At 52.3% G+C, this 40,575-nt stretch carries 41 protein-coding genes and 1 pseudogene (1 of these 42 running past the window's edge); 15 read left to right on the top strand and 27 right to left on the bottom strand.

The features are described 5' to 3' along the window. The coding region (locus KIS30_02490) for a hypothetical protein (GenBank protein ID MBX8645615.1) at positions 1–268 on the top strand (268 nt) is incomplete at its 5' end. A 178-nt stretch (positions 269–446) separates the two neighbouring features. On the opposite strand, the gene KIS30_02485 is transcribed toward KIS30_02490, so the two are convergent. From KIS30_02485 to KIS30_02450, 8 genes are all read right to left on the bottom strand, one after another. Continuing rightward, entirely contained in the window at positions 447–1,184 is a 738-nt protein-coding gene (locus tag KIS30_02485; protein MBX8645614.1) for an ABC-2 transporter permease, read from the bottom strand. Further along, positions 1,181–2,104 carry an ABC transporter ATP-binding protein gene (locus KIS30_02480; GenBank protein MBX8645613.1) on the bottom strand — a complete coding sequence of 308 codons (924 nt, stop codon included), beginning with the start codon at positions 2,102–2,104 and terminating at the stop codon, positions 1,181–1,183. The genes KIS30_02485 and KIS30_02480 overlap by 4 nt, the downstream gene beginning before the upstream one ends. 236 nt (positions 2,105–2,340) lie before the next feature. Next, entirely contained in the window at positions 2,341–2,682 is a 342-nt protein-coding gene (locus KIS30_02475) for a type II toxin-antitoxin system PemK/MazF family toxin (protein ID MBX8645612.1), read from the bottom strand. Positions 2,683–2,692: 10 nt separating this feature from the next. Further along, a complete protein-coding gene (locus KIS30_02470; protein ID MBX8645611.1) occupies positions 2,693–2,917 on the bottom strand; it encodes a hypothetical protein in 225 nt (74 codons plus the stop codon). 257 nt (positions 2,918–3,174) lie between these two features. After that, positions 3,175–5,004, bottom strand: a complete 1,830-nt coding sequence (locus KIS30_02465; protein ID MBX8645610.1) for a hypothetical protein — start codon at positions 5,002–5,004, stop codon at positions 3,175–3,177. Positions 5,005–5,278: 274 nt separating this feature from the next. Beyond that, positions 5,279–6,115 carry a glycosyltransferase gene (locus tag KIS30_02460; protein ID MBX8645609.1) on the bottom strand — a complete coding sequence of 279 codons (837 nt, stop codon included), beginning with the start codon at positions 6,113–6,115 and terminating at the stop codon, positions 5,279–5,281. Positions 6,116–6,236: 121 nt separating this feature from the next. Beyond that, a complete protein-coding gene (locus KIS30_02455; protein MBX8645608.1) occupies positions 6,237–6,767 on the bottom strand; it encodes a hypothetical protein in 531 nt (176 codons plus the stop codon). Positions 6,768–7,110: 343 nt separating this feature from the next. Beyond that, entirely contained in the window at positions 7,111–7,998 is an 888-nt protein-coding gene (locus tag KIS30_02450; protein ID MBX8645607.1) for an EamA family transporter, read from the bottom strand. Positions 7,999–8,168: 170 nt separating this feature from the next. On the opposite strand from KIS30_02450, the gene KIS30_02445 reads away from it, so the two are divergent. Together KIS30_02445 and KIS30_02440 are read left to right on the top strand one after the other, a co-directional pair. Beyond that, positions 8,169–9,125: an NAD-dependent epimerase/dehydratase family protein gene (locus KIS30_02445; protein ID MBX8645606.1), complete on the top strand. Its 957-nt coding sequence runs from the start codon at positions 8,169–8,171 to the stop codon at positions 9,123–9,125. Between the two features lie 69 nt (positions 9,126–9,194). Beyond that, the gene (locus tag KIS30_02440; GenBank protein MBX8645605.1) at positions 9,195–9,656 is read left to right on the top strand and encodes a COX15/CtaA family protein; all 462 of its coding nucleotides are present in this window, start codon (positions 9,195–9,197) and stop codon (positions 9,654–9,656) included. On the opposite strand, the gene KIS30_02435 is transcribed toward KIS30_02440, so the two are convergent. Then, entirely contained in the window at positions 9,577–10,032 is a 456-nt protein-coding gene (locus tag KIS30_02435) for a hypothetical protein (GenBank protein ID MBX8645604.1), read from the bottom strand. The two genes, KIS30_02440 and KIS30_02435, sit on opposite strands and share 80 nt — an antisense overlap. Positions 10,033–10,190: 158 nt before the next feature. After that, positions 10,191–10,844 (bottom strand): hypothetical protein, encoded by a 654-nt coding sequence (locus KIS30_02430; protein MBX8645603.1) that lies wholly within the window; start codon positions 10,842–10,844, stop codon positions 10,191–10,193. Positions 10,845–10,990: 146 nt separating this feature from the next. Here KIS30_02430 and KIS30_02425 point away from each other — a divergent pair, with 146 nt between their 5' ends. Together KIS30_02425 and KIS30_02420 are read left to right on the top strand one after the other, a co-directional pair. Continuing rightward, positions 10,991–11,440, top strand: coding sequence for a hypothetical protein (locus KIS30_02425; GenBank protein ID MBX8645602.1), 450 nt, complete (start codon positions 10,991–10,993; stop codon positions 11,438–11,440). Between the two features lie 189 nt (positions 11,441–11,629). Continuing rightward, positions 11,630–13,486, top strand: a pseudogene (locus KIS30_02420) (agmatine deiminase family protein). A gap of 10 nt (positions 13,487–13,496) precedes the next feature. Here the strand turns inward: KIS30_02420 and KIS30_02415 are convergent. Further along, entirely contained in the window at positions 13,497–14,423 is a 927-nt protein-coding gene (locus tag KIS30_02415) for a pirin family protein (protein ID MBX8645601.1), read from the bottom strand. Positions 14,424–14,666: 243 nt separating this feature from the next. Beyond that, positions 14,667–16,226 (bottom strand): amidohydrolase family protein, encoded by a 1,560-nt coding sequence (locus KIS30_02410; protein ID MBX8645600.1) that lies wholly within the window; start codon positions 16,224–16,226, stop codon positions 14,667–14,669. A gap of 273 nt (positions 16,227–16,499) precedes the next feature. Here KIS30_02410 and KIS30_02405 point away from each other — a divergent pair, with 273 nt between their 5' ends. Beyond that, positions 16,500–17,528, top strand: a complete 1,029-nt coding sequence (locus KIS30_02405) for a hypothetical protein (protein ID MBX8645599.1) — start codon at positions 16,500–16,502, stop codon at positions 17,526–17,528. A gap of 302 nt (positions 17,529–17,830) precedes the next feature. Here the strand turns inward: KIS30_02405 and KIS30_02400 are convergent, their stop codons facing one another. The 4 genes from KIS30_02400 to KIS30_02385 all read right to left on the bottom strand — a co-directional run bounded on the left by KIS30_02400 (position 17,831) and on the right by KIS30_02385 (position 19,675). After that, positions 17,831–18,142, bottom strand: coding sequence for a hypothetical protein (locus tag KIS30_02400; protein MBX8645598.1), 312 nt, complete (start codon positions 18,140–18,142; stop codon positions 17,831–17,833). Further along, positions 18,114–18,389, bottom strand: coding sequence for an AbrB/MazE/SpoVT family DNA-binding domain-containing protein (locus tag KIS30_02395; GenBank protein ID MBX8645597.1), 276 nt, complete (start codon positions 18,387–18,389; stop codon positions 18,114–18,116). Before KIS30_02395 ends, KIS30_02400 begins: the two co-directional genes overlap by 29 nt. Positions 18,390–18,571: 182 nt before the next feature. Then, complete coding sequence (locus KIS30_02390) at positions 18,572–18,892, bottom strand: rhodanese-like domain-containing protein (GenBank protein ID MBX8645596.1); 321 nt, start codon at positions 18,890–18,892, stop codon at positions 18,572–18,574. A gap of 9 nt (positions 18,893–18,901) precedes the next feature. Then, the gene (locus KIS30_02385; protein ID MBX8645595.1) at positions 18,902–19,675 is read right to left on the bottom strand and encodes an MBL fold metallo-hydrolase; all 774 of its coding nucleotides are present in this window, start codon (positions 19,673–19,675) and stop codon (positions 18,902–18,904) included. Between the two features lie 207 nt (positions 19,676–19,882). On the opposite strand from KIS30_02385, the gene KIS30_02380 reads away from it, so the two are divergent. The 4 genes from KIS30_02380 (at position 19,883) to polX (ending at position 26,481) form a co-directional block, all read left to right on the top strand. Further along, positions 19,883–20,314, top strand: coding sequence for a helix-turn-helix domain-containing protein (locus tag KIS30_02380; GenBank protein ID MBX8645594.1), 432 nt, complete (start codon positions 19,883–19,885; stop codon positions 20,312–20,314). 66 nt (positions 20,315–20,380) lie between these two features. After that, positions 20,381–21,286, top strand: coding sequence for a DMT family transporter (locus tag KIS30_02375; GenBank protein ID MBX8645593.1), 906 nt, complete (start codon positions 20,381–20,383; stop codon positions 21,284–21,286). 266 nt (positions 21,287–21,552) lie between these two features. Then, the gene (locus KIS30_02370) at positions 21,553–24,663 is read left to right on the top strand and encodes a PAS domain S-box protein (protein MBX8645592.1); all 3,111 of its coding nucleotides are present in this window, start codon (positions 21,553–21,555) and stop codon (positions 24,661–24,663) included. 99 nt (positions 24,664–24,762) lie between these two features. Further along, positions 24,763–26,481, top strand: coding sequence for a DNA polymerase/3'-5' exonuclease PolX (gene polX, locus KIS30_02365; protein ID MBX8645591.1), 1,719 nt, complete (start codon positions 24,763–24,765; stop codon positions 26,479–26,481). 25 nt (positions 26,482–26,506) lie between these two features. Here the strand turns inward: polX and KIS30_02360 are convergent, their stop codons facing one another. From KIS30_02360 to KIS30_02315, 10 genes are all read right to left on the bottom strand, one after another. Further along, positions 26,507–26,953 carry a hypothetical protein gene (locus KIS30_02360; protein ID MBX8645590.1) on the bottom strand — a complete coding sequence of 149 codons (447 nt, stop codon included), beginning with the start codon at positions 26,951–26,953 and terminating at the stop codon, positions 26,507–26,509. 81 nt (positions 26,954–27,034) lie between these two features. After that, the gene (locus KIS30_02355) at positions 27,035–27,649 is read right to left on the bottom strand and encodes a bifunctional phosphoribosyl-AMP cyclohydrolase/phosphoribosyl-ATP diphosphatase HisIE (GenBank protein ID MBX8645589.1); all 615 of its coding nucleotides are present in this window, start codon (positions 27,647–27,649) and stop codon (positions 27,035–27,037) included. Continuing rightward, positions 27,633–28,409 carry an imidazole glycerol phosphate synthase subunit HisF gene (gene hisF / locus KIS30_02350; GenBank protein ID MBX8645588.1) on the bottom strand — a complete coding sequence of 259 codons (777 nt, stop codon included), beginning with the start codon at positions 28,407–28,409 and terminating at the stop codon, positions 27,633–27,635. Before hisF ends, KIS30_02355 begins: the two co-directional genes overlap by 17 nt. After that, positions 28,406–28,969: an imidazoleglycerol-phosphate dehydratase gene (locus KIS30_02345; protein MBX8645587.1), complete on the bottom strand. Its 564-nt coding sequence runs from the start codon at positions 28,967–28,969 to the stop codon at positions 28,406–28,408. The genes hisF and KIS30_02345 overlap by 4 nt, the downstream gene beginning before the upstream one ends. 14 nt (positions 28,970–28,983) lie before the next feature. Beyond that, a complete protein-coding gene (locus KIS30_02340; protein MBX8645586.1) occupies positions 28,984–29,727 on the bottom strand; it encodes a 1-(5-phosphoribosyl)-5-[(5-phosphoribosylamino)methylideneamino] imidazole-4-carboxamide isomerase in 744 nt (247 codons plus the stop codon). After that, positions 29,727–30,344 (bottom strand): imidazole glycerol phosphate synthase subunit HisH, encoded by a 618-nt coding sequence (gene hisH / locus KIS30_02335; protein ID MBX8645585.1) that lies wholly within the window; start codon positions 30,342–30,344, stop codon positions 29,727–29,729. Before hisH ends, KIS30_02340 begins: the two co-directional genes overlap by 1 nt. After that, positions 30,341–31,423 carry a histidinol-phosphate transaminase gene (gene hisC, locus KIS30_02330; GenBank protein MBX8645584.1) on the bottom strand — a complete coding sequence of 361 codons (1,083 nt, stop codon included), beginning with the start codon at positions 31,421–31,423 and terminating at the stop codon, positions 30,341–30,343. Before hisC ends, hisH begins: the two co-directional genes overlap by 4 nt. Next, positions 31,420–32,781 (bottom strand): histidinol dehydrogenase, encoded by a 1,362-nt coding sequence (hisD, locus tag KIS30_02325; GenBank protein MBX8645583.1) that lies wholly within the window; start codon positions 32,779–32,781, stop codon positions 31,420–31,422. Before hisD ends, hisC begins: the two co-directional genes overlap by 4 nt. Beyond that, positions 32,736–33,653 (bottom strand): ATP phosphoribosyltransferase, encoded by a 918-nt coding sequence (locus KIS30_02320; protein ID MBX8645582.1) that lies wholly within the window; start codon positions 33,651–33,653, stop codon positions 32,736–32,738. The genes hisD and KIS30_02320 overlap by 46 nt, the downstream gene beginning before the upstream one ends. A 173-nt stretch (positions 33,654–33,826) precedes the next feature. Beyond that, on the bottom strand, positions 33,827–34,060 hold the full coding sequence (locus KIS30_02315; protein ID MBX8645581.1) for a hypothetical protein: 234 nt from the start codon (positions 34,058–34,060) through the stop codon (positions 33,827–33,829). Between the two features lie 163 nt (positions 34,061–34,223). Here KIS30_02315 and KIS30_02310 point away from each other — a divergent pair, with 163 nt between their 5' ends. After that, positions 34,224–34,826, top strand: a complete 603-nt coding sequence (locus KIS30_02310; protein MBX8645580.1) for an SHOCT domain-containing protein — start codon at positions 34,224–34,226, stop codon at positions 34,824–34,826. 118 nt (positions 34,827–34,944) lie between these two features. After that, a complete protein-coding gene (lysS, locus tag KIS30_02305; protein ID MBX8645579.1) occupies positions 34,945–36,447 on the top strand; it encodes a lysine--tRNA ligase in 1,503 nt (500 codons plus the stop codon). A 69-nt stretch (positions 36,448–36,516) separates the two neighbouring features. On the opposite strand, the gene KIS30_02300 is transcribed toward lysS, so the two are convergent. Then, positions 36,517–36,924 (bottom strand): VOC family protein, encoded by a 408-nt coding sequence (locus KIS30_02300; protein ID MBX8645578.1) that lies wholly within the window; start codon positions 36,922–36,924, stop codon positions 36,517–36,519. Positions 36,925–37,052: 128 nt separating this feature from the next. On the opposite strand from KIS30_02300, the gene KIS30_02295 reads away from it, so the two are divergent. From KIS30_02295 to KIS30_02285, 3 genes are all read left to right on the top strand, one after another. Further along, positions 37,053–38,510, top strand: a complete 1,458-nt coding sequence (locus KIS30_02295) for an MFS transporter (GenBank protein ID MBX8645577.1) — start codon at positions 37,053–37,055, stop codon at positions 38,508–38,510. A gap of 81 nt (positions 38,511–38,591) precedes the next feature. Then, positions 38,592–40,055 carry a sulfatase gene (locus tag KIS30_02290; GenBank protein MBX8645576.1) on the top strand — a complete coding sequence of 488 codons (1,464 nt, stop codon included), beginning with the start codon at positions 38,592–38,594 and terminating at the stop codon, positions 40,053–40,055. Between the two features lie 63 nt (positions 40,056–40,118). Continuing rightward, on the top strand, positions 40,119–40,575 hold the 5' end (the start) of the coding sequence (locus tag KIS30_02285; GenBank protein ID MBX8645575.1) for a hypothetical protein. Its footprint extends 692 nt past the window's final position; the window shows 457 of its 1,149 coding nt (coding positions 1–457); its start codon is at positions 40,119–40,121; its stop codon lies beyond the right edge, outside the window.

Below are 40,575 nucleotides of genomic sequence, written 5' to 3'. Positions count from 1 at the left end.
GAAGGCACTGGATGCAAAGTACTCAATGTCCGCTATGCTGTTCATACTTCAGAATGGGCAGTGTTTCAAGAAAGATCTCTATAGTGTTGTCACGAGTCCAAACACACTGGACAAGCTCCTAGATATTCTGCAGGATGCCGGACTGATAACTATGAAGGAAGAGATGAAAGGCAGACGTACATATCTGATCTCACTGAGCGCAACAGGCAGGAGAGTTGCGAAGAAGCTCAAAGAAATTGATGGCCAGCTGTCGAGACGAAAACGGTAGCGTATGTTTTGGCGTTCAGGCACTGTGCAGTTTTGCCTGCAGATGCTCTCTGGCCCAATGTCTCAAATGCATGAGTTATGAGAAATGAACGTGAAAAAACATGGCGCAGAAACTGCAGAACTGAAGCTCATATCATGAACGGAAACGCCATTCGGGCGTTTGCTTGAGTGCGTTGCCTTCACTTCCAGTTTGTGAGGATTTCTTCCCTGTGGAATGTGGCTTTACTGACCAGAAACATGAATATGGCCATGACCAGAAGGATCGCTGAAATTATCAGAACATTGGTGTCGTTGTAAAGGGAAATTATACCGATTTCGCCCAGCACGTATAGGATGATGAACGGTGCGACCGATAAAGCACCCATGTTGTACGCGCCCTGAACACTGTTCACTTTTCCCGATATGAACACGCTGAAACTGATTGCATATATGCAGGCAAGCGGTATAGCGATGATCTGTATTATTGCAAAACTCAGGTTTGGAAAGAACAGATACCCGAATTTGGCACGCGTGAACAAGTCTGAGAGCGTCATAAACACGAAAGTTCCAAGGTAAATCGGCAGTATCGCCGGTATGAAAGCGCCTATGTACTTCCCCACAAGAATCTCCTCGTCGGTAGTCGGCGTTGAAAGAAGGGGTTCAATGCTCTTCTCGACTTTCTCTCCCACGAGACTGTACGATGAGATATAGAGCGGAAGGAAGACTGAGAAAATCACGAAGAAGAATCCGAAGGCACCCAGTAGATTCGCAGGGTTGGCCACCTGGTGTGATTTTCGGATGAGCAGATATTCGACAAGCGATGGAAGACCTATGCCGATGATTAGAGGCAGTGCAATGAGCCCTGCAATCAGAGTCTTTTTCCTCCTGAGTACCGACATGTCCTTTTTTGCCAGCAGCCATGATTTCCAGAGTCTCACCGGTCAGCCTCCCTGATTAGTTTCAGGTACACATCCTCCAGGGAGGCACCAGACTCGTTTACTGACCTTATTTTCCCTCCTGCTGCGACTATGGAGTTGACCATAGCTGGCGTCTCAGTCTGAGGGTCTGCCATTTCAAGAAGCAGACTGTTTCCGTTTACCTCCATATACCTGGGATGACGGGATTTTACAGCCTGGAGGATATCGTCGCTCATGTTCTCAAGAACAATAATGGTTTTCTTGCTGGAAATGGCCTTTTCAAGGTTCTGCGGCGTATCGACGGCGATTAGTCTTGTTCTCATTACACCTACCCGATCACAGATACGCTGAGCCTCGTCCAGATTGTGTGTATTCAGAAAAATTGTTCTCTTCTCCCTCTTCAAATCAAGAATGACATCCCTGATGGTTCTGGAAGCTTCGGGGTCCAGGTTTGCCGTGGGTTCGTCCATGAACAGCACTTCCGGTTCATGAATCAGGGCCCTTGCAATGGCGACTTTCTGTTTCATCCCCTTGGAAAAAGAAGCGATTGGCTGATCTCTCTTTCCCCAGATATCGAGCATTTTGAGGTACTTTTCCACATTATTCTTTATCAGGTCGGCAGGCGCTTCGTACATGCGGCCGAAGAATTCAAGATTCGCATACGCACTCAGTGTCTCATAGAGGCCGACATTTTCATGCACGATGCCAATCATCTTCCTTATCTTCATGGCATCCGTCTTGTCGGAAGTGTCTAAATCCCCTATTCTCGCGCTTCCACCCGTTTTGGAGATGAGACAGCAGAGCATCCTTACCGTTGTTGTCTTGCCTGCCCCGTTGGAACCGAGCAGCCCGAAAACTTCCCCTTTATTTACAGAAAAGGTCACAGAGTCTACAGCAGTCGAATCACCGAATTTCTTGGTCAGATCCTGTGCATCGATCATTCCCATCAAAATTGCCTTGCAGTATCCCTTCCAACTGGAACGCCAATCTTAAAGTTTTGTGTGAAAACCATGCCGATTGTGTGCGATCGTGTGAATAAAAACAAGGATAGCACTTTGGAAGGCGTGGGTTGATGTCATGAAAAGAAATCTCTTGTCAATGCCAAATATTCAGTTGACTCTGGCAAGACTGCCCAAAACCAATTGTCCTGATTATCTGCTCAACTGGAGTCGTTCTCTCAGTAAATGCCAAGGACAATTTTTGCAGCTTCAAGAAGTTGCAAAAATTCAATATCAGATATGGTCCCAATCTGCTCGATTAGGCGCAGTTGAGATACAGACCTTATTTGAAATAGGTCAACAACAGACGTCTTGCTCAAACCGTTGGATCTACTCGGTTCCATCTTCACCATCCATGGAATCGACCCATACCTTTGCTTGTACTCTGTGATAGGAGCAATTAACTTGAGGGGTAGGACACCGATTTCATCACCATTCATGATGACGCATGGTCTTGATTTGGTGATCTCAGCCCCTATGGTCGGAGTGAGGTTCACCAGCCAAATCTCCTTCTGATTCAAAACTATCGACCTATTCCAAAAAATCTTCCGAATCAATCTCGCCAAAAACGTGTAGCTCATTGTTGGCGAGGTAATCAGCCTTCAGCCTCAATGCAGCCTCTTTGACTCTTGCCTTCTTCTCGTTTATCAACTTCTCGCGAATAGAGTCTGCTACAAAGTTCGACTTGTTCGGAATCTTCTTCAATTCTTCTGCCACTTCTTTAGGCAGAGTCAGGCTAACTCTTACTGATTTCATGAACATAGTTATGCATATCAAGTATATGCTGTTTTTTGTCCATATTTACGCACACTATTGATGTTGCGGCGCAACTATCTTTGCTTAGAGCCAGCTCACGGATATCAAATAGAAAACACATAGAAAACACAACGGATTTCCGTGGTCGTGTCATGGTCTGAACTGCACAATCTGAACGATGAGTCTTTCACTGCAGAAGAGTAAAAAAGTGAAAGAGGTTTAGGTCGTGTGAAACCGGACCGACAGGCTCATCGACCTCAGGATGCCTGATAATAAATCAGTGTACCGTTTCTGGCAATAAGTGAATCGTTCACCGCTATTTCCTTCAGATAAAAGGATGCGCTCTCCTGACCATCCGTTATGGCAAAAGAGTTCACCGTCTTCTGCGTGTATGCGTGATTGAAAACAAGCGATGTGATCTCAAACTCGGAATTCAGTTCGCCGAGAAACGCACCTGTGCCGTTCACAGATGTGTCATTCACTTGAGTTATGGAGTTTGTGAAAGAACCGGCCGATGACATCAGTGATACGGTCGTTGTTGTTGTGATGTCGCGTACCTGAGTAACATTGAATCCGATAAGCACGGAAAGAGGTGATGAAAATATAATGTCAAACACATCCGTTCCGTTGATCTGTATGTATTCGCTCTTCTGGACGGTCGTTACGATCTGAAGCTTTTGCCCGTGCGTCGTTGCCAGGTACGTGCTGTAGGTACTGTAGGTCGTATTGATGTACTCATACACGGCAAAGTTCTGATGATACACCAGACCGTCTCCGTACGGAGTAGATTCGACTATGTTCAGGCTCGGATCAAATATGGTCGAGTTTCCGCGGAACGTTACTGTTTTTCTGAATGTGCTGGCATTACTCCAGAGTGTCGAACGCTGCGACCCGTGCGAAGTAAACACTTCGCCCACGAATTCGCTGTCGTTAAGGTAGGCGGCCGAGAACGGTATGCTCTCTGAAGTGGTGTTCGTCTGAGGAGACTGCACATAATGGTTGCGGAACTGAAGAGATGTTGACGGACCGACTGAGCTTACGGTATTGCCGGTGGTGAGCATGAAATTCAATGCTACCCTGATCCACAGATTTTCATCCTGAAGAACCTGGATCTGTATTGTTTTCGTTCCGTGAAGCAGATGCAGATACGGCGCGAGCGGTATCACGTGCGGCGGATACAGTTCTGCACCTATTCCGAGTATCGGCTGCCACAGGAAGAGGTCGCCGCCGCCTGTCTGTATGTTTGGATAGGGTTGTATCGTGTCGATGAGTGTGCCGTTTATGAATATCCTGAATTCTCTGAACGGCGGCTGCAGCGTGTACCAGAATTCGTCGTTTCCGTTCTGCTGTTCATAGAAGTTGATGTATGCGCCGGTGACATTTGAGGGAAACGTCACGTTTGCATACCGGGACACGTTGAAGGGAATGGGCACGTTCACAGGAAACGCGTTTTTCGGTGTCGGGAATCCGACGGATGTGAAGGCCGGCAGCACGACAGAAGGCTGGAGTGCTTTCGTACCGGCATAGAATGTGAACCATACCGAGAGATAAGACGAGTACCCTGGATTAAACTGCGGGCATGTTACAAGCACACTGGCAGTTCCCTGCAGGATGGAATAATAATCTGTAACATTCGCAGTCACAGACGTGTTCTCCAGTTCAAGGGTGTTACCTGCCATGATCTGCACACCGTTAACCTCAACGATGAAGCTCGTGTCGAAAGGGTTGCTGACATACGTGTCGAAATAGGTCACCGTGATCTTCGAAAACGATCCAACGGGGAAAGGCACAGAATTGTTGACAACCACGGATGTGGTATTATGAGATACAAACTTATTATAGACAGGAACGACGACTACAGACCCGGAGGGGTGGGGAATAGCCGGTCCTGCTCCGTCTGAGCCTGTGGGGGCATCCATGGCAATGCCCAATTGCCTTGAATTCGCCGCGATCGGCGAACCGTTGCCGGCGGTGTTCTGTCTTGCGATCAATTCGGAGTTTGTGCGCTGCCCACTGAATGCCATGGTGGAGGATAGGAACAGCATCACCATCACGGCAGTTATCAGACACATCCATTTCTGCTTCACAATGACACCTTCTACATGGGGAAAAAGTTTACTGTGTTTGGACGGTCCCGTAAATGCAATTCACTCTCATAAAGATTAACATCATACAGGGTGGTTTAGATCATTTCCATGCCACAAATAGAGGCCAGTTAGAATTTATCGACATCAGACTCTACAGAAGCCGGCGACAGTTCGAGTCATATGTTGGCATTTCCATGGTTCACGATATCAGTCATCGGAATCCAGTCAGTGACCGGCTAAGGACTGGACCCATACTGAACATTTTGTGTGCTCCTCAGTCGCGTGCATATCTGCTGACGAAAAAATCTACTGCTGCCTTTGGAACGTAGCGTCGCAGCGGCAGATTCATCACGCGTATGCCTATGAGGGTCACGAGCATGATCGGTATGACCCGCAGGATGGGCATCCTGGTCCGTTCGTCATGGGACCACCGGACTGGCACTTCAACCATGCTCCTTCCGTCCCGTCTCGCATGATACAGTATGTCTATGTCGAATGTCCTGTTTGTCACCACCGTTTTGGAAAGCAGTTCGGTGATGAGATGCGTGCGGAAGAACTTCACGCCGCACTGCGTATCCCTGATCGGGACGCCGAGCATGCCCCTCACCAGAAGATTGAAGACTCTGCCCGCCACACGGTTGAACAGCGGCTCTTTCCTGTCCCATGCACTTCCGACGATCCAACGCGAGCCGACGACACAGTCGTAGTCCCTCGCAAGCCTTATGATCTCTGCAAGGCTGACGGCAGACAGGCTGCCGTCGGCGTCCACATATCCTGTGATGCCGTATCGCGCCATCCGTATACCGGCAAATATGGCTCCGCCCTTTCCGAGTTTGCGATCAAATTTATGACACTTCACTCCCAGTGCAGAATATGCATTCGCAACCGCCTCAGTACCGTCATTGCCATCGATGATCACATTCACCTCGTACTGAAGACCGGAAGCCCGGAGCACGGGCAGGTATGATTCGAGTGCTTTGCCTATCCTGTCCTCTTCGTTGTATGCCGGGATCGTAAGCGAAATGCCAGCCGGTCTCTCATCCTGAGGCGCCGGAGGTGTGGCGAATACTGTTTCGCGTCTCTCAATCTGATCTGTATTGAATGCAACCATTGCCGAATCACCGGATCTCCGACAACACGTTTGGCCGGCACCCGGCAGAAAATACCAGTGGAGAGGAAGCGAAATAGAGGATGTTAACAGGTGAAGAGTGCACAATAGAAGCCATCTGTAATTACCTCCATTGTGGCTGTTCCGGGTGCGCAGCCGAAGCGTCCTTTTGCCTGTCGTCGTTGCCCTTTTTTCCCTTCCGGTACGATATCGTGCTTCGCAGAATGAGCATATCGTCCAGATCGGGCCTGTAGCTCCTTACAATTTCCACATATCGCTCTGCCTGAAGTGAGTAAGAAGAGGAGTATGTGTCGCAAATTGTATCGTCGGACATGATCTTCCTGACTATCAGCCTCGCCTGCGCCTCGACGATCCTCTCCCGCCCATGCAGCAGTGTCATGAGTCTTGAAAGGCTCTCCACAAAGAAGGAAGGCTGTTTTCCATGATCTTTTTTCTGCCTTACTCGGCCGCATACTGCACAGTAGGTGTGCAAATCCATCGTCGACGGTTCGTCGGGAATGCTCTCAAGCCAGACTCTTTCCCTGGTGCCTCCGACATGAACATGACTGCCACCCAGGATATCAGTCATACCGTGGATGCCGTCAGTGGTGTTTACAGGAGACTCAGCATTCCCTATAGCGTTAACCAGATACAATCCCCTTTCCCTCTTGTAAATGCAGATGGTTATTAAAGAATTGTCTGCTTGCCAATCATGTTGTGAACAAATGGGAAAGCGCTATCCGCCCCGGGAGGCACCAGGACACGTGCGAGCACTGAGATCATTGCCAGCCAGCGATCTTTTCGCTGCATTTGGATGAAACCGCTCCTGCCTGCCGATTACACAGTGCTGCATTCTTCGCCCTGAGCGGCCCGCGATATGCCCGTCGAACAAATCTGAGTGTCGTGCCACCGCGCAGCTGCATTGACCGCTTCGACTTACACCGGCACGTTTAAACGCTCTGCGCACAGGATGTGGAAACGCAGGACGTGTGATGAGGCTATGCCTTGCCGGACAGCTGCATGAGCACAACTGAACAGATAATCATGATGCCTCCTGCATACTGCAGTGGCGTAAGGGCAATGCCCAGGAGCAATAGCGAAGAGACAGCCGCGGAAAGCGGTTCCACGGTTCCAGCCAGCGAAGCGCGGGTGGCCGAAATCACTTCCATGCTCCTGATGTAAAGCGTGAAGGGTATCAGGGTACCGATCATGCTGACAAACACAATCAGCAGGAAGACGGGCAGAAAAGCGGTTGCAGTCAGATGTCCGAAGTACGTGAGCGATGGGCCAATTGACATCGGGATAGCAAACACGCCTCCGATCAGCAACGCCCATGTTATGGATGTCGTGGCACCGAACCTGCTTATCATTGGGCGCGAGAGCAGCGTGTAAATTGCCGCTGTTAGCGCAGAAAGCAGGCCGAGTGCGAGGCCCAGGGGATTTATGGCGAGACCGAAACTGCTCAATGGGAAATTCGTGGACAGCTCAAATATACCGACGAGAGCCAGGAACATGGTTACATACAGCGCAGGATGGCTGTTGATCCTTCCGGCGACGAGTTCGAAAACAACCACGAGAGGGAACATCAGATACTGAAGCATGGTTGCCGTTGGTGCATTCGTGTACGTTATTGCGCCGAGGTACGTGAGCTGCACGAAGAGAATGCTCAGCGAAAAGAGCAGAAGGAGAAGAGTGTTCCCGCGTGGAACCTTTGGCCTGAACAGCATGAACAGCAGCAAACCCGAAAGGAGCATCCTCACAAGGAGGAGCGAGAGAAAAGGCATCCTGTAGATTGTGAACAGTGCGGAAGCGACAGTACCGGAAAGACCCCAGAGCGTTGCCGCAAAGAGCGCGTAATAGACGCCGGTGAGCTTCCTCCATTTCATAAATTGTGTCAGTGCTGCGATGACGTTCAGCTATTTCAGCTGAGAAGGTGGAATTGGTCTGACTGGAGCGGTTTTTCAGGATTCCGGAGAAAAAGCTGGGGGAGAGCGTCTCCTGCCGGTCCGGAGTCGCCGATGTAATTTATTATATGCCGATCCTGCATTTGCCGTTCATGGCCGGTGAAAAGAGGTTTCTGGTTACAGGGGGCGCTGGATTCATAGGCTCCAATCTGGTTGAAACGCTCGTGCAGGGAAATCAGGTGGACGTGCTTGACAATTTTTCAGCGGTCGACGACAGATATATCAGACATCTGAAGGACAGGAAAGGCTTTGGCATACTGAAGAAGGACATCACCAGAGAAACTGATTTCGATGGTCTCGGGCCTTACGATACAGTATTCCATCTCGCCGCAGACTCGGACGTCCGCGGCGGCATGGAAAGACCGACCTTTGATTTCAGAGTCAATGCAGAGGGCACGCTTAATGTGCTTGAATTCATGAGAAAGCGCGACATAAAGGAGATTGTGTTCGCGTCCAGCTCCACAGTCTATGGGGAGGCGGAGAGAATACCCACGCCGGAGGACTACGGACCATATATGCCGATATCCTCCTACGGTGCGTCGAAGATGGCCGCCGAAGGATTCATTTCTGCCTACTCCCACTATTACGGCATCAGAGGCACGATATTCCGGTTTGCCAACATTGTCGGACGCAATTCTACGCACGGCGTGATCTTCGATTTCATCATGAAGCTGAAGAAGGACAGCAGGCATCTCGAAATACTCGGGGACGGGACACAGAGAAAGTCATACATGCACGTCTCCGATTGTGTGAATTCCATGAACTACGTCCACGGACGGAGCAGCAGGACGGACATCTACAACCTGGGAAATGAAGGGACGACGTCGGTCAGGAAGATTGCCGACACCGTTGCCATGGGGATGGGATTGTCCGGCGTCAGCTACAGGTTCACCGGCGGAGAGGAAGGAAGAGGATGGAAGGGTGATGTGAAAATAGCAGAGCTGGCGGTGAAGAAACTGCTGGACACCGGCTGGAAGAACAAATATTCAAGCGACGAATCGGTGCGCGTATCAGTGGACGAGGTTATACGGCAAGTGCACCGGAAGTGAGCAACCTGCACATGTCACGGCTGCGGCAAAACTAATGTAGTCGGATGCATCAGGTCAGGAGGTGGTAACATGGAATCGTACAGACTGACCGGTCTTATGGTTCTCGTAACGGTCTGGGTGGAATTTGTCATCGCCGCATGCGTTGTATTTCTGGATCCGCATGACAACACATTCCCGTATTCCACCTTAGTGCTGACGTGGCCGGGCGTCCTGGAACAGGTGCACCGGATCTGGGCGCTAGTAATATTCATTGTCTTTCTGGCGAACCTGCTGCTTCTGATATCTGACAGGCGCCGGAGCCGGAAGGCGCCGCACCAGCTGCTGCCCCTCTCCGTGTTCGCGACCATACTCCTCTTTCTCCAGGCAAGCTTCGGCGCAATAACGATATGGAATTACGACTATCCGCCGTTCGTTGTATTGCACGAGGGCAATGCGGGACTCCTGCTCTTTGTCAGCTCGATTCTGGCAGCGTTTGCGCTATTCCATCCGCAGAATGCACCGGCTTATGCACCCAGCCGAAGTAAAACGTGAAGCCTGTTGTCGCCAGCACCAGACCGCTGAAACTGAAATGGGCTATGATTACGAACGAGTTCAGAAGCGGTTGCGCGAGAGTCGCCGGAATGAGCGCCCCTATGACCGACTGTACAACCATCAGGGCCAGTGTTGCATGCACCATGCGATAGGCCTCTGTTCCTTTTAGATAGCGCAGTCCGATGACCCAGGCGACAATCATGACGGCGGCAAAAATCCTGTGTATCAGAGGGAGTACGCCCTGCCCTGTCAGTATGAAACTGTTGAGCTGAAAGCCTGCGTCTGACGGATCGTCAAATGTGACGAAGCCTCCAAGCACGTATTCCACCAGAACAAGGAGGGAGAGAACAGTAACAGTCTTCCTCACCTGATTCATGGATAATGCTGATTTGCCACGTGGTTAAAAAGTGTTTGATTCCGGGACGCAGCCGAATGTGAGCAGAAAGGATTTGGATTCCAGGGTTTCAGGGTGGCACCCATCGCGATGCAGTGGCTGCCATCGTCCGATGTTTCAAATGTGCCATAACGGAGAAACTACGACTGTTCATCACCCGCATGCTGTTCTCCGCTGTCTTTATGTTTTTCAGCCCTGCGTCTGCGGAAAGCCGAAATCTTCCCCTGTATGTAATGCAGTGCTCCGCTTATGATGCCGTGCTTTGTCGAAGTGGTGCTTATGACAACCAGCACAATGGCCAGATCCACCAGAACGCCTCTGCCGTAGGACACCAGCATATCGCGGAGAGATATGATGGATGCCACGACGTTCACTGCGACAGCTATCACTGTTGCAGCGTCAAGCGTGAAAACAAAGAAGGATCTCGTCCGGAACCAGGTGCGTATCGAGATATAGGCCATATACAGAAGAAAGAGCGCTGCGATAAAACTAACGAAATGAGTCTTTCCGCGGATGGCAAAAAAGAGGAACGAAGAGAGCGTCAATGCCAGATACAGCAGCGTGACAAGGAGTACCAGCGTGATCTTGCTGTTTGTCCAGGGCCTCGGCTTCAGGTGGCGCATATATGAAGTAAACAGGGGGGTCGACAGCGCAACGACGGCAATGCCAATCAGGAAGGCGGGATTGAAGTTTAATGCAATGAGATAAAGCAGCGCCGACAGCCAGATGAGGCCCGTGGCAAGCAATATCCAGCCATATGCTTTGAGAAACTTTCTTGCCCTCAGATTTGCCATGTTTCACTTCCGCAGTCAGGAGACGCGGTGTCACGCCTTCCTGGTGTACTGGTCCAGTGCCTCATCTATCTAACACTTTTCCTGCGGTTTTTTGCACGCAGGACCTTGGAGCAATGGTTAACTATAGTCGTCACGGTACTGGAAGCATGCTGGACAGCGATGCAAGCACCGCAAAGACGCTGACGCTTGTTGCAATCATACTCCAGGCTGTATTCCTTGCATTTGGTCTCTTCATCGTATTCTTTTTTCTGCTGTACACGTCTATGCTTACATTCAACACATTCGGGAACGGTACGGCCGTTAGGGCTGTTGCACCCCCATTAATCGGCATCGGATTCCTTGTAATCATACTGGCATTCAGTTTCGGGACGGGCATCATCTGGATTCTCCTTGATTATTTCCTCATCTACAGGAAGCTTGCCGATGAGAGGGTGGAAGAGGCAGAGACGCCATGCCTCGTCCTGTCAATCGTACAGCTGGTTCTGGGCGGCGTTCTGGCAGGTGTGCTGCTGATCATCGCCTATGTCAAAATCAAAGACTCTGTGAACAAAAGAAAGTCGGCGCAGCCTCAGGTTCCTGCATTTCCCAGAAGCTGATGAGAAGGACAGGCGCCGCGGGGACTGCACAGATGGTCTGTCATGCATGCGATCGGGCTGTTTTCGCAAACCATCCCGCATCCGCCGGAACGGTTCCCTGTATCGTCACGATTCCGCACACGATGTGCGGCGGATTTAAAAGGACGGCGATAATTCAAGCATAAACGGATTGAACGGGCAGTGGGCATCGTGAGAAAAGTAAAGATTGGACTCGTACAGATGAGGATGGGACATGACAGAAACGTGAATCTGTCCAGGGCGCAGTCGATGATCAGGGAAGCGGCTGATCGTGGCGCCGAAATAGTCTGCCTCCCCGAGCTTTTCAATTCGCCTTATTTTCCCCGGGAGCAGGGCGCCGATGCGCCGGCGGAAACCATACCTGGTCACACAATACAGGCTCTCTCACTGGCGGCGAAGGAGAGCCGGGTGATACTGATAGGCGGTTCCATCTACGAGGCTGCCGGGAGTAGGAAGTACAACACTTCGGTCGTCTTCGACAGTGACGGCTCCATCATATCGAAATACAGGAAGGTGCACATACCGCAGGATGCGGGTTTCTACGAAAAAGACTACTTCGCCGGGGGCAGGTCCTACACCGTGGCGCAGACCGGGAAGGCGGGTATCGGAGTGCTCATATGCTTTGACCAGTGGTTTCCGGAGGCAGCAAGAATGAACAGACTGATGGGTGCGGAGATACTTTTCTATCCGACGGCAATAGGCACAGTGGAGGGCGTTGATCAGTCTGAAGGGAACTGGCAGGAGGCATGGGAGGGTGTCCAGAGGGGTCATGCGATAGCGAACAGCATGGTCGTGGCGGCGGTGAACAGGGTCGGAAGGGAGGGCGGCACCTCGTTCTGGGGCGGTTCGTTCATTTACGACCAGTTCGGAACACTCATTGTGAGGGCAGATGACAGCGAGAAGGTCCTTGTGGCGGAATGTGATCTGGACCTTGGAAGGGATGTGGAGGAAGGATGGGGATTCATGAAAAACAGAAGGCCGGAAACATACGGCAAACTTTCCAGGTGATCGGAAATGGATGAATGGCATCGGTGCAGGATGCCTGCCGAATGGGAAAGACACGAGTCCACATGGATTTCGTGGCCGAAGAATCCGCTCACCTTTTCAGCTGAAATCATAGGCGATGTGGAAAGGGCGTATGTCACCATAGTAGAGGAGCTTTCCAGGGGGGAGAGGGTGGACATACTGGTCGACGACGGAGCCGGGGAAAGAAGAGTTTCAGATATGCTCTCCGGCACCGGGCGCGTCGCATTCCACAGGATCAGGTCGGCGGACGTGTGGGTCAGGGATTACGGTCCTATATTCGTAAGGCAGGGCGCCGGCATTTCGGCGACAAAGTGGATATTTAATGCGTGGGGCGACAAATACGACGACCTGCTTCCGGACAACGAGGCAGGGAAAGCACTGGCTGCGGCAACAGGACTGAAGGTCATAGAGGAAGACATGGTGCTCGAGGGAGGTTCCATCGATGTCAACGGCAGCGGCCTGCTGATGACGACGGAGCAGTGCCTGATGAACAGCAACAGGAATCCGAAACTCTCTAGAGCTCAGATAGCGTCGAAACTGAGCGGACGACTTGGCGCCGAACAGATCATCTGGCTAAAATCCGGCATAGAAGGGGATGACACAGACGGCCATATCGACGACATAGCGAGATTCGTCTCCAAAAATACGGTAGTATGCATGATTGAAGAGGACGAACACGACGGCAACTTCAGCCAGCTGAACGAAAATCTCAAACTGCTCAGGGCGGTGGAAACGGCGTCCGGCGGGAAGCTGGATGTGGTGACTCTTCCGATGCCGGGAAGACTGGAGGACGGCGGGAGACTGCCTGCGAGCTATGCCAATTTCTATATCGGAAATGCTGTCGTCCTTGTACCCGTATTCGGCGACAGGCATGATGATGCCGTTCTTGACACACTGAAGACGCTGTTTCCCGGAAGGAAAATCGCCGGCATCGACTGCAGGGCACTGGTGCACGGCCTGGGAACCATACACTGCGCGACGCAGCAGCAGCCGGCACCATAAAGCTGCGGGCTCATTCGATGTAGTCGTACGATGTTGCCTTGTGCTTTATGAATTCGCCGGTCTGGAGTTCCTGGAATGCCTCCGCCAGCTGTTCCCTCGTGTTCATGACGATTGGTCCGTGCCATGCGATCGGTTCTTTGATCGGCCTTCCTGAAATGAGCAGGAAACGGACCGGGGAGTCCTCCGTCCTTATGTTCACCTTGTCGCCGTCCCGTCCGTAGAGCACTACGCTCTTCGGCCCTGCACGTACGTTCCTGATCCTGTCGAAGATGCCTTCTCCCTCCACCACATAGGCAAAGGTCGTGTATCCGTCCCTGACGTCGTAGCTCAGTTCACTGTGGTCCTGCATGGATATGTCCAGATAGTGTGCATCGACCGGCAAATCACTGACCGGTCCGGTTATATTGCCGAGGCCCGGCACACTGTTGAGCTTCCCGGCGACCAGTTTCACTTTTGCACCATTGTCCATTGTTACTTCGGGTATACTCTCCCTGAGAAGGTTCCTGTAATTCGGCTCATTCATCTTCTTTCCCGCCGGTATATTGACCCAAAGCTGGAAGCCTCTCATCTCCGGATCTTCCGCTTCCTCTGGCAGTGTTCTGGGTCTCGGCCTGGGCATCTCAGCGTGGAATATGCCGCTGCCTGCACTCATCCACTGAAGGTCGCCATTCCTGATGACGCCCTTCGTTCCAGTGCTGTCCTCATGATGCACCTCCCCTTTGAGCAGATACGTGACAGTCTCTATTCCCCTGTGCGGATGCCAGGGGAAGCCAGCCATGTATTCGTGCGGATAGTTGGAGCCGAAATCGTCGAAGAGAAGAAACGGATCGAATATGTATGCGAGCTGCTGGCTGCCGAATCCTCTCATGAGCCTAACTCCGGCGCCTTCCATCGTCGGCCTGCTTTTCAGCACTTCTGCAACCCTTCGCTCTTCCATTTTCTTGAGTCACCCTTCAGTGCATTAACAGCCGAGTTCAGATATATAAAGTCTTGAAATACTCATAAGGTGCAATGATCGTTCTTGTACAGAACAGAAAACAGAGCTTGTTGTTCTGAAGCAGAACAGTACTTAGAATTCAAGGAAGCATTTGAAGAATGGAACAGCAGTTTGTTGCACAGAAAGCTCCAGCCGAAGGATGCAGATTTATGTGTCGTCGGCTGGAATTGCAGGCACAGCAGTTTATGCTCCTGCCGACAGCACTCTGCCGCCTCTCTTTCCAGTGACTCTGCCATTGCTCACTTCCAGCACTCCGTTGACGATGACGTACTCAATGCCTGCGGGGAGCACCGCAGGTTCGTCGTACGTGCTCCTGTCTGCTATAGCTGCAGGATCAAAAACGACCACATCCGCGAAATACCCGTTCCTGATGTACCCCCTGCCGCTTATGCCGAACCTGTCGGCCGTCAGTGCAGATGCCTTTCGGACCATGCCCTGCAGTGAGCAGAAATTGAGTTCTCTGACATATCTTCTGAACGCTCTCGGGAATGTGCCGAATGCCCTCGGATGCGGATGACCACCGGTGTAGACGGAGGAGTCGCTGCCTATGCCCGTCAGCGGACTGGAGAACACGATGTCGACATCCGACTCGGCCATGTTATGAACGATGATTGCAATATCGTGCCCGTTTCCCTCAAGGAGTCTGAATACGGCCTCGGCAGGACTCACCTTCAGCTCCCGTGCTATGTCGAGCACATTCATATTGCTGAAGCTGGCGACCTCGGGACCGGTGATGTCCTTCACCACGATCGAGTGCCAGTCGTCATCGTCCCTCGTTTCCTCCATCTCGCGCTTCACGCTCTCCCTTGTCGCACTGTCGGCGATGGCTCTGAGCATCGAGTCGAAGCCCCCGTCCATGATGTGCTTCGGAAGCGAGATCGTCAGATCGGTGTGGGAAGCGGCGTATGGATAGGCGTCCCACATCACCTTTTCACCTTTTCCGGCCCTCCTTTCGAGATCCGTGAGCACCGATACGACCTTCCCCCAGTTTGCTTTACGCGTCGCCTTGAGGTGCGATATTTCCAGCTTTGCACCGGATGTGCGCGAAACCCTGAGCGACTCTGCCACGGATGCTTCCAGCAGGCCGTTCTCGTTCCTCATGTGCGTCGAGTAGACTCTGCCGAACTTCGCCACCACTGCGCACAGTTCTGAAAGTTCCTTCCAGTCTGCGAAGCCGGACGGCGTGTACTCGAGTCCGGACGAAAGACCGAACGCACCCATTGCAAGATTCCTTGCGAGCAGCGCCTTCATCCTTCTCATCTGTGACGCGGATGGCGCTCTGGACGAATAGCCCATGGCTGCAGACCTCAGATTGCCGTGACCTATGAGCGGTGCTATGTTAACGGCAGGCTTCCTGCGATTCACTGCCGCAGCGTACTCCTCAAGGTTGCTCCAGGTGAGTCTGATGCCGCTCCTCAGATATTCCGAACGCATGGGTTCTCTGTTGAGCGGTGTGACGGGAAAAGGAGTGAAACCGCAGTTGCCGGTGACTTCCGTAGTTATCCCCTGCATTATCCTGTTTTCCGCCTTCGGATTGACCATCACCGCGAGGTCAGAATGTGAATGAGCATCTATGAAACCGGGAGCAATGACCATGCCCCTCGCATCGATTTCAATTGAGGCTTTTCCTTTCAATGCGGCTCTCCCGACTATTAAGCGACCGCCTGCCACAGCTATGCCCGGGTTACGGACAGGGGTTGTTCCACTCCCGTCGGCGAGCGTTCCCTCTACAATCCTTATCATTGTTCAGTGGATTGCCGTCGTGCATATGAAATTGCGCAATGGCTGTGCATGCGCATGATTGCAGGCCTACAGGGGGAATGCAGACGCCGGCGTGCGTCCGCGACTGGACTGTCTGGCATGTTCCGGAAAGCGCACAAAAAGGAGGGCAGATGCGGCTGCCCGCAACCGATATACAATCGCCTGACCGCCGTTCGATGCACGTAAAGAGATTCGACAGACGTCAAATAAGCCTTATAAACATCGCTGTGGACTTCAACAGTGAGGTAAAGGCATATGAAACTGATTTCAAAGTTTCTGGCACTTTCCGTAGCGGCACTGTTCCTGCTTTCAGGAACGGCAACGGTCCTCGCCGATAATGGACATACGCACAACGGCATGGACCATGCGCCGATGGTCGGAAATGACGGAAACAAGATAGTGGTAAGCAACAGCCACATGACTGTGTGGTTCGAAGGAATGAAGCCGAATCTGCACGTGTTCCTGAAGGGACAGAACGGCAACGTCACCGGTTTCACCGTGGATATAAAAGGTGTTTACGAAATAAACAAGACTAACGTCCCGGTGGCTGTACTCTCGACCGAGAGAGCGTTCCCTGAGGAAGCTATCGGAATGGGCATGTTCAACTACAACACCAGTGTGAGCGTTCAAAACGACAGTGCGGCTCAGATGGTGAACATAACTTTCAACCTTACGGCAAACGAGTTCACCATGAAGAACAGCATGAACGAGAATTCACACGACTCCACCTGGCAGCCCACGTCCTTCAGCCCCGGAAACGCTTCGATAGCGATCGTCTTCCATGTGAATGAAACCACATCTCATGTGAAGTTCGATCTGCTTGTGCACAAGTGGTCCTGGGCCAACAACACCGCAGACAGGCTTGCGCTGATAACCTCGCTCGAGTCGCACAACAGCATGAAGACACCGGACGGACAGACACCGACACACAGCGGCGCTGAAGTCTCAGGCAACAGCGTCGATGTGAGCAGCTCGCCTTTCAGCTCACAGGGATACATATCCTGGGGCCAGAATGCGAACGCCACATACAGCAACGGCAACAAGGTTGAGCTTTCCGTATCGGCGCTGATGATGAACAACGGCGAGAACAACAGCAACGACGCACACCTGTGGCTCATCTTCAATCCGCCCAGCGGAGCAGCGACGAACTACACAAGCCTGGTCTATGACCCGGTTGTAGGCATACAGTCTTCACTCACGACATTCAGTTACGGACTGATAGGCGCCGCGATTGCTGCGGTGGCAGTAATCGGTGCAGTGATTGTCGCGAAGAGGAGAAGGTAAGCAGGCAGTCTGGAGCGGCAGAGGCACTCAAACCCTTTAATTTTCCTTATTTTTCATCACTCAGAATGATGATTTGATAACATATTGTAAGCAACGCTTTGCACGGCACTATCGCTCTTTCTTCTTGAGTTTTTCAGTCAGAAAAATGTGGAACTGCTCTGTTGCGTCCTCAGAAAACCGATTAAGAGCGATCACATCTTTCACTTTCGACAGTTTCGTGTCCAGTGTGTACACTATTACACTATATTTGAGCCAAGACTCCTGGACAGGGCTATCAGAAAACCATCACATGATTCTACGCTTTAGGTGCTGGCATAATCGAGTCCGTCGTTGGCAATATCAACAGCGATGTCCTGATATAATGAATCTGAACCTGACAGCAGCATGTTGCCCAGTATCTTTCGTGTCGGTACCCTGGGCACCTTCAGATAACGCGTTGCAATATGATAGGCGCCAATTATTGAAGAGACGGGCAGAGCCGCACGCCTGTCTCCCGAAAGCACCGACTCGAGAAAACTGATGCTCATTTCCTTGAGAGGATTATTGAAGACTGAAGGCAGTATTATGCCGACGTCGACGACACCATCACCGAAATCCGATTTTCCTTCTGGCATATTGTTCGCCCAACCACTTCCAGCTTTCCTCCGAATCTTCTGAGCCGATCTTCTGACTGAGCTTTCTGGCTGTATCCGCCCATTCCTTCGCCTTAGCTCTGATTTCTTTGTTATCCTTTGACAGAGTAATCATGCCATTCTTAAGCATGAGGATTACATGTTCGCCCGGCGCAATGTGCAGCGCTCTTCGAAGTTTCACAGGTATCACGAGTCTTCCCTGTTTATCGACTTCTACTGTTTCTTCCACTATTATCACCACATGGTGATGTAATTTCCAAATAATTATTCATTCTCGAAAATAGAATACTCGGGAAGAAGTGCCAGAGCCGACGACAGAGGCAGAAGCAGGAGAAGGACGGATGGACAGTTACGTTCTCCATCAGCTGGAGGAAGCAGTGGTTTATCGCGCGCTGTTGCTGAATCTGGTCGTCACTGCTCCACTTCATAACCTGACTGAATCCATCCGTTCATTCCGTCGATCAGGTTCACTGCATTCTTCAATCCCCTGTAATGCAGGAATTGCGTCGCCTGTTCGCTCCTGTTTCCAGACTCGCACACCATGACAATCTTCTCGTCTGGATGCAGTGTGCGGAACAGGGACGTGAATCTGCTGAGCGGCATGGAGATTGAACCGGGTATCCTGTACCGGCCGAACTCCCACTCTTCCCTTACGTCGACGATCTTCAACGGCTCACCTCTCTCAATCATGCCCTTCAGTGCATCGGGTGTTATGCTTGCTTCCGCCTGCATTGTAATTCCTCACGCTGCTCCGGCCAGGGCCGGCTTGCTGTCGATGAGACCGAGATTGTACTTCTTGATGAGCTGGTAATCCTTTATCGGCTCGTAGGTCGTGCTGATGACAAAATTAACGAAATCCTCCTTCGCTCTGCGCTGAACGGTGCCATTGAACCTCCGCTCATATCCGATGGTGGAACTCGTCTTGTTACCCATGCCCGAGCCGCATGCCGAACCAGCAAAATGTCCCGGATACAGTTCGTAGTAATCTTCGAATTTCAACAGTCCCTGAATACTGTCATAAAGCTGACCTGCTTTTGAGCGCACATCCTCATTATCGGAAAGGACGAGATCTGGTCTGGCAACGCCGCCGACGAACAGCGAGTCGCCGCTCAAGACCAATCTGTCAGCGACATTGAGGGATACGTGGTCAGGCGTATGGCCTGGCGTATAGAGCACTTTCACGGGTACATTCCCGATGCTCAGCGTGTCTCCGTCCTTTACATGAATGAAATCGAATGTCGCCGGTGCAAACTCCGACATAAGCAGTTTCGCACCGGTCAGATTGCCAATCTTCTGGATCGCAGAAAAGTGATCTGCGTGCGAGTGCGTGTCAAGAGCCCTGTTTATCGTCAGAGCGTGATCGTCTGCCGTGGTGATATAGCGTTCGGTCATCTCCTCAAGCGGATCTATGACGATTGCGTCGCCCGTGAGTAAATCCCCTACCATGTACGAGAGACAGCCCGTCTCCTCCCTCAGGAACTGACGGAAGTACAGGTCCTTTGCAGTGCCGGTCACTTTTGATTACCTTCGGGCGTCTTCCAGATATGTACGAATATAAGATGTTTTGCCAAAAATAAATGCGCACACGCAGGCAAAACATATAACATCATCCTGAATCCAGTGGTATTCAAATATGCCTGACATATTATGGCAAATGATTAAAAAGCCTATTCGTATCAGGTCGAGTCGGAAATGCAGAAACTCTTAATCAATGACACCGGCTTGACGCGTAATTTAATATGGCAGGAATTAGCCAAATCGGAAGAGAGCAGATACGGTTCCAGGCTCCTTGCGATTCTGCTCGCGTGCAACGGCCTGAGCAGCTATGACATTGCAAGGATGCTCGGCCACAGCCCACGATCGGTGCAACTGTGGATAGAGCGGTACAACAGCGACGGTCTCGAAGGACTGAAGGAAAAAAAGAAGTCGGGAAGACCGCGCTCGATCTCGGGAGAGCGCTTCGTCCGCCTGCTGGAGGACATAGGACGGAAACCGTCAGCATTCGGCTACGAGGATGATGACTGGAATTGCAGGAATCTCTCCGACCACCTCAGGACAGCCTACGGAATAGCGCTGAGTCCGAGACATTGCAGGAGAATCATGCTTATGCTGAAGGAGCAGAAACGGGCATCGGCCAATGCACCTCAAGTGTAATTACGGTGTTCCCGGATATTGCCAACTCCCCTCGTGATAATATAACCGGACTTATTAGGTGGAAGCGTGGCTTCGGTCAAGGACGTGGCGGCATTTCTGGCCATGGCAACGATGTGGGCATTGAATTACCCTCTTGTGAAGATTGCACTGCTCTACGAGGGTCCGCTCTACATACTCTTGTTCAGACTCGCCATAGGTGCCCTGTTCTCGATTGCAATTGCAGGCGGATTCAAGCATGTACCGAGAGGATTAAGGGATAATGCCTTCATCATGATCACTGGACTGCTGAATTCGGCACTGTTCATGGGCTTCTGGTTCCTCGGCGAGAGGACCGAATCAGCAGCGATATCGTCAATCATCATCTACACATTTCCAATCATCAACATCATACTGTCATACGTCTTCCTGAAAGAGAACCTTACGGCTGCCAGAGCTGTCGGCACAGTGGTGGGCTTCGCGGGCATGGTTGTGATCTTCTTGGAACAGCTGCGCGTCGGCGTAAATGAAGGATTGCTGTACCTTTCACTTGCAGCGATCGTGTGGTCCGCATCTGCGATGGTTTACAAGAAATACCTGAACGGGAGAAATGTAAGTGCGGTCAATGCGATGCAATTTGTTTACGCGGTGCCGTTCGTCTTTTTCTGGGCAGTCTTAGGCGAGAAATTCAATCCCAAGGGCCTAGACTACATGTTTCTCGGAACGATGCTTTACATGGGACTTTTCGGCAGCGCGATCTCCTACCTCCTGTATTTCCATCTCACGAGGAAGTACGATGTCTCGCTCATATCCGGGTTCTTCTTCGTCGTTCCGGCGATCTCCGTTCTGCTGAGTTTCCTGATACTTCATGAAACAAGCTCATTTTTCACATATGCCGGATTCGGGCTCATATCAGTGGGCATCTTCATAGGGTCTTACCGAAGAAGGTCACGCCGCGGCACCGGCAGCCGTTATTCCGACAGTTTAGAAACCTGACGCAGGACTGAACGCAGCAGGCGAGGTAGGACCGCTGAGCGGAAATGGCCCCGAGAAGGCACGGGCATGAGTTTGCTAAAAACACGCAATGCACGAAGAAGATACGGGGAGTCAGCCGTTCCGAAGTTCGTTTTCCAGTCTATTATCACCAGTGAAAGCTACATCAAAAACATATAATTAGGATTAGCATCTACAGAGCGAGCCATATGTACATTTGAAGCACATGAATTGGCCCGTACTGGATTCAAAGGAGCTGATTTCCAATAATGAATTATGAAGAACCCGGGAAGAAAAGGCTCGAAGTGCTGTATGTGGACGACGAAATTCACATGCGGGACTCGTTCAAGCAGTTCATGGAGTATCAGTTTGACGTCAATGTGAAGGCTGCGCCTTCACCGCTCATAGCATTTGACATGATGAAAGAGAAGGAGTTCGATGCAATCGTCTCCGATTATCAGATGCCTGAAATGGATGGTCTGGAGTTCCTGCGCAAACTGAGGTCTTCCGGTTCAGACATTCCATTCATACTCTTTACGGGCAGAGGGAGGGAAGAGGTTGTAATCGAGGCGTTGAACAGCAGCGCAGACTATTATATGCAGAAAGGAGGTAATCCGTCGTCCCTTTTTGCCGAACTCAACTACTACCTCAAGCTGTCGGTGGAGAAGAGGAGAAAAGAGCGGCAGATAGCCCTGACGAACGAAAGGCTGGAATCGCTCATCGAAAACATGTCTGATGCCTTTGCTCTTTTCGATCTCAAAGGACACATAATCTCCATCAACGGCGCTTTCGAAAAGACATACGGCTGGTCCGCTAATGAAGCCGCAGGAATGGAGCTGCCAATGGTTCCTCAGGAGGAAATGAACGCGGCAAAGCAGAGATTTGAGGATGTCGTTGCCAGTGGCAAGGCCATTCACTACACCGGAACGAGGATGCGCAGGAACGGCGAGAGTTTCGAAATGATCATGACCATCACTCCGGTCAAGGACGGACGCGGAAAAGTTGTCGCGATAGCAGGCATTGGAAGAGATATTACAGAAATGGCCAGGGCCATGGCTGTCAACGAAAGGCAGAAGGAAGAGCTGAGGGTTACACTCGCAAGCATCGGCGATGCCGTGATTGCGACGGACAGAAATGGAGTGGTAACCTTTCTTAACGCCGTGGCGTCGAAGCTCACAGGCTATTCAGAGGAGGAAGCCGTCGGCAGACCGGTAAATGAGATTTTCCACATTGTCAACGAGGAAACGAGGGAGCCTGTCGACATTCCTGTAGACCTGGTCATGAGAAATGGCGAGATCGTCGGAATGGCCAATCACACAGTGGTCATAGCGAAGCAGGGCACGGAACGCATGATCGCCGACTCTGCATCACCGATAAAGAATGCAGAAGGCAATATTGTCGGTGTCGTGATGGTGTTCAGGGATGCGACTGAAGAGAAATTGACCGAACGCAGGAGGTCGGCAAGACAGGCCGTCTCTGATGTGCTTGCGTCTGAAACATCAGAAAAGGAAGCGCTGAACAGGATAGTGGAAACTGTCGGCGCCAAACTTGGTTTTCAGGTTGGCGAAGCATGGTTGCTGGACGAGCATGACGGCAGGCTGCGCATTGCTGCGCGCACCGGTAGTGAGGAACAAGACACGGCTTTCCGCAATGTGTCGCTTGGAACTTCGTTCGCGGCGGGAGAAGGACTCCCGGGAAAAGTTCTTGAAACGGGTAAACCGGCATGGATTGCAGATCTGTCCGCAGACAGGAGTTTCATCAGGCAGGCTGCGGCAGGCGCGAACGGCCTGAAGTCCGCATTCGGCATTCCTCTTTCCAACAGGGGAAAGACAGAAGGCGTGATGGTCTTCCTGAGCAAAAAGGCTCTGGATTTGGACAACAACATGGTCAACACCATGCGTGATATAGGCAGGCAGATTGGCCTCTTTATCGGACGGCTCAGGGCTGAGAACAGCATGAAGAGCATACTGCACAACATACAGTCATTCATAGCGAACACTCCGATGCTGATCGCGGTTTCAGACATGAACGGCAATTTCGTTTCCGTCAATGAGTCGTTTGAAGAGACTTACGGCTGGACGAAAGACGAGGTCATAGGTAAATCGGTTCAGTGCATCATACCGGAGGAGCTGAGGTCCGAGATGAAGAAAACAGTGGAGCTTGTCGCCTCTGGCGGAAGTTCCACGTTTGAGACAATCAGGATGAGAAAGGATGGCACAAGACTGAACATGCGTGCGACTGTATCGCCTGTTTTTGATGCCGAGGGCAACGTTACGCACATTTCCACAATTTCCAGAGATGTGACGGCTGAGAAGAGGGCGGAAGCGGAACTCAGACTGAAGAACGAGGTTGTTGAAAAACTCCATGAACTGGTAGTTGTGACGAAACAGGATGAAGAGGGCAATCCTGTCATCATATATGCCAATCCTGCCTACAGCACGATATACGGTTATTCAGCACAGGAAGTGATGGGCAAGACGCTGTGGGACATGCAGGGCGAAGCAACAGATTCATCCTCGCTGAATGCGATGTACAATGCTTATGTTGCAGGCACATACTTCAACGGGGAGATCGCCGGTTATAACAAAAACGGTGACCTGCTTTACCTTGACACCACGCTCTTCCCGATGAAGAACGGTTCAGACGACACAAAGGTCTGGGTGCTTATCCAGAAGGACATCACCGCACTGGTGCTGAACCGTGAGAGTCTGCAGAAAGCCAATGAAAAACTCAACCTGATGGAAACGATAAACAGGCATGATATGCTCAACCATCTGCAGGCGATCGAGGCATATACCCACCTGGTTTCCATGTCCGCCAAAGATGACAAACTTTCGGACAACGTGGAAAAGATCATGAACATAACAGAGATGATGCGGAGGCAGCTCGCAACGCTTAAGGAGTTTCAGTTTTCCGGCAGCCCGCGCTGGATGAGCGTCAGGACGGCATTCATGGACAGCATAGAAGGCATCGACACCGGAGACATCGATCTGAAGCTGTGCGACATGGATGCCGATATCATGGCCGATCCGCTGTTTGAAAGAGTATTTTCAAATCTTGTGAACAATTCGATGAAGCACGGAGGAAACGTCAGGACGATTTCGGTAGATATGGAGGAAAGGCAGGATCACCTGGTCTTAACATATTCGGACGACGGAAAGGGCATTCCCGCCGGCAGGAAAGCGGCCATTTTCCAGCCAGACAGGGAAAGACCGCTGCACGGACTCAAACTGATACGCGACATACTCGAGATGACGCACATGACGATAAGGGAAGTGGGCACCGAGGGCAGCGGATCGAAATTTGAGATCATCGTCCCGAAGGAAAATTACAGGATAAGAACGCAGGAGAGGGAAAGTCGCAGCAACCGTGTGCGGTGACACAGAGCTTCAGGGCCGGGACTGACCGGGCGCAGACAGCCACAACTTACCGTCATCATTGAAGATGGGGAGTGCATTATTGCCTCAGGCAGGTGAAGGATGGATCCGGCTAACGGCCAAGTCGTCGATATGCTGAATGAAATCGCCGACATACTGGAAATCACAGGTTCGGACAGGTTCAGGCCCCTCGCTTACAGGAGGGCTTCGAGAACAATCGAAGCGCTGCCCAAACCAATATCCGCGTACATCGCGGAGGGAAGCGTGTCGGAGCTTGCAGGCGTCGGCGAGGCGATAACAGCAAAGATAAAGGAATTTACTACAACAGGCAGGCTCGAGTATCTGGAAAACCTGAGGAAGAGCATACCCCACGGACTGCTGGATATGCTTAAGCTGCAGGATGTGGGACCAAAGACTGCGGGAAGGCTTTTCGCTGAGCTCAGGGTGACGAGCATAGACGAACTGGAGAAGGCATGCAGGGAACACAGGGTGCGGGTTATCAAGGGTTTCGGGGAGAAGACCGAGGAGAAGATACTGCAGAGCATAGAGTTTTACCGTTCCAGCGGCGGCAGATTCCTTCTGGCGGAAGCCGATGAAGTGGCTTCATTGCTCATCGGGCATCTCGAAAATCATGCTGAACGCATTCTGCCCGCAGGTTCGCTGAGGAGGAGGCGCGAGACTGTCGGAGACATCGACATTATTGCATCGTCGTCCGCGCCGGAGCGTATAATGGACGCATTTGTTTCAATGCCCGAGGTGCGCACCGTCCTCTCGAAGGGAGATACAAAATCCAGTGCCGTCCTGAAAAACGGCATCCAGGTTGACCTCAGAGTCGTGCCGGGTGAGAGTTTCGGCGCGGCACTGATGTATTTCACAGGATCGAAAGATCACAATGTCATACTCAGAACGATATCCATTGACCGCGGATACAAACTGAATGAGTACGGATTGTTCAGTAGGGAAGGGGGCACGGCGGTGGCCGGAAGGAGCGAGGAGGAGATATATACGGCGCTTTCGCTGCAATACATTCAGCCGGAGCTGAGGGAAGCGAGGGGTGAGATTGAAGCCGCTTCGGCAAACAGGCTTCCCGTCCTGGTCGAGGAAGGGGACATCAGGGGCGATATGCACTGCCACACGGACTGGAGCGATGGCAGCAGCACGCTGGAGGAAATGGTGGCTGCAGCAGAAAAGCGCGGTTACCAATACATTGGCATCACCGATCACTCTAAAAGCGAGAAGGTGGCAAACGGACTGCCGGTGGAGAGAATGGACAGGCAGATTGAGCGCATACACGCGCTCAACGATTCGCACAGTTTTAGAACGAAGGTGCTGGTCGGAAGCGAGGTGGACATACTGCCGGACGGCAGACTGGATTATGACAACGACGTGCTGAGCAGGCTCGACTTTGTCGTCGGCTCCATCCATTCCAGATTCAACATGGAGAAGAAGGAGATGACAGAGAGACTGCTGACTGCAATGTCAAATCCGCATCTCACTATTTTCGGACACCCCACGGCGAGACAGATAGGCAAGCGGGAGGCGATATCGTTCGATGCCGACGCCGTTTTCGGCGCGGCGGCGGACAACGACGTGTTTCTCGAAGTGGACGGTTCGCCGGAGAGACTGGATCTGAACGATTCGCTCATAATAGAGGCAAAGAAACATGGCTGCGGTTTCATGCTTGACAGCGATGCCCACCATCACTCTTCACTCTCCAACATGCGTTACGCGGTGGCGATGGCCAGACGCGGATGGCTGGAAAAGCTGGATGTGGGAAACACACAGGACGCAGAGCATATGCTGAAGATGCTTCGTGCATGACAAACGCTACTCGCCGTGCCTGTGCTCAGGCATGCATTTTACGCTTCGCGAGGTAGCACGTGACTGCATTGAGCAGCTGGAATATCAGCAGCACTGTCACTGCCACGGATGTGCCGAAAACGGAGCCGTCCAGTTTGCCAAATCCGAACAGGTAATCAAAACCCTCTGCTGCTGTCCCGTGAAACTGGCTGAGAGCAAGGCCGGAAGCGGCATCTCCGAGAATGGCTATCACGCCGATGACTGACCATACCGCCAGCGCCATTGCGGCCGGCGCCGCTTTCCTCGCAAGCAGGACGATGAGCAGAAGTGCATCAATCACTGCGAACACAAGGAGTCCGTACCAGTGCACGATCGCGTAGGTGTAGAGATATTTGTCCATGGCAAGCAGATACGCGGATGATGCCAGTTGCACGACCACAAAGAACGCAATGGGAATAGCATAGGGTACTTTCCCCTCGGTTTTTGTCGGCATAGTTAGGCTATGGCGGAATAATATTAAAACCTGAGGGAAGGTTAGCGCAATGCCTGCGTGCGCTGGCATGCAAAAAGCATGTCAATGTTTGCCATCGTTTTCGACGTGTCTCGCTCTGAGTTTTTCCAGCACTTCGGTGTAGCTCATACCCGTGTACTTCAGCGCAAGCAGGAAATGGAAGAGCAGGTCGGCGGCCTCGTCGACAGTCTGTGCAGTCTTTCCGTCCTTTGCACTCAGTATGAACTCGGCTGCTTCCTCACCGACCTTCTTGAGCGGTTCGTCCCTTTTCGAAAGGGTGCGAAAGACATAAGAATCAGCGGAGCTGTCGACCATCCTTTCGTCGAAAAGTCTTTCGAGCAGCAGGGGGATCGCAAGCGCGCTTCCTTTCCATTCCGTTCCGTCTTCGAAGAAACAGCTCCGCTTTCCCGTGTGACACACCTTCCCCGGTCCCTCGACATAAACCCTGGCGAGCAGCGTGTCGCCGTCGCAATCCTCCCTGAGTTCGACGAGTTTGAGTCTGTTTCCGGACGTTTCGCCCTTCATCCACAGCTTCTGCCTGCTCCTGCTCCAGAAGTGCACATATCCCGTCTCTTTCGTCTTCAGAATGGATTCGGCGCTGGTGTAGCCGAGCATCAGAACGGTGCCGTCCAGCGCGTCCTGCACAATGAGCGGCCTGAGTTCATCCAGCTCCGGCACCTCCCGTGTTCCTGACAGCTATGCCGTGTGACAGCAGCGCTCCCTTCACTTCGGCAATGCTCAGCGTGCCGAAGTGGAAAACGGATGCGGCAAGCGCTGCGTCCGCGCCGCACCTTCCGAGCACATTGATGAAATCATCAGTCGTGCCGCATCCGCCGGATGCGATGACAGGCACAGTTACTGAGGAAGCTACTGCGGACACCAGCCTCTCGTCGTATCCTTTCCCGGTTCCGTCTGCGTCTCTGCTCGTGAGCAGTATTTCGCCGGCACCGAGCTCCTGCACCCTGCGCGACCACTCGACCGCGTCCATGCCCGTTGCAAGCGTGCCAGAGTTTGTGTAAACTTCATAACGCTGCGACATAGTGTTCCACGCCGCATCTATTGAAACGACCACACACTGACTTCCGAACTCTTCGCTTACGCCCCTTATCAGCTCCGGGTTTCTCACCGCCGCCGTGTTGAGCGATATCTTGTCTGCTCCGCTGCCAAGCGCCCGCGAGACGTCTTCGAGCGACCTGAGACCCCCTCCCGCGGTCAACGGTATGAACAGGACGGAAGCCGTGTCACTGAGCCTGCCGAACATCGTCTCCCTCGATGCGTTGGTTGCGCCGATGTCAAGCCATGCAATTTCGTCCGCCCCCTCCTGCTCGTACCTGGCAGAGAGTTCCACCGGATCGCCTGCGTTCCTCAGGTTTTTAAATTTCACTCCCTTCACTACGCCATCGCCGAGTATGTCGAGGCACGGTATGATCCGTTTCATCCGTCATCCACCTCCAGCAGAACAGATCCCTTGGCCGAGACCTCCCCGTCCCTTCTCTCCATTGCCTGGCGCAGGGACAGACCGAGCGCCTTGAAAGCCGCTTCCACAACGTGATGCTCGTCCTTACCCCTGACAACAACCACGTGAAGATTTATCGCCGCATTGGATGCAAAGCTCGAGAGGAAATGTTCGAACGGCCATGCCAGTTCATCTGACGAAAAATAACTCCTGCCCGAAAGGTCGACGGCAACCTGGACAAGTGCATCGTCCATGGGGACAACTGCATATCCCATTCTCTTCACCGGCCAGTCGTCGATACATTTCTTCATGGCAATGCCCAGGCAGATGGCCACGTCTTCACTGGTGTGGTGTACCATGTCGCCCTTGGCCTTCACCGAGATATCGAATGAGGAGTAACGCGCGAGCGTATTGACCATATGACCTACCATCTGCAAACCCTCCGAGTCGAACTCACATATACCCCTGCCGTCGGCGTTCAGCGACAGCACTATCTGCGTTTCCTTTGTCTCCCTTCTCACACTGTGAACTCTCTGCTTCATCAGCAATCACTCCCTTACCTTCTGTTCTCCATGTTCTCAAATTTCTCAAATTTCTCAATCAGCTCCGGGAGCGATGCCCGGCCGTCATACAGCATCCTTCCCAGTATGGCTCCGTCGACGCCGCATGCGCCGAGCAGCTCGATGTCACCGAGACTCGAAATACCGCCGGCAACATTCAGCGGGTGGCGCACGGTGTTTCGTACCGCCTTCACCATAGTGACGTCGACCCCTGCTAGTCTTCCCTCCCTGGACACATCGGTTATCACAATGGAGTGCAGCGGCAGGGCATCGCATGCTGCCGCTGCCTCCTCAGGACGCGTGTCACGCTCCTCAGTCCATCCCGAAACCTTCACCCGTTCGCCTTCGTAATCAATGGATGCAATAATCCTGCCGGGGAAGGAGGCACTCATCCGTTCGAATTTCTCCCTGTCCGAGAATATGATTGTGGAAACCATCACCGCATCCGCACCCATGTCCAGGTAGCGTGCGATGTCCCGCTCACTCCTCACTCCTCCTCCGACCTGAATTTTCGCCGTAGCGCCTGAGAGTATAGCAGCGAGCGCATCCCTGTTAGCGCAGGAGGGCTGTCCAAATGCGCTGTCGAGATCCACGACATGTATGCGGCGCGCACCCTGTGATTCCCACCGCTCGAGCAAACTCACGGGAGAGGGACTTTCAAACACGGCGGAACCCTTCCTGCCGCCGACGAGTTTCACGGCATTTCCCCTGCGCAGATCTATTGAAGGAATGACCTGCATCACCGCACGCTCCTCACATGCTCGACGAAATTTGACAGCAGCTTCAGTCCCTGCACAGAACTCTTTTCAGGGTGAAACTGCACACCGAAACTCTTCCCCCGCGCTATCGCACTGGTGAACGTGACTGTGTCCGCCCCGTCCTTCATCGTGGTCGTTCCAACTGTATCGCATACGTCAGAAGGGACCGGTACGTACGAATGCACGAAATAGAACGGTTCGCCGTCCGGAATGTCCTTAAAAAGTATGCTGTCAACGGTGTGCGACACCGGTTCCCAACCCATGTTAGGCACCTTGCGTGCCTGAAGTTTCTTAACACTTCCCGGAATGATACCGAGTCCTGCGCCACCTCCCTCATCGCTGTGTTCCAGCAGCAGCTGACATCCCAGGCATATGCCTAGAACTGGTTTGTCTTTTATGAGTTCCACCGTCTCTGCTCTGCTCCCTTCGAACCATCTTGAACCGGCAGAAAATGAGCCGACGCCGGGGAGTATGATGCCGTCCGATCCGAAGAGTTCGGCAGGCGTTCTGGCTATGGCCGCTTCAGCGCCAGTCCGCTCCACAGCCTTTGTGATGCTGTGCATGTTGCCCACGCCGTAACTGGCAATGGAAATCTTCATAGAGCACCAGCCATGATTTCTTTGAGCTCTTTCAGAAAGATGTCATTCTCTTTCCTGGTCCTCACCGTTATACGAAGGCAGTCGCCGTATCCCGGCTGCTCTATCTTCCGGGTGAATATGCCATTCGACTGCAGCATATCGCAAACCGCATCGCGTTTTCCATTGAACTCTGCGAGCAGGAAATTAGCCGCAGAAGGATAGACAGTAAGTCCGAGCCTTTCCATTTCGCTTCTCAGATATTCTCTCTCGACTGCATTCCTCTCCCTTATGTTCCTGACAAAGTGCTGATCGGCCAGTGCTTCAAGCGCAACGCTCTGGGACACGGACGTCACGTTGAACGGATTCTTGATCCTCCTCAGGAGCGATGCAGTGGTATCACCGGAAATCGAATAACCGATCCTGAAATTAGGCAGGCCGTATATCTTCGAGAATGTCCTCACCACGACAAGGTTGCCGAATTCGTTGACGAGCGGCGCAACGGTTGTGTCCGCATACTCCGCGTAAGCTTCGTCTACGACAACGATGCCGTCGAACGAAGAGGCAAGAGAGGCTATATTCTCGCTGCCCAGGACGTTACCCGCAGGATTGTTGGGACTCGAAATGAGAAGCATCTTGCCCTGGCCTGGATCGAAACCTTCCAGCGACGGCGGCTTTCCCATGAACGGGCTTACGATTTCCGCCCCGTTGAGCGAGGCAAAACGGTTGTACATCCAGTATGCAGGAACGGGGACAACTGCCCTGTCTCCCCTGTTTATGAACACTCTCGTCAGCATATCCAGTATCTCGTCTGCTCCGCAGCCCACGACCACCTGTTCAGGCGTAACACCGTTGAGCGATGCTATCGCATTCCTCAGTTTTTCTGCAGTCTGATCTGGATAATAAGCGCATTCCTGAAGTCCGCCTATCATATCTGATGCCCTTCCCTCGAGCAGTTTCCTGACACCCGGGCAGGGCCCATACGGACTGGTGTTGTCATTCATCTTTACCGAATTTTCGCCGCGCGGATAAACATAAAGATATTCTTCAGCGGAGACAATCTCTTCCCTCGCCATCGATTCCGGTTTCACCTTCGGGTTCATTGCACATCCTTACCCGTTACTCCACTGGAACGGCCTCTCAATTCCATGGCCGCCGCATGTGCGGACAGCCCTTCCGATTTAGCTAGCGTTGAGCCGTATGCGGAGAGTTTCTCCGCCGTGATGCTGCTGATCCTCTGCCGTTCTACCACCTTCATGAAATCGGTCACCTGGAGGGGAGAGGAGAAACGGGCCGTCCCCATCGTCGGAAGTATGTGATTTGTCCCGGTGATGTAATCGCCGAACGCGACGGAAGAGTATCTGCCTATGAATACGGATCCTGCATTTCTCACCCTGTTGCCGATATTCTCAGCCACTTCGCCCACCGCGAACAGGTGCTCGGGCGCGTACTCTTCCGCAAACTGCTCCATGTATTCCGGGGATGCAGCCAGAACAGTGCTGTAGTGCTCCATCGCTGACGAAGCGGGCATTCCCGCGCGGGCCAGTCTGGCGTTCATCCGTTCGGTGACTGCAGCTATGAGTTCTTCGCTGTCGCTGCACAGAACGCCGCACGCACCCGAGCCGTGTTCCATCTGTGCAATCAGCTCTGAGGCAACTATCTCTTCATCCCCGATTGCCGTTCTGTCTGCCAGCACGAGTATCTCTGTCGGACCTGCAATTGAATCTATGCCGGTGAGGCCGAGAGAAGCAACGATCGCTTTGGCGCGTGCAACATAGGAATTACCGGGACCGACAATCTTGTCCACCTTCCGTATGCTCTCGGTGCCGAACGCCATGGCTGCCACCGCCTGGGCTCCACCGACGGTGTATATTTTTTCGATGCCAGACAGCAGGCAGGCTGCGGCCACATAACGCAGGCGCCTGCCGCTCCTGTCAGGCGGAGTGAAGAGCACTATTTCTCCGACACCGGCGATCCTGGCCGGAATGGCTGCCATTAGCACTGTCGAAGGATATGCAAAGTTTCCACCTGGAACGTAGATGCCCACGCGCCTGAGCGGTACATATTCGCGTTCCACACGCGATCCGTCAAACTCAAGCATGTGTCCCGCAGGGAGACCACCGGAGTGGAAGCGCCCTATATTCGACGCCGCAATCCTCATTGCATCCAGAATGTCGCCGTCGACATCAGAAGACAGTGCCTTTATCTCATAGCCGTCGATCATCAGCGTTTCCAGCCTTACGCCGTCGAGTTCCTCTGTCAGCTGCAGGAGCGCGCGATCCCCTTCCGTGCGCACCATCTCAAGAATGCGTTCGACGACAGCATCGATGTCATTCGTGGATGCGTGCCGCTTTCTCAGAGCGGCGGCTGCCGACGCACAATCCCTGGCGCTGTTGCACACGAACAGACCCGCGTTCACGGAACCAGCCTCTCTATCCTTGAAACGAGTATGCCTGTGCATCCAAGTGCCTTGAGTCCGGGTATCAGCGTGTTTATTTCACTGGATTCCACGACTGAATGAAGCGCAAAGAAATCATCTCTTCCGGAAATGCGCATGAATGTCGGTCCCTCCATGCCCTTGAGAAGCCGCCTGACGGCAACCTCCGAGTGCGATGGGACGTTGACCATCAGATATCTCTTCGATCTGGCATCCTGGACACTCCTGAGGAGGCAGAGGAATTCGTCGATTTCCTCCCTTCTCTTCTCAAGCGCCCCGGCGCCTGCTATCACGACGGCTGTTGATTCAGCCACCACACAGAGAGATCTGAGACCGTTGCTACGGAGCGTTGCACCCGTTTCGACAATATCAGATATGGCATCGGCAATGCCTATCATCGGAGCAGCTTCTGTCGTGCCCGAGACTGTTACAAGCTGCACCTTCCTGCCAATTTTCTCAAAAAATCTTCCTGTGATATTGGGAAACATTGTCGCGACTCTGATACCGTCGGAGAGCTCTGTAGCGTCAGTTGCGGAAGAGTTCTCGGGGACAGCGATGCAGAGAGAGCACTTTCCAAAATCGAGCTCCATCAGCTCGCTGACCGCGCCGTCACCATATTCCATGACAAGGTCCCGTCCCGTTATTCCAATGTCTGCGGAGCCGGACTTCACCAGTCCGATGATATCTTTGGCTCTGACCGATTGCAGCTGGTAACGGGAACGTTCATCTTCGGAGACGAGTGTCCTGTCGCCGGGAGGCGGAAGATCTATGCCCACTACGGAGAGCAGTTTTTCTGCGCCCTCTCTCAGTCGGCCTCTTCCCGGAATCGCAATACGCAGTCTGTACTCAGCAGACAGATAAGGCACCCCCGATTCCAGACCCGCGGTTGCGTGCAAAAAACAGCTCTGTACTACACCATCTCAGGGTGAAGTAAACCATACACGGGGATTTTTGCCATGTAATTATTCCTCTTTCTTCTTCTGCCCAAGATGGACGCACTAATAAGCCTTTCGTATGGAATCGAATTTATTTCATGCTTCAAGGAAAACATTCAATCGCACTTTTCCATCTAAAGTATTCTGCCTGTTTCCTTCTTCCCTAAATCGCGCGGATGTAAAACTAACTGCTGAATCTCAGGTGCTTCGTCCGGATCCAGTCCCTGAAAATTGTTTGTACCGCCAAGTCTGTTGAGACCCATTCCCCTCGAGGCAATCATGAAACCGGAGCCACCTATGGGCTGAATATACAAAGTAGAGAGACGGAGTATCCTGTCCATAATACCCATCGACACTATGACGTTCACGACGTTCTCCTTCTCGCCCAGGCATTTAACTCTCTTCGGTTCATATGCATTGGCTCAGGTGATTCCCTCATCTCCTCAATGAAAACAGAACTGATATTGTTGGCGAACAGTTCATAAATCCCATGGCCCATCTACTCACATTCAGGAGAAAATTGTGATTAATATGCCATTATTCGGAAGCAACAGCGGATCGGATGAGCCGGAAGCCAAGTTCACAGAACTGCCGCAGAAGATCATGGAAAAGTTTCAGCCCATGCTCCTTCCCGGCGAGAAAATAGAGATGGCTCTGAGGGGCATCGCCGGATCGCATGTTGAAGGAAGTATGGCGGTTGGCAGTATGGGCGGTATGCGCGGCATGCAGACTACAAGAGGGGAACAGGTTGGCCATCCTTGGCTGGTCATAACGAGTCAGAGACTCTTCCTTCTGTCGACTGGACTCATATCCTTCGAGAGCAGACAGTTCACATGGGACAAGATCAATTCCATCGAGTTTCAGCAGGGCGTTGTTGAAGACAGGATTGTAATAACAGGCATGGGTGTCAATGAGATATGGACTTTCTGGAAGAAGCTGCGACAGACCACGCAGCAGCTTGTTCAGGCGGTCAATCAGAAGATAGCTGGGGCCGCAGAACAGGCGAGGCACGTAATCATAGACGGAGGAGGAGCGCAGAAACAGGATCCGCTCGCCGAACTGAAGATGAGACTCGTGAAAGGAGAGATTACGCCGGACGAATACCAGAAGCTGAAGACCGTGCTCGAGAGCTGATTGTCAGGATCTCTTCTCAGCCTTAACTGCGCGCCGCTTTCGACAAAAAGCTTATTCAATGAGCGTTTTCCTGTGTCGTCGTCTGCGCGCAGAAGCGCGACGGCCGGGATGAAGCACAATGTCAGAAGACGGAGAACAGCGCACTGAAGAGGAAATAAACAGACTCATCGAGATCCGTCGCGAGAAACTCAGGAAGCTGACAGAGAATGGAGTGGAAGCGTTCGCGTACTCGTTCAAGAGGACGCACACGGCCGATGAAATAAAGGAAAAATTTGCAGATGCAGGACACGAACCGTCGGCCGAAACAGTCAGTGTGGCCGGTCGCATAATGTCTGTCCGGGATCACGGCAAGTCGTGCTTCATGAATCTGAGGGACAGGTCCGGCACGGTTCAGATATACGGACGACAGGACAAACTCGGAGTTGAAGCGTATTCGTCATTCAAGGACACCGATGCGGGCGACATAATCGGCGTCGAGGGCCATGCATTCAAGACCAGACGCGGCGAAATCACTATAGACGTTTCATCATTCACGCAGCTGGCAAAATCACTCAGGCCCCTTCCGGAGAAGTTCCACGGACTGAGAGATGTCGAATCGCGGTACAGGATGCGCTACGTGGATTTGGCAGTGAACGAGGATGTGCAGAAGATATTCATCATGCGAAGCAGGATTGTCAGCGCGATGCGCGGCTGGCTGGACGAAAGGGATTTTATTGAAGTCGAGACACCGGTGCTTACACCGGTGCCCGGGGGTGCACTTGCCAGACCGTTTTCAACACACTACAACTTTCTGGAGCAGGATTTCTATCTGAGGATAGCGACCGAGCTATACCTGAAGAGGCTCATAGTCGGCGGAATGGAAAAGGTGTACGAGATTGGAAAGGACTTCAGGAATGAGGATATGGACACGACGCACAACCCTGAGTTCACAATGCTGGAGCTGTACGAAGCATTTTCAGATTACAGAGACATGATGGAATTGACAGAGAACATGGTGAGCTACGCTCTGCATGAGGCTACCGGCTCATATGAGCTGAACTACCGTGATCAGCATCTGGATTTCAGAGCGCCGTGGAAAAGGATGTCAATGGTCGACGCCATAAGAAACGTGGGCGAGATTGACGTCGACTTCGGTGACAGGGAAGAACTGATGAAGGTCGCAAAGAAACTGAAGCTCGAGAACATCAAGGATGAGATGAGCGCGGGAGAGCTCATAGCGGAGCTGTTTGACCAGCGCGTTCAGGAACATATAGTGCAGCCTACCATTGTTTTCGACCATCCTGCCGAAATCAGCCCGCTGGCCAAGAGGAAGAGGGGCGATACGAGATTCGCAGAACGTTTCGAGCCCTTTGTCTGCGGCTTCGAGTTTGGAAACGCGTTTTCCGAACTCAACGATCCCATTCAGCAGAAGGAAAATTTCGAAAGCCAGAAGAAGGCACGGGAGAGAGGAAACGAGGAAGCGCATCCGTACGATGCCGATTATATCACGGCAATGGAGTACGGGCTTCCGCCGACCGGCGGCCTTGGCCTGGGCATAGACAGGATATGCATGGTGTTCGCCAATGTGGAATCAATAAAGGAGGTAATCCTCTTTCCGCAGATGAAGCGTAAAACAGACTGAAAAACGGCAGCTTTGCGCACCCGGCTTTGCTGCGCGGCGGTTTAATGAACGAATTGGCACTGCGCTCTGTCATGACGAAGAGACGAACAATTCGATGTAGTTTCCGTCCGGATCCCTGACATAAACCCATCTGCTTCTCTCAGTTCTGATTTCCTGCACGACGGGATGCCCTGCCTTCGCGCACTCCTCGACAGCGGCGTCCAGATCATCCACCGAAAATGCGAGATGATCCAGACCCTCACCCACAGTATACGGTGCATCGAACATGCTCCCCCTGTCATAGTAATTCAGTTCCAGCTCCGGTCCCTCGGGGCTGCAGGCCATCGAAACAACCTCGCCACTCGCCTCCTTGATTTTCTGCCTGCTCTTCACGTGCATTCCCAGAATTTTGGTGTAGAAATCGATTGACTTTTCCAGATTGCTGACCCTGATGCCGGTGTAAACAAACTTGGTTTTCATTTTCTCGCGATACGTCATGACGGTGTTTGCCGTTAAAAATGCTTCTTTGATGCCGGTGCATCTCAGCAGCAGAGCCTGAACGGGCACTGCATGCGGCAGCAAATTTCGGGAGCGCTATATACAAGAACGATCTAGAGAGCGGCTGCATGGACTACAAGTGGAAAGCTCTCTCCGTCACTTCAATAGGTGTAGCGATGTCGGCGGTTGACAGCACGATCGTCATACTCGCCCTTTTTCCCATAGCGACCAGCCTGAAGTCGAATTTCGTCACCATAGTATGGGTGATCATAGCGTACATACTGATGAGCACTGCGCTTGTCCTGAGTCTGGGAAGGATTGCCGACATATACGGCAGGAAGAAGATGTACAACCTCGGTTTCGTTGTCTTCACAATTGGTTCAGGGCTTTCCGGTGCCGCGCTTACCGGAACCGAGCTTGTACTCTTCCGCGCCGTTCAGGGCATAGGAGCTGCGATGCTCATAGCCAATTCGTTCGCGATAGTTTCGGAGGCTTTTCCCCCGTCTGAGAGGGGAAGGGCGTTCGGTCTCAACTCAATAGTCTGGGGTTCAGGCTCCGTCCTGGGCATCGTCCTGGGCGGTGTGATAATCGCTTTTACAACATGGAGACTGATATTCTTCATCAATGTGCCGATAGGCATATTCGGAACACTGTGGGCATACAGGACATTGAAGGAGTCAAAGGAAACCGGAAGCAGGAAAGTTGAGACATTCGATATTCAGGCTGCCGTTCTGTTCACACTCGGCCTGATAGCTCTCCTGTTCGGCATAACCTGGGGCCTTCTTCACGGGTGGACGGATCCTGTTGCGATAACCGCACTGATGTCTTCACCGCTGTTTTTCGCATTATTCGGCATTTGGGAAGCGAAATACAGCAATGATCCTATCGTCGATTTTGGCATGTTCAGAAACAGGGTGTTCACTTTCTCGATCATAAGCGCAATACTTCAGTCGATAGCGGTTTTCAGCGCCAACTTCCTGCTGCTGTTCTATTTCGAGGGAATAGACGGACTTCCGATTCTCACTGCGGCATACCTCATCATACCGATGGCCGTCATGACATCGATTGTGGGTCCCTTCGCAGGTGTGCTCACCGACAGGATAGGATCGAGGGTCGTGGCATCATCCGGTCTCGCAGTGCAGGCAATTGTTCTGATCATACTGAGCAGGCTGAGCCTTACGACGCCTCTTCTCTTCGTTGCAATCGTGGAGGGACTGTACGGCGTCGGAGGAGGACTCTTCTGGCCGGCAAACACAAGCGCAATAATGTCTGCGACGCCGGGCAACAAGTACGGCGTTGCATCCGGCATAATGAACACGTTCAGAAGCACTGGCATGGTGCTGAGTTTTGCTCTCTCACTGGTGGCGGCAACTAGCGTCATTCCGGCAGCATATGTCTACCACCTGTTTGTCGGCGATATAGTCGGGAGGCTGCCAGCCAGACTGGCAGGTGAGTATCTCACTGGCCAGGGCTTTGCGTTTGAAATTTCAGCGATCCTGCTTGTAATTGCAACGTTGATATCCATACTGCGGAACCCAATGCCGGGCGGCGTATCGAGAAGTTTCACTGTAACCGACGAGGATTGATGTCTGCGTATCAGCCAGCGGTTTTAATCGTTACAATTATTACCGTGCCATGCTTGCGCAATACTGCACAGGTGCCGGCAAATGAATACCATTGTAATAGTCACTGACAGCCTCAGGGCAGATTTCGTATCCTGCTATGGAAACAGATGGATAAAGACTGATAATTTCGACAGATTCAGCCGTACATCAATGAAAGTTACACATGCGTATCCGGAAGGACTTGCGACCATCCCCGTGAGGACTGCACTGTTCACCGGTCGTTACACGCTGCCTTTCAGGGGATGGCAGGGACTCGAAAGGCAGGATGTGCTTCTGGCCGAAACGCTGTGGGGCAAGGGTATCAGAACTGCACTGATAGCCGACACATACCACATGCACAAACCCGGCATGGGATTCGACAGAGGCTTTGATGAAGTGCAGTGGGTAAGGGGCCAGGAGTCGGATTTGTTTGAGACGGGTGATGTGAAGATACCTGACTTAAGCAGATTCGACAAGGAGCATAAATCCGACCCTACGCACGGCAGAAGGCTTGAACAGTATTTCAGAAACATATCACGCTACGACTGGCAGGACGAGAGCAACCATTTCGTCGCACAGGTAGCCGGCAAGACCGTGGAATGGATTGATGAAAAATCGGACAATGGCGATTTTTTCCTCTGGGTTGACAGCTTCGATCCGCATGAACCGTGGGATCCCCCTGAGCCATACTGGAGTATGTACGGGAAGACGAAGGGCGTGGCGGACGTGATATCTCCTGTATACGGACCGGTCGACGGCTATCTCACCGAAGAGGAACTGAAACGCGTCTCCTCCCTCTATGCGGGCGAAATTACTCTGGTAGACAAATGGATAGGAAAAGTGTTCGATGCTGTCGAAAAGAAAGGACTGATGTCTGATACGATGGTCATATGGCTATCTGACCATGGTGAACCGCTCGGAGAGCACGGAATGGTTATGAAGGCGAGGCCGTGGCCGTATGAGGAACTAATCCGGATACCGATGCTCATTCACCATCCGGAGGGAGCGATGGACGGCAGAAGCGTCAGGGGAATGGTCCAGACGTGTGATATCATGCCGACTGTGCTGGATTTCTTCAACATACATGAAAAGATGAAACACGGAGGAGAGGCTCTGCCCCCTACACATGGCGAGAGCATGCTCCCGCTACTGAGCGGAGAGAAGGATAAGCTGAGAGATTACGTACTGAGTGGCTATTTCAGAAAGTCATGGTCGGTAACGGACGGCAACTGGAAGTATATCACATATCTTGAGGAGGAGGCTACGAGGTACCTTGCGTGCGACATAACAGAAAGAATGTCATCGGCGGATCGCAGGAGCATCGTCGACCACAGACGTCCGGAACTCTACAACCTCACAGAGGATGCTGCCGAGAAGAACAACCTGCTGCCGAACGCGGACGAGAACACAAGAAATGTTGGAGACGACCTTGAACTGACAATGCGGCGCATGATCGACTCGCTGCAGGCGCATGACAGGATGGAGACACCGCCACATTTCGATTTCCTGGGCAGACTGCTGAACTGACACATCGCCTGACCTCCATTCTCAAATATGAGAATGAGTATCGTGCCAAAAAGTGATTGACACATGCATAACAGGAAACACAGCATAGCAATTATTGTCGCAGTCTCCGTGCTGCTGTTGTCTCCGGCGCTTGTTTCGGCTTCCGGGCAACAGCAGACTGCGAACGGAAACGCAGGAACCCGCGCATCGTTTAACTTCATGCCGTGGGTTTGTCAGTTCTGCGGAGCTTACAACAATTCAACGAACATGATTGTGAGGCACCACGAACAGTTCACATCACTCTCATATGAGCAATACTATCTCGGTCCTACAAACTATTCATTTTCCAGAGCCGGCCTCGTGTCGCCAAAAAAGCTCGCCGAGAAATTCGGTCTACCCGTCTATCCGATGATCGTTTCGTCCAACAAGGCTGCGATGCATAAACTCTTCACAAACACCACGGTGCAGTCGAAATTCATAAGCGATGCTCTGCAGACGGCAGTGAGCAGGAGCTACGCTGGATACAACATGGACTTTGAAG

It is taken from the genome of Candidatus Sysuiplasma acidicola, assembly GCA_019721035.1.
Classification (GTDB): domain Archaea; phylum Thermoplasmatota; class Thermoplasmata; order Sysuiplasmatales; family Sysuiplasmataceae; genus Sysuiplasma; species Sysuiplasma acidicola.
The sequence above is the reverse complement of the archived record's forward strand: the minus strand, read 5'-3'. Positions and strand labels throughout refer to the sequence as shown.

What these genes read in the sequence shown, in the direction of transcription:
- KIS30_02480 (MBX8645613.1), bottom strand. Translation starts at nt 2,104, where the DNA reads ATGATCGATGCACAGGATCTGACCAAGAAATTCGGTGATTCGACTGCT.
- KIS30_02470 (MBX8645611.1), bottom strand. Translation starts at nt 2,917, where the DNA reads ATGAAATCAGTAAGAGTTAGCCTGACTCTGCCTAAAGAAGTGGCAGAA.
- KIS30_02460 (MBX8645609.1), bottom strand. Translation starts at nt 6,115, where the DNA reads ATGGTTGCATTCAATACAGATCAGATTGAGAGACGCGAAACAGTATTC.
- KIS30_02450 (MBX8645607.1), bottom strand. Translation starts at nt 7,998, where the DNA reads ATGAAATGGAGGAAGCTCACCGGCGTCTATTACGCGCTCTTTGCGGCA.
- KIS30_02445 (MBX8645606.1), top strand. Translation starts at nt 8,169, where the DNA reads ATGGCCGGTGAAAAGAGGTTTCTGGTTACAGGGGGCGCTGGATTCATA.
- KIS30_02440 (MBX8645605.1), top strand. Translation starts at nt 9,195, where the DNA reads ATGGAATCGTACAGACTGACCGGTCTTATGGTTCTCGTAACGGTCTGG.
- KIS30_02435 (MBX8645604.1), bottom strand. Translation starts at nt 10,032, where the DNA reads ATGAATCAGGTGAGGAAGACTGTTACTGTTCTCTCCCTCCTTGTTCTG.
- KIS30_02430 (MBX8645603.1), bottom strand. Translation starts at nt 10,844, where the DNA reads ATGGCAAATCTGAGGGCAAGAAAGTTTCTCAAAGCATATGGCTGGATA.
- KIS30_02425 (MBX8645602.1), top strand. Translation starts at nt 10,991, where the DNA reads ATGCTGGACAGCGATGCAAGCACCGCAAAGACGCTGACGCTTGTTGCA.
- KIS30_02415 (MBX8645601.1), bottom strand. Translation starts at nt 14,423, where the DNA reads ATGGAAGAGCGAAGGGTTGCAGAAGTGCTGAAAAGCAGGCCGACGATG.
- KIS30_02410 (MBX8645600.1), bottom strand. Translation starts at nt 16,226, where the DNA reads ATGATAAGGATTGTAGAGGGAACGCTCGCCGACGGGAGTGGAACAACC.
- KIS30_02405 (MBX8645599.1), top strand. Translation starts at nt 16,500, where the DNA reads ATGAAACTGATTTCAAAGTTTCTGGCACTTTCCGTAGCGGCACTGTTC.
- KIS30_02400 (MBX8645598.1), bottom strand. Translation starts at nt 18,142, where the DNA reads ATGCCAGAAGGAAAATCGGATTTCGGTGATGGTGTCGTCGACGTCGGC.
- KIS30_02390 (MBX8645596.1), bottom strand. Translation starts at nt 18,892, where the DNA reads ATGCAGGCGGAAGCAAGCATAACACCCGATGCACTGAAGGGCATGATT.
- KIS30_02370 (MBX8645592.1), top strand. Translation starts at nt 21,553, where the DNA reads ATGAATTATGAAGAACCCGGGAAGAAAAGGCTCGAAGTGCTGTATGTG.
- polX (MBX8645591.1), top strand. Translation starts at nt 24,763, where the DNA reads ATGGATCCGGCTAACGGCCAAGTCGTCGATATGCTGAATGAAATCGCC.
- KIS30_02360 (MBX8645590.1), bottom strand. Translation starts at nt 26,953, where the DNA reads ATGCCGACAAAAACCGAGGGGAAAGTACCCTATGCTATTCCCATTGCG.
- hisF (MBX8645588.1), bottom strand. Translation starts at nt 28,409, where the DNA reads ATGAAACGGATCATACCGTGCCTCGACATACTCGGCGATGGCGTAGTG.
- KIS30_02345 (MBX8645587.1), bottom strand. Translation starts at nt 28,969, where the DNA reads ATGAAGCAGAGAGTTCACAGTGTGAGAAGGGAGACAAAGGAAACGCAG.
- KIS30_02340 (MBX8645586.1), bottom strand. Translation starts at nt 29,727, where the DNA reads ATGCAGGTCATTCCTTCAATAGATCTGCGCAGGGGAAATGCCGTGAAA.
- hisH (MBX8645585.1), bottom strand. Translation starts at nt 30,344, where the DNA reads ATGAAGATTTCCATTGCCAGTTACGGCGTGGGCAACATGCACAGCATC.
- hisC (MBX8645584.1), bottom strand. Translation starts at nt 31,423, where the DNA reads ATGAACCCGAAGGTGAAACCGGAATCGATGGCGAGGGAAGAGATTGTC.
- hisD (MBX8645583.1), bottom strand. Translation starts at nt 32,781, where the DNA reads ATGCACAGGCATACTCGTTTCAAGGATAGAGAGGCTGGTTCCGTGAAC.
- KIS30_02310 (MBX8645580.1), top strand. Translation starts at nt 34,224, where the DNA reads ATGCCATTATTCGGAAGCAACAGCGGATCGGATGAGCCGGAAGCCAAG.
- lysS (MBX8645579.1), top strand. Translation starts at nt 34,945, where the DNA reads ATGTCAGAAGACGGAGAACAGCGCACTGAAGAGGAAATAAACAGACTC.
- KIS30_02300 (MBX8645578.1), bottom strand. Translation starts at nt 36,924, where the DNA reads ATGACGTATCGCGAGAAAATGAAAACCAAGTTTGTTTACACCGGCATC.
- KIS30_02295 (MBX8645577.1), top strand. Translation starts at nt 37,053, where the DNA reads ATGGACTACAAGTGGAAAGCTCTCTCCGTCACTTCAATAGGTGTAGCG.
- KIS30_02290 (MBX8645576.1), top strand. Translation starts at nt 38,592, where the DNA reads ATGAATACCATTGTAATAGTCACTGACAGCCTCAGGGCAGATTTCGTA.